Origin of the sequence: Limnobacter sp. MED105, from assembly GCF_000170915.1 — a bacterium.
Lineage (GTDB): Bacteria > Pseudomonadota > Gammaproteobacteria > Burkholderiales > Burkholderiaceae_B > Limnobacter.
In genome coordinates this window covers 1-57,671 of sequence record NZ_ABCT01000005.1, presented here as the reverse complement: position 1 = coordinate 57,671, position 57,671 = coordinate 1, and the positions used below count along the sequence as shown (strand labels likewise).

Here is a 57,671-nt window from a genome sequence, read left to right as displayed (position 1 = left end):
AAAAATGCGTTTCGAGAAGCAGGCAAAGGGCGGCTGGGTGTGCGTATTTCAAATAGCCACACACCCGGCAAAAAACGCAGCGATGAAATTGGTGAATTACTCAGCGGCTTCGACCACATGGCCGAAGAAATTGAAACCCGCATTGAGCAACAAAAAGCCCTGCTGCATGATGTGTCGCATGAACTACGCTCGCCATTGGCACGCCTGAACCTGGCCGTAGGCTTGGCCCGGCAAAACCCGGCACAACTGGACACAAGCTTGAGCCGCATTGAAACCGAGGCAGAGAGACTGGACAACCTGATTGGGCAACTGTTGAATTTGTCCCGACTGGACTCCAAGCAAACCCCGGAAAACAACCGCGAGCACAATGTGATTGAATTGCTGCTGGCCGTGGTGGACGATGCACAATTTGAAGCCGAGCAACAAGACAAACAAGTAACTTTCAACAGCCCGGTAAAACAATGGCATTTGAACTGCGATGCGGAAAGCCTTCAAGGTGCATTCGACAATATTATTCGCAACGCGATCAAGCACACACCCGTCAGCACCACTGTGAGCATTGATTGTTCTATCCAGGGAAAAAAGCTGCGCATTCAAATCAGGGATCAAGGCCCGGGTGTACCCGCCGCATTGTTGCCCAAGCTGTTCACACCATTTTTCAAACACGGTGAACACTCGGGCCATGGCCTGGGTTTGGCCATTGCAAAAAAATCGATTCAGCGTGCCAACGGAGAGCTCAGCGCATGCAACTTTGCACCGCACGGTTTGCTGGTGACCATTGAATTACCCGGCACCTGAATCAAGGGCTTACACCCGCAATCCAGCCTTCTACCGGGTCGATCAATTTGGGCAAACCAAAATTGGAGTCTGCCCGCTTGGCGGCCCAGCCCGCCACCAAACAACACAACACCGCATCCAAATGATCGGCTTTGACATCGTCCAGCAAACGCGCACGCAAATAGGGGCGCACTTGCACCTTGATGCCAAACAACATGCCCTCTTCCAAAGCGCACAGCAATTCTGAGCGAGCCATGCGCCGATCGGCTGTGTCTTTTTTCGGATCGTCACTTTTGTAGCTGGCACGGTTCAGTACCTTGCGGGCCAAGTAGCCGGGGTAAGCCTCCAAGGCCACACGCGTGGAGTCGCCACGCTGCATACCAGGAATGTGGACGCCTGTTTTCATCAGCAACGGTGCGCCAGCGTGCAACATGTAAGCCACCGGTGGGTTTACCCATTTCATGGAGGGTGAAGAACCAGCAGGGCCGTCGCATTCCCGGTGCGCAAACTTGTGCCCGGCAGGCCGTGCATCACACCATGCCTTGAAGGTTGCGCGAATTTGCTCGCGGCTTAATGCACTGTAGTAGTTGATCAGGTTTTCCCAAGCCTTGAAGTCGGTGCGCCCGGCACCAGGCCACTTCAAACCTTCCACCAGCTTGCGCGACAAACCAAACGGCATGTCGATGGCGGCCACAAACCCCAACTGTTCCAGCGGCCCAGCTGCACGCTCGAATTTTCCGAATGCCTGCGGCCCTTCTTTCAGCAAGGTTTCAAACTCGCCCAGCGTGGTCAGCGAAAGCAAATCATCGACTGCCAGCACCGCCCCTTGCCACTGGCCTACAGCCACGGCAATCGGTTTTTTCTTGGTGGGGCTGCTGGAAAAATCAATGCCCAGCAAGCGACTGTTTTCAGGGTTCAAACTGCATTCTCCGGGGGCAACAAAGCCTCTAGCACGGCAAGGTGATCGGCTTCATGCAGGGGTTTGTCATGGCGAATGCGAAGCATACGTGGAAAACGAACAGCCACACCACTTTTGTGGCGAGTGGAGCGGGAAATTGCTTCGAATCCAAGTTCGAAAACCAGCACTGGCACCACCGTGCGAACTGGCCCAAACTTGTCCACGGTGTGTTTGCGAATCACGCGATCCACTTCCTTGAACTCCTCATCCGTCAAGCCAGAATACGCCTTGGCAAATGGCACCAAACGGGGCAAACCACGCGCCACTGTGTCTTCGACTTTTTCACCATTTGCAATGGCCTGCGCCACTTCTTGCGCTTGCGCTGCCGTGGCTGGTGGTGTTTCCCACACCGCAAATGTGTAATCGGTGTACAGGCTGGCACGGCGGCCGTGGCCGCGCTGGGCATACACCAACACGCAGTCCACAGTCATCGGATCAATTTTCCATTTCCACCACAGGCCATCCGCTTTGGTTCGCCCAACCCCATAGCGGGAATCTCGGTGCTTCAACATGAAACCTTCCACACCCCGTGCACGGCTTTCTTCGCGCAGCAATTTCAACTTATCCCAAGTGGGTGCTTTCACAAGTTCCGACAACAACAAACGGGGCATTTCATTCACGGTGCAGTGTTCGCAATGTTCAGCATGAAAAGCCTCCAGCGCAGCCCTGCGTTCAAGCTGGGTTTGATCCACTGTAGTCATTCCATTGAAACGCAGCAGGTCGTAAGCCAAGAAAACCACGGGTGCATCGGCCATCAATTTTTTGCTGACCACTTTGCGGTTCAAACGACCTTGCAAGGCATTGAAGCCAGCCGGCGCATCGCCTTGCCAAACTAAAATTTCACCGTCCAGAATACTGCCTTCAGGCCAGTGTGCAAATGCGGCCTGCAACTCGGGAAACTGCTCACTCACCAACTCTTCACCGCGCGACCACACCCACACCTGTCCGCCCTCTTTCACCACTTGGGCCCGGATACCGTCGTATTTCCATTCCACCAACCAGTCTTCAAGTGCTCCCAGCTTTTCGGGTTCCTCCTGCAAAGGATGCGCCAGAAAAAACGGCAAGGGCTGCCCCAAACGGCCCGGGTCCCGCCCTGTGTCGCTGTCGTCTGGTGCAGCCAACAAGGCGCTGAACTGCTCGGCGGTGGGTTGATTGCTTGCGTCGGCAAAACCCATCATGCGGGTGGCCACCAGTTTGGCATCCAACCCGGCCAATTCAGACAATGCGCGGGTCACCAACAACTTGGATACTCCTACCCGAAAACCTCCACCCACTAGTTTTACGAACAAAAAACGCTCCGTGGCAGTCAGTTCACTCCAGCACGCTTGTACGGCGGGAATACGTTCTTCATCCGGCAGATTTCGCAGAGGCAAAATACGGTGTTGCATCCACCAGGCCAAGCCCTGCGACTGGCTGGCAAGCGCAGGTGTAATCGGTAACACATGCGCAATGGTCTCGGCCAAATCACCCACGGCCTGGTAACTTTCTTCAAACAACCAATCGGGCAAACCACTCACCTGCAAGGCCACTTCGCGCAGTGTGCGTGTGGGCACGGTGCGTTTGGGTTTGCCACCTGACAGGAAGTAAACCGCCCATGCAGCATCATCAGAAGGCGCATGTTCAAAATAACGCCGCAAGGCCTGCACTTTGTGCAGAGTCGAGGTGGAGCCATCAAGCTCGGCAAACAATTCCGCAAACTGTCTCATGCAGCAGGCGCCTCGCCTTCGCCTTCACCGCCGTACTCGGTTACAAAAGCGCGTGCGTTCAATCCCTGCTCTTGCAGCCAGCGCACCATCACCTGAACATAGCCGTGAGTCACAATTACTTGTTCTGCACCGGTGGCACCAATGGCACGCATCAGCCCAGGCCAGTCTGCGTGGTCCGACATCACAAAACCCCGATCCACATTGCTGCGCCTGCGCCCACCACGCAGCTGCATCCAGCCCGATGCAAATGCATCGGAATACGCATTGCCAAATCGCTTCATCCAGGCGGCACCCTGGGCAGCTGGCGGTGCAATGGCAAGACAGGTTTTGTAAATGGATTTGTCGAGCACCTCGCTCACGGTCAACGTTTCTGGCAACTTCACGCCCGCGTCGCGATAGGCCTTGTTCAATCCCTCGCAGGCGCTGTGACATACAATGGGGCCAATGCTTGAATCAACACCCGCCAGTATTCGTTGTGCTTTGCCAAAGGAATAACCGTAAAGCACGCTGGCTTTGCCTTGCGCTGCATTAGCAGCCCACCACGCGTTGATCTCCGCATAAATTTCAGCGTCGCTGCGCCAGCGGTAAATGGGCAAACCAAAAGTAGATTCCGTAATGAAGGTGTGGCACTTCACCGGTTCGAATGCATCGCAGGTTAAATCGGAGGCCACCTTGTAATCGCCACTGGCCACCCACACCTGGCCTTGGTATTCAAGACGAATTTGACAGGACCCCAACACATGACCCGCCGGGTGCAGCGAAATCTTGACGCCGTTGTGAACAGTACCTGTGCCGTAAGGCAAGGTGTCGAGAGAAATATTGCCCAGGCGCGTGCGCAACACGCCCTCGCCGGGCGCTGCACACAGGTAATGATTGTGGCCAACACGGGCGTGGTCGGCATGCGCATGGGTAATAATTGCGCGGTCTACCTTGCGCCACGGGTCAATGTAAAAATCGCCCTGTGGGCAATACAAACCTTCGGGGCGACTCACCACCAAATCCATACTGCACAACCTTCAAAAACAGGCACTAATACCGGCTGCCAAAACCACCCACAAAAACAGCCAACAGCATTAATTTATAACACAGCCAACTGAATACCCTTTCTTTCAAAGGTCGCTGTGCGTGTTCATGGGCCTGAATTTCGCGGCTGTCTTTCTGAATGGATTTTAATAGTTCTTCCCGAAGCGCAACTGCGAACTCGCGGTTATAAACAATCACATTCGCTTCACGGGCAAACAGACAACTCAGGGGATCCAGGTTGGACGAACCCACAGTGGCCCAGTTTGAATCCACCACCGCCACTTTGGCATGCAAAAACCCGGGCAAGTATTCGTAAATATCGACACCGGACGCCAACAAACTGGAATACAGACTTTGGGTGGCGTAATGCTGAAAGCGATACTCCACTCGCCCTTGCAACAACAACTGAACATGCACACCGCGACCACGCGCTGCCAACAAGGCTTTGCGTATTTTACGGCCCGGCAAAAAATAGGCATTGCTCAGAATGATCGAACGTTGCGCATTGCCAATGGCCTGCACGTAAGCGCGTTCAATACGCCTGCGCAAACGGAAGTTGTCACGCACCGCCAGTTGGGCTTTCACCTTGCCCATCGGTTTTGTTTTGGGTGTTGAGCGCTGGCGAACCATGGCGTCTTGCAACTGTTCAACCCTTTCCTTCCACCAACCCGAACTAAAAGTGTCGGTCACCCGACCACCAGGGCCAATTTGTAACCACAACCACTCCATGTTGTGCCACACATCCTGCACCACAGGACCTTGCAACTGCACGGCAAAGTCGTAGCGTGGCCCCAATGTTTTTTGATCCAACAAATCGGTGTTCACCACCATGGCCTGTTCACGCATGCCACCTGAAGCACCCCATATAGGCTCCCGCTTCTGTTGTGCCCGCTCTGTGGCTTTCAGCAGCTCATCGCGTTCACCTTCATGGTTAAGGTCATCAATCAGGTTAATGCCGCCCACAAAGGCAATTTCGTTGTCAACCGCAATTATTTTCCGGTGCATTCGGCGAAGCCGTTTCGGGTTGAGCTTGAACAATACGCCTTCGGGCCGAAATACCCGCACATGCACGCCATGCTGCTGCAGAGTAGGCACCCAGGTACGTACGCCCTCCTGGCCACCGAAACCATCCAGCACCAAACGAACTTCGACACCGCGTGCCGCAGCTCGACACATGGCCTCACAGAAAGCCTCGCCAATGGAGTCATTTGCAAAAATATAGGTTTCGATGCGCACGGCCTGCCGCGCTTGCTCAATGGCGTCCATTGCGCGGGGAAACAGCTGCTCCCCACCCACCAGCAACTCAACTGCATTGCCCTCCCGCTCAGGTGCAGCCGCTGGCAACAGGTTCAACACCATGCACACTCCAGGTCGACCACGAATGGCGCATGGTCGGACAGCTTGGCCCAAGCAGGCCCATGAAGCACCGTGGCCTCATGAACCTTAAAACCACGTGCAAATACGCGGTCAAGCCCCAGCACTGGAAACCTGCTTGGAAAGCTACCCACACGGGCCAGGCGATTTTTCTTGTCCAAGGGCATGACTTCCTCAGCCTTCAAGCCTTGCTGCAAAATTGGCCCCAAGCGGCGCTGCCAGTCGTTGAAATCGCCCGCAACCACCAAGGGCATGCCGGCAGGTACATGCGTACCCACATGCTCAATCAGTTTGCTGGCCTGCCGCACACGGCTGCGGTAGAGCAAACCAAAATGCGCCACCATGGCATGAATGGGACCCGCAGGCGTTTTCACGCAGCAATGCAATAAACCCCGTTGTTCAAGCCGATGGTCTGAAACATCCTGATTCAGCATCCATTCAATTTCATAGCGTGACAACAAAGCATTGCCATGGTGCCCGTGTGAGTACACCGCATTCATGCCGTAGGCTGTAAAGTACTGTTGGCTGGCATGGCCCAACAGGTCGTCAATCGCAGAGGGAGACTGGGCCAAAAACTCGTGTTGCCCACCTTCTGGCCAGTGTTCAAACTTTCCGGCATGGCGGTCGTGCCGACCCTGCACCTCCTGTAAAAATACCAGGTCCGCATTCATGGCGTGGATTTGTTCGCGCAGGGCATGAATAGTAAGGGCGGGCTTGCGCAGGCCCATCACCCCCTTGTGAATGTTGTAGGTCGCAATTCGAAGTCGCATTACATGCAATACCTAGAAAATAGTTCGGTAATTTACCAAGTCAATTCAAGTCATGTCACAAACACTGGGTATTGCCCCCCAATTAGGGTTACCCCTATACTCAAGTTGTAAATATTGAACTTTCTAAAGCAGTTTAAAACCGTTTCCAGCAGCAGCTATATACCGTATATGAAAAAAGGGGCCCTTTGCGGCCCCTTTGTATTTTCAAGCCAGCCCGGCCTGAAGCTTTAAGTTCAACTCAAGAATGGCTTGTGCATTGTTGGGTGAAAAACAGCGGTCTGCTGCCTCTTGCGCATTCATCCAGGCATACCCAACATGTTCATCGGCAGCCAGTTGGGGAACAAACCCCGCTGGCACACAAGCCAGGAACCAATGCTCCGTGTTGTGGGTAACGCCTTGCGGGTAGCGATGACGCCAATGTTCGAAAATTTCGTACTGCAAACTGTGTGGCCACGGCCTGAGTACACCGGGTTGCAGCAATTCATCAGGTTTGGCATCCAGCACAGTAGGAGAATGCACAGGTGTGGCTGCAAACCCCGTTTCTTCGGCCAGCTCACGCACCGCCGCATGCAATGGCAATTCATCCGGAAAATCAAGGCTTCCAGTCACCGATTGCCAATAACCGGCTTTGTCTGCCCGTTCAATCAATAAAAAATCCCCGGCCGGGCTGACCATCACGACCAGCACCGATACGGGGATTTTATGACCGCTCAAAACTGCGCTGCCCTGGGTGGTCAAACGACGTTTTTGGGTTCGGTCTGACGCAAACGAATATGCAATTCACGCAACTGCTTTTCGTCTACAGGGCTTGGCGCTTGGGTCAACAAGCACTGCGCACGCTGTGTTTTCGGGAAAGCAATTACATCACGAATACTCTCGGCACCACTCATCATGGTCACAATGCGATCCAGACCAAAAGCCAAACCACCGTGGGGTGGTGCGCCATACTGCAAGGCATCCAACAAGAAACCAAACTTGGCAGCCGCTTCTTCTTCAGAAATGTTCAAGGCACGGAACACCTTGCTTTGTACTTTTTCCTTGTGAATACGCACCGAGCCACCGCCCAGTTCCCAACCGTTGAGCACCATGTCGTAGGCCTTGGCAATGCACTTGCCGGGGTCGGTGGTCAGGTAGTCTTCGTGGCCGTCTTTGGGGCTGGTGAAGGGGTGGTGACAAGCCACCCAGCGACCGGCTTCCTCGTCCAGTTCAAACATCGGGAAGTCGATCACCCACAGCGGTTCCCACTTGCCTTGCACCAAACCGGCTTTCTGGCCAAATTCGCTGTGACCAATCTTCAAGCGCAACGCGCCCATGGCGTCGTTTACCACTTTGGCCTTGTCGGCACCGAAGAACAGAATATCGCCATCGGCTGCACCGCTGCGCTTGAGCAGTTCATTCAGGGCGGTATCGTGAATGTTTTTCACGATGGGTGACTGCAAACCGTCACGGCCCTTGGCCAGCTCGTTGACCTTGATCCAGGCCAGGCCTTTGGCACCATAAATGCCGACAAACTTGGTGTAGTTGTCAATTTCCGAACGCGGAATTTCAGCACCGCCGGGCACACGCAGTGCCACCACTCGGCCATTGTCCATATTGGCTGGGCCAGAGAACACCTTGAAATCCACATCTTTCATGATGTCGGTCAGTTCGGTGAATTCCATTTTCACGCGCAGGTCGGGTTTGTCTGAACCAAAACGCGCCATGGCCTCGCTGTAAGGCATTACAGGGAAGGGGTTCTGCAATTCCACATCCATGGTTTGCTTGAACACCTTGCGGATCATGTCCTCGAACAGGTCACGAATTTCCTGCTCACCGAGGAATGAGGTTTCAATGTCCACCTGGGTGAATTCAGGCTGACGATCGGCGCGCAAGTCTTCGTCGCGGAAACACTTGGTGATTTGGTAATAACGGTCGTAACCGGCCACCATCAGCATTTGCTTGAACAGTTGAGGTGACTGCGGCAAGGCAAAAAACTCGCCGGCATGCACACGGGAGGGCACCAGGTAATCGCGCGCACCTTCAGGTGTGCTCTTGGTCAGCATGGGGGTTTCAATGTCCACAAAACCCTGTGCGTCCAGGTGGTTACGAATGGCCATGGCCACTTTGTAACGCAACATCAGGTTTTTCTGCATTTGCGGGCGACGCAAATCGAGTACACGGTGAGTCAGGCGTGTGGTCTCAGACAAATTTTCGTCGTCCAGCTGGAACGGAGGTGTTACGGAGGCGTTCAGAATTTCAAGGCCCTTGCACAACACTTCTACAGCACCGCTTTTCAGGTTGCTGTTTTCGGTGCCTTCGGGGCGAGCCCGCACCAGGCCCTCTACCCGCACGCAAAACTCATTGCGCAACGTTTCGGCAGTGGAAAATACATCGGCCAGGTCGGGGTCGCACACCACCTGCACCAAACCCTCGCGGTCGCGAAGGTCGATAAAAATAACACCACCGTGGTCACGGCGACGTTGTACCCAGCCACACAGGGCAATGGTTTGGCCCAGGTAGGCCTGTGACACATTGCCACAATAGTCAGTACGCATTTTCATGAATGTAAGTCTTGTTTAATGGGTTGATCCAACACGTCATCAGAGGGCGTTACCACCCCCAAGGACACAATGTACTTCAAGGCCTCGTCCACAGACAAACCGGACGGACGCAATAATTTTTCGGGAACCATAATCACGTATCCCGAAGCCGGGCTAGGCGAGGTAGGCACATAAACCGACACCAGCGGCCCCTGATCATTCAGGTTTTCCAGCAGGCTGGGGGGCGGTGTCCCGGTCACAAAACCCAAAGCCCACACCCCGGGATGTGGATAAGGCACCAGCACCGAGCGAGTAAACGCTTTTCCGGATGAGCTTAACAGCGTATCGGACACCTGCTTCACGCTGTTGTACACAATTTTGAACAAAGGGATGCGCGACAACACCCAGTCACCTGCCTTGAATAACCAGGCCCCGAAGTAATTGGCCGCCAGCACACCCGTGCCCAACAACACTGCCAGGGTCAAAATAACACCCAGCCCGGGAATATGAACTCCCAGCCATACACGGGGGTGCAGCGCATCGGGCAGCAGCATTAGGGTTTGATCCATCAAACCCACTACCAAAGCCAACACCCACAAGGTGATGCCCAAGGGTACCCAGATCAACAAACCTGTCAGCAGGTATTTCTTGATGATGTCCGAGTTCAAGACCCGTTCAGGCAACTTGGCCGACGACTTGGCTGTGGACTTAGCTGGCATCGGTACTCGGCGCCGTGGCTGAAGATGAGCTTGCGCTTGGCGCCTCACTGGATGCCGCAGTGGGGGCCGCAGTCGGCCCAGCGGTCGAACCAGCAGCCGACGACGCACTGCTGCCACCCCGGAAATCGGTCACATACCAACCCGAGCCTTTCAATTGGAAACCCGCCGCAGTTACCTGCTTTGCAAAGCTGGGCTGCCCACAACTTGGACACTGGGTCAAAGGGGCATCGCTCAGTTTTTGCAACACGTCTTTTTCGAAGCCACACGCTTCACATCGATACGCATAAATTGGCATTTCCGCTACACCTGCAAATACAAACGAAAAACTCCCCATTATAAGATGGAAGGCTGAAGAACTCCAACATCCTGAATTTCAAAGACAAAAAAAGAGCGCTTTCCTTTCGAAAAGCGCCCTTCGTGTCGACGGAGTAGGCTGCCCCATTCAGAATTCAGCCAATGACACTAGAACTACGCCGCCCTCTCTCTAGCAAAGAGCGGTTTTGGATCAACAGACTCTTAAGCGGCCTGGTATCCTGCCTCTTGTTGACCTTGCTCGCTGGCTGACCAGCGGTTGGCACGCTTGAAAGTGCCCAGATCATTGAATCGAACGCCGTTTTCACGCATCACTTCGTGTGCCTTCTTGGCGGTCATCTGGCGAATGTAGAACGGATCACGAACTACGAAATGATGAATGCCGTGGGTTGAGCCAAAGTTGAAACAGAACAGGTGCGGAATGATGAACCACTTGCTGTTCAGCACCTGACACTGCTGCACGAAGTTGCCGTCTTCGATGTCGCCAAAGTAGTGCATGTTCGAGCTGATGAAGTTGATGCTGAACGAACGCAACAAGTTGGGTGCGAAAATCAGCACGGCGACGGTATTGGCAGTTGCAACCAGTTCGGGGGTCACAAAGGCGGGCCATGGCACGCTGTAACCGACAGCCCAGGCGGCTGCTTCCACTGCCCAGTACGCCACATAAGCATGCCAGCCAATGTAGAACGCTGAAGCCAATGGGAAGTTACCAGCAGCGCCCATCATCAGCATTTTAAGACGACGATTCTTTGGAATCCTGAACACACGCAACACCACGCTCAATTCCAGATCAAACATCATCAGCAAGCGCAGTGGAGTAAACCGCTCGCCGTTGGTAATGGCGCGCTCTTCCAGGTCAGTTTCGGTGCCGGAATGCTTGTGGTGATGCAAATGCAAGTGGCGGCGCGCCCAGGGATTGATGGTGCTGGGGCGGCAAATCCACACCAGGGCCATCATCAGGTTGTGCATGAACTTGTTTTTACGGAAATACATGTAATGGATCAGGTCATGTTCCAGTTCATGCGTGAAGCTCAGGAAAATGGCGATCACAGGGATGGTTACATACCAGGCCAGCACACCTTCCACGTAAGCCCAACCGGTCAGTACTGCGCCTGCCATGGAAAACAGCAGAATGGCCATACCGATCAGGTCTTGGTGCTTCAAAATCGGGTACTTGGCGCGAATGCGATCGCCTTCGGCGAGCACAGCGCTTTTAATGGTTGCAATGCGTTTCTGATCCAGCGCATTGATATTGTTCTGCTTGATACGTGACGCGCCATCGGCTTTTGCCGCTTGCCCCATCAGTTTTTCACTCAAACTTGACATACTGTTGCCTCTTTATGTTTTTGGCTTTTGGTGATTGAAGTATGCTTGGAGTTCACCAGTAAAGCTTGTTCCGAGACGACAAGCCCATGACCTTCGGCGCCAAAATAAAGAAGCAATGAACAACAAAGCGTCCAACCCTACCAGCAACACCCCAACGGCCCTGGCCAGTTGGATGCGTGGCCTTGCCCGCGAACTTGAACACCAAGGCTGTGATGCACGCGCCTTGTTCAACGAGGCCGGGCTGGACTTTGCCCTGCTGGACGCACCTGAAGCGCGCTACCCCGTACCCCAAACAACCCTGCTGTGGCAAAAAGCAGTGGCTGCCACTGGCGACGAAACCCTGGGTATCAAGGCCATTCGGCACATCACACCGGCCACCTTTCATGCTGTGGGCTTAAGTGTCATGGCCAGCGAAACCCTGGAACAGGCTTTTGGCCGCATGCGCCGGTTCGTGGACCTTGTGACCGACGCCAGCGAGATTGAGCTTTTGAGTACTCACGATGAATTTATTGTTGAGTTGAAATTAAGGGAGGGCGCACACCCTGCCCACCAGTCGACCGACGGATTTTTGTGTTTGCTGGCCAATGCAGGCAAAGGCTTGGGCGACCCCAGCCTGGTGCCACAACGGGTCGAGCTAAGCCGCCCTGCCCCACAGGCCAACAATTTGGACTTTTTCGAGAAAAGCTTTGCAGCCCCGCTGGAATTTGGCTGCAACACCATGCGAATTGTTTACGAACTTTCCATGGTGCGCACTCGGTTGAAAGGCGCCAACCCGCTGATCGCCGAGCACCTGGACCAAGCAAGCCAGGCTGCCATTGAAAGGTTAAAGCCAGCAAGCAGCGTGAGTAAAAAAGTACGTACCTGGGTGGTCAACCATTTGACACAAGGCGCTCCCAGCATTGAAGAAGCTGCCGCCTACATGAACATGAGTGCCCGAAACCTGCAACGCAAACTGGCTGACGAAGGCACCAACCTGGCAAGCATTGTGGACGAAATCAGGCAAAGCGAGGCCACGCGTCGCCTCAAGCAAAGTCAGGATTCACTCACCGCAATTGCACTCGACCTGGGTTTCTCTGACGCATCGGCCTTCAGCCGGGCCTGCAAGCGCTGGTTTGGAAAAAGCCCCAGCGACATACGCGGGGGCTAGGGTTTTTCACAGACGGCGCGCGTACCTTAATTGATTGCGTCGTAGTGCGTGTAAGAAGTGTAGGAACCACTCTTGTTCACGAGCAACACATCGTATTCAGCCCGTTTTTCCGGAAAATCCGGGTGCTCCATGCCAGGCGAACCCATAGGCATGGCAGGCACAGACAAACCCACCACATCAGCGGGCTTCTCGGCCAACAACTTCTTGATGTCATCCGCGGGCACATGCCCCTCAATCGCATAGCCTGCAATTTTGGCACTGTGGCAACTGCCATATTGCTGCGGCATACCCAAGGCCGCCCGGAAGCTGTCTGTGTTGCTGACATCATTCACTTTCACGGTGAAACCGTTGTCTTCCAGGTGCTCAACCCACTCCGAGCAACAACCGCAAGTGGGTGTTTTCCACACCTCGACAAAATTGTCACCTTGCTGGGCCACCTCGGCCGGCTTGTCGCTGCATGCCGCAATCAAGCCTGAACAGGCCAACAGCATGGCTCCCAGCCAATAATTCGTTCTAAAAGTTTTCATTGAATCAACTCACTTTGAATTCAGTATCGATCAGGCCGGGAAGAACCAAACGAACCTGATCGCCATTTTTTAGAGCCCCAACCCCCTCGGGAGTTCCGGTGAATATCAGGTCACCTTCCTGCAAGGTAAACACCTCGCTTAAATAACGCACGATGAACGGAATTGGAAACAGCATTTTCCGGACATCGCCATGCTGGCGAATTTGCCCATTCAAATGCATTTGAAATTCAATGTTGTGCGGTTGTTCAATTTTGTCTGCAGGGACAAACTGGGTCACTGTGGCAGCACAATCAAAACCCTTGGCCACAGCCCAGGGCAAGCCACCCTGTTTGGCTTTGGTTTGCAAGTCGCGGGCAGTTAAATCAAGCCCCAGCCCGTACCCGGCAATGTGCTTCAGCGCCTGGTCCTCGGCAATGTTTTTCCCGCCCTGCCCGACCAGCAAAACCAGTTCGGCCTCGTAGTGAACATCGCTGGAATGTGCAGGCAACGCAATCGGAGTTCCCGGCGGGTGCAAAGCCGATGTGGGCTTGATAAACACCACTGGATCTTCTTCGGGGCGGTTGCCCAGCTCGGCAATGTGCGCTGCATAATTTCGGCCAATGCAAAAAATATTGCGCACCTGAACTGCTCTGGTTTGTTCGGCATGTAAGGCGATGTGAGGCATGGCAGGTCCTTTAAAAATTTACTGACTAGATTTGACACACAAAAAAAGCCCGTGACCAATTGGCGCACAGGCTTTCAGAGGTTGCCTCGAAAGGCCAATCAGAACGGGATGTCGTCATCCAGATCAGCAACGCTTTGTGGAGCCGAGCGCTGGGGCGCGGGGGCCGACGAACGCATGCTGCTGCCACCCGAATTGCCGCCTGAACTGCGGCTAGGCGCAGGTGACTGGTCAAAGTCATCGCCGCCACCCATGGATGAACCACCGCCACCGCTTTCACGACCACCCAGCAATTGCATTTGATCAGCAATAATTTCAGTGGTGTATTTGTCCACACCCGACTGGTCTTGCCACTTGCGTGTTTTCAAACGGCCTTCGATGTAAACAGAACGGCCCTTCTTGCAGTACTCACCTGCAATTTCAGCCAGGCGGCCGTAAATGACAACCCGGTGCCATTCAGTTTCTTCGCGCTTTTCACCCGTGTTCTTGTCTTTCCAGCTGCTGGAGGTGGCCAGGGCCAGATTCACCACTGCGCCACCATCGGGCAGGTAGCGCACGTCGGGGTCTTTGCCCAAATTACCAACCAGAATTACCTTGTTTACTGAGGCCATGGAATGAAATGCTCCTTGAATTCTCGAAATGAGTCTTGAAATGAATGGAAGTGGGGCTAGCTAGCTGACCACCGAACTGCCTGCTGGGTCGCTGACAGATGCGGCGCTTGCGGCACGTGGTGGCAAAGCCTTGATGCCCATGGCCAACAAAAACCACACCACCACCAGCAACAACACACCCTCAAACACACCCTGCGCGCCGAGGTGGCGGAACGCCAAACCACCCAGTGCGCCACCGGCAAAAAGCCCCAACGCTTGAGAAGTATTATATACACCCAAAGCCAAACCCCGGTGACTGAGGGGTGCCACTCGTGACACCCACGAGGGAAGGGTAGCCTCGAGTAAATTAAAGCCCACAAAGTAGGCAAGCAGCAGTACGACCAGCGCCCAGCCTTGATCTGAAAACAACACGAAGCCCAAAAGCACCGCACCCATCAGAGCAATCGAGCCCAACTTCACCTGCTTGGTCTTGGCTTTTTTCTCAGCCCACACCATCAGCGGCACCATCAGCACGAACGAGCCCAACACCACTGGCAAGTACACCTTCCAGTGCTCGGCCAGTGGCAATTCAAGGCCACTGAGCAGAAGGCTAGGCACCACCACGAAAAGAGACATCTGCGTTAAATGCAGCGTAAAAATACCCAGATTCAGGCGCAGCAGGTCGGGTTGGGTCAGCACCGCCCAACCGTCGGCAAAACTGCCTTTGAGCTTGGCTTCCTGATCAGCCAAATTCGGTGTCGGCAACAAGCAAATCACCACCCCGATGCCCAGAATGCTCAGCACGCCAGTCATGGCAAACAGCCCGCTTAGACCAAAAAACTTGTACAGCACCGGCGAAAACACAAGCGACAAGGCAAAGGTAACGCCAATCGACGCTCCAATCATGGCCATGCCTTTGGAGCGCACTTCATCCCGGGTTACATCGGCCAGCAAAGCCGACAAGGCCGCTGAAATGGCACCAGCGCCCTGCAAGGCACGCGCCCACACCAACTGCTCAACCGTTTCGGCCACATAGCCCAACCAGCAACCGGCAGCAAACAGCAACAGGCCGCCAATAATGATCGGCTTTCTGCCCAGTTTGTCGGAAGCCCACCCCAGCGGAATTTGCATGCAGGCCTGCGCAAGGCCGTAAATTCCCATGGCCAGGCCCACCAGGCTCAAGTTGTCCCCACCTGGCATACCGGCGGCATGAAGGGAAAACACCGGCAGGATCATGAACATGCCAAACATGCGCAGCGCGTAAATGCTGGCCAGCCACCCAGCGGCCTTGCGCTCGGTGGGTAGCATTTTGAAAGCATCGGGTGCTGCGGTATGGCTCACGGTCTTGCGGCTCATGTGTGATTGAAATTCAAGGGCTTGAACAACCCTTGCAGATGTCTTGTTCCGGGAAACCGTCTATAGTATCAGGTTGGCCGCTGATTCCATTTGTTGTACCGCATGAACTCCATTCGCATTCGTGGCGCTAGAACCCACAACCTGAAAAACATTTCGCTCGATCTGCCCCGCGATTCGCTTGTGGTGCTGACCGGACTATCTGGCTCGGGCAAATCCAGCCTGGCTTTCGACACTTTGTATGCCGAGGGCCAACGCCGCTATGTCGAAAGTTTGTCGGCCTACGCACGCCAGTTCCTGCAATTGATGGAAAAGCCCGATGTTGATTTGATCGAGGGGCTGTCCCCCGCCATTTCAATTGAACAAAAAGCCACCAGCCACAACCCACGCTCTACCGTGGGCACGGTGACTGAAATTCACGACTACCTGCGCCTGTTGTTTGCCCGTGCCGGCACGCCACGCTGCCCCGAGCACGACATGGAACTGAGTGTGCAAACGGTGTCGGAAATGGTGGACACCGTACTGGGGTGGCCTGAAGAGGCGCGCATCATGATTCTTGCGCCTGTGCTGAACCAGCGAAAAGGCGAGCATGTCGACTTGCTCAACGACCTGCGCGCGCAAGGCTTTGTGCGCATTCGCCTGAAAAAAGGCCCGCAAGATGCGCCGGAAATTCTGGAACTGGACAAACTGCCACCGCTGGACAAACACCACAAGCACAACCTGGACGTGGTGGTTGACCGTTTGAAGGTGCGCGTGGATGCCCGCCAGCGCCTGGCAGAAAGCTTCGAAACCGCACTTCGCTTGAGCGATGGCAAGGCCATTGCCGTGAACCTGGACACGGACACTGAAACCGTGTTTTCCAGCAAATTTGCCTGCCCGGTTTGTGATTACAGCCTGACAGAACTTGAACCCCGTTTGTTCTCGTTCAACAACCCGGCAGGCGCCTGCCCGGTGTGCGATGGCTTGGGCCATGAAACATTTTTCGACCCCTTACGCGTGGTGGCCCACCCCGATATTTCGCTGGCTGCAGGCGCAATCAGCGGCTGGGACCGCCGCAACGCCTTGTACTATCAAATGATTCAAAGCCTGGCTGCACACTATGGCTTTGACCCGGAATCAGCCTGGAATGAATTGCCAGAAGACGTGCAACAAGTGGTGTTGTATGGTTCAGGCAGCGAACAAATCACGTTTACTTACCTAAGCGAACGCAGCAAACCTGTGGCCAAAACCCACGCTTTTGAGGGCATTTTGCCCAACCTCACGCGCCGCCACCGCGACACCGATTCTTCTGCGGTACGCGATGAACTCGGCAAGCTGATGGCCGTGCGCAGTTGCCAGGCCTGCCAAGGCTCACGCCTGAAAACGGGGGCTCGCCATGTGTTCATTGGCGAACACGAGCACCGCAAGGCCTTGCACCAGGTCACAGAGCTGCCCATTCACAAAGCATTGAGCTATTTTGAAGCCATGCATATGCAGGGCGCGAAAGGGCAAATTGCAGAAAAAATCGTGGTGGAAATCAAGGCACGTTTGCAGTTCTTGAATGACGTGGGCCTGAATTATTTAACGCTGAACCGCAGCGCCGATACACTGAGCGGCGGTGAAAGCCAACGTATTCGCCTGGCCAGCCAGATCGGTTCCGGATTAACCGGGGTGATGTATGTGCTGGATGAGCCCTCGATTGGTTTGCACCAGCGCGACAATGACCGCTTGATACAAACCCTGTTGCGCCTGAAGAATTTGGGCAACACGGTGTTGGTGGTTGAACACGATGAAGACGCCATTCGATGCGCCGACTACGTGGTCGACATGGGCCCAGGTGCAGGCGAACATGGGGGCCAGGTGGTTGCACAAGGCACACCCGCTGAAATTCTGGCCAGCCCGGAATCGCTGACCGGCCAGTACCTGAATGGCAAGCGAAAAATTGAACGCCTAAGCCCAATGCGCAAACCCGACCCAGCACGCATGCTGACGGTTCACGGTGCCACCGGCAACAATCTGAAAAATGTCACTGCCAACATTCCAGTGGGTTTGTTTGTTTGCGTGACCGGTGTTTCAGGTTCAGGCAAATCAACCTTGATCAACGACACCCTGCTGGCCGAAGCTGCGCACCAGTTGAACCGCGCACACAAAGAAGGCGCGCCACACAGCCACATCAGCGGGCTTGAGCATTTTGACAAAGTGATTGCGGTCGACCAAAGCCCGATTGGCCGCACCCCGCGCAGCAACCCCGCAACCTACACGGGTTTGTTTACTCCCATTCGTGAATTGTTTGCCGGTGTGCCCGCCTCGCGTGAGCGCGGTTACGATGTGGGCCGCTTTTCATTCAACGTGAAAGGCGGGCGCTGCGAAGCCTGCCAGGGCGACGGCGTGGTGAAAGTAGAAATGCACTTTCTGCCCGACCTGTATGTGCCCTGCGATGTGTGCCACGGCAAACGCTACAACCGCGAAACACTCGAGATTTTGTATCGCGGAAAAAGCATTGCCGAGGTGTTGGAATTAACGGTTGAGCAAGCGCTGGAAGTGTTTTCAGCGGTGCCCAATATTGCACGCAAACTGCAAACCCTGATCGATGTGGGCTTGGGTTACATTCGCTTGGGCCAATCAGCCACCACACTTTCTGGTGGCGAAGCACAGCGTGTGAAGTTGTCGCTTGAGCTTTCAAAACGCGACACTGGTAAAACACTTTACATCCTTGATGAGCCCACCACCGGCCTGCACTTTCATGACATTGCCATGTTGCTGAAAGTATTGAATCCGCTGGTTGAGCAGGGCAACACCGTACTGGTGATTGAACACAACCTGGATGTGATCAAATGTGCCGATTGGGTTCTCGACATGGGCCCCGAAGGCGGCGACAACGGCGGCATGCTGATTGCCGAAGGCACGCCCATGGACATTGCGAAAAATGCAAACAGCCACACCGGAAAGTTTTTGGCACGCTTTTACAACGATGAAGCAGAGCCCACCAAGCCCACGCGGAAAACCACCCGGAGCGCCTGAAAAATAGGCGCAAAAACAAGTCATGTACAATAGGGAGTTCTTTCAAGCAGTGGGAGCACCATGAACGAACAACTCGAAACCCTATTCAAATACATCGAACCAGCCAAACTGCTGGATCTCGGACTACAAGCGACCAAGTTTGTTGTGGTCATCATCGTTGCCCTTGTTGTGCTTCGCCTTGTGAAGGCAGCCATAGAACGAGTGGGCAAGCGCATGCAACAACGTGGCTCAACACTGGACGATCAAAAACGCGTTGAGACACTTACACGTGTTTTGAAGTATGTAGCCAATGTGGTGGTTTTGCTGCTCGGTGCACTCATCGCACTGGGCACTATTGGCATTTCAATCGCGCCCGTTCTGGCTGCAGCCGGTGTAGTGGGCTTGGCAGTTGGTTTCGGTGCGCAAAGTTTGGTGAAAGATTACTTCACTGGCATTGTGCTCCTGATCGAAAACCAGATTCGCGCAGGTGACTTCATTGAAGTGGGTGGCAAAAGCGGCACGGTCGAAAATGTAACCCTGCGATATGTGCGTTTGCGTGACGCACACGGCAATGTGCATTTTGTTCCGAACGGTCAGATTGATTCAGTGACAAACTCCACCATGGAATTCGCGTATGCAGTTGTTGATGTCGGCATTGCCTACAAAGAAGAAGTGGATGCTGCAATTCAAGTGATGCAAAAAGTGGGCACAGAATTGACTGAGGACAAAGACTGGGGGCCGAAAATTACCGAACCCATGTCAACCTTTGGTGTGCAGGAACTTGCCGATTCAGCCGTGATTATTCGCGTGCGTTTTAAAACGCTTCCCGGCGAGCAATGGGGCGTGCGCCGTGAGTACAACAAGCGCATTAAAGCGGCGTTTGACAATGTGGGTATCGAGATTCCATTCCCGCACGTCACCATGTGCCCGAGCACAGGAAGCGCGATGGAACTGCCAGCGCAGATTTCCTCGAGCTGAGTTTCAGAGCAAGGTGAGGTTTATGTGCTGCGTCGACACAACCCACCGATGCACAACAAGAAAGCCGCTGGTCGAAACCAGCGGCTTTTCATTGGCACACAGCCTGCAGCAAATTAACGCGGCAACACTGTAGCGCCCATCAAGAACTCGTCCACCTCACGCGCTGCCTGGCGACCTTCACGAATCGCCCACACCACCAAAGACTGACCACGGCGCATGTCGCCCGCAGCAAATACCTTGTCCACATTGGTGCGGTAGCAGCCTTCACCATCGGTGGTGGCTTTGGCGTTTCCGCGGTTGTCTTTGTCAACACCAAAGGCGTCAAGAATACTTTTCGCAGGGTTGGTAAAGCCCATGGCAAACAACACCAGGTCAGCATCAACCATAAACTCTGAACCTGCAATTTCCTGCATCTTCATCTGGCCGGTGGCTTCGTCTTTTACCCATTCAACTTTGGCGCACTTGGCCGCTTTGACATTGCCTTTGCCATCGTCGATGAATTCTTTGGTGGTCACTGCCCAGTCACGTGCCACGCCTTCTTCGTGTGAAGAAGAAGTGCGCATTTTCATGGGCCAGTAGGGCCAAACCAAAGGCTTGTTTTCTTCTTCGGGCGGCTGGGGCATCAATTCAATTTGCGTCACCTGCTTGGCACCGTGGCGGTTGGATGTACCCACGCAATCGGAGCCGGTGTCACCACCACCAATCACGAGCACGCTTTTCTTCGTGGCCATGATTTGGTCTTTCAACTTGTCACCCGCATTCACACGGTTTTGCAGTGGCAAGAATTCCATTGCAAAGTGAACGCCTTTCAATTGGCGGCCAGGAATTGGCAAGTCGCGCGGTACTTCTGAACCACCTGTCAAAATAACGGCGTCAAACTGTGCCATCAATTCTTTCGGTGTAACGGTTTCCTTGGCCAAGTTGGTGATGCCACCCTCGGCCAATTTTTCGCCCACGAACACGCCGGTTTTGAAGGTGACACCTTCGGCCTGCATTTGCTCGACGCGACGATCAATGTGGAATTTCTCCATCTTGAAGTCGGGGATGCCGTAACGCAGCAAACCACCAATGCGGTCGTTCTTTTCAAACACGGTAACATCGTGACCCACACGCGCCAGCTGCTGTGCAGCGGCCATGCCTGCGGGGCCTGAACCCACCACAGCCACTTTCTTGCCGGTTTTCTGGGCGGGCACCTGGGGCACTACCCAGTTGTTTTCCCAGCCTTTGTCGATGATTGCGTGCTCAATACTCTTGATGCCTACGGGTTCTTCGTGAATACCCAGTGTGCAAGCCGCTTCACATGGAGCCGGGCAAATGCGGCCCGTAAATTCCGGGAAGTTGTTGGTGCTGTGCAGGGTGTGCAAAGCCGCCTTCCAGTCTTGCTTGTAAACCAGATCATTGAAGTCGGGGATGATGTTGTTGACCGGGCAGCCGTTGTTACAAAACGGAATACCGCAGTCCATGCAACGTGCACCCTGAATTTTGGCTTCGTCGTCGTTCAGCGTAATAACAAATTCTTTGTAGTGCTTGACGCGCTTTTCGGGAGCCTCGCTGGCTTCCTTCAAACGCTCAAACTCCATAAATCCTGTGACCTTTCCCATTTTTCAAATCCTCACTAACAGGTTGGTTCTCAAGCAGCCACGACAGGTTTTTCCTGCGCTGCCACATACAGTTCTTTCAAGGCGCGGCGGTATTCTGTCGGGAATACTTTCACGAACTTTTTGCGCTCAGTGCCCCAGTTTTCAAGAATTTCCTTGGCACGTTCGCTGCCGGTGTAACGGGCATGGCGTTCGACCAGGCTCTTCAAGATCACTTCATCGGGCTGACGGTCCGCACCACGTGCGGGGCTGTGCCAAATTTCGCGGTTGCCCAAAGCTTCCTGTTCGGTTGCAGGCACCACTTCTTCCAGCTCAACCTGCGCCATGTTGCAACGCTTGGCAAACAGGCCGTCGATGTCGTACACGTACGCCATACCGCCGCTCATGCCCGCTGCAAAGTTGCGGCCGGTTTCACCCAGCACAACCACAGTACCGCCAGTCATGTATTCGCAACCGTGGTCACCAGTGCCTTCAATCACAGCGGCCGCGCCTGAATTGCGAACTGCGAAACGTTCGCCAGCCACACCGCTCAGGAATGCTTCACCAGCGATTGCGCCGTACAACACCGTGTTGCCCACAATCATGTTTTCTTCAGACAAACCACGGAAGTCGTTGGTGGGGCGAACAATGATTCGACCGCCACTCAAGCCCTTGCCCACGTAGTCGTTGCCCTCACCCACCAGGTCCGCGGTTACACCGTGGGCCAGGAAGGCGCCGAAGGATTGACCCGCAGTGCCGGTGAACTGAATGTGGATGGTGTCGTCTGGCAAGCCTGCGTGACCGTACTTCTTGGCCACCTCGCCAGACAACATGGCACCCGCAGTGCGGTTCACGTTCTTGATCGGTGTGATGAAAGAAACACGCTCGCCTTTGTCCAGGGCTGGCTTGGCCAGTTGAATCAGTTTCTGATCCAGCGCCTTGTCCAGTCCGTGGTCCTGGCTGCCAGTGTGCAACAGCGGCTCTGTGGTGCCTTCCGGTACCCACAGCAAACGGCTGAAGTCCAGGCCCTTGGCTTTCCAGTGAGTAATGCCTTTTTTCATGTCCAGCAGGTTCGCGCGACCAATCAGGTCGTCAAACTTGCGAATGCCCAACTGCGCCATGATTTCGCGCACTTCATTGGCCACGAAGAAGAAGTAGTTCACCACGTGCTCTGGCTTGCCGGTGAACTTCTTGCGAAGTTCAGGGTTTTGTGTGGCAACGCCCACGGGGCAAGTGTTCAAGTGACACTTGCGCATCATGATGCAGCCTTCAACCACCAACGGTGCAGTTGCAAAACCGAATTCATCTGCACCCAGCATGGCACCAATCACCACGTCGCGGCCTGTTTTCATTTGACCATCGACCTGCACACGGATACGACCACGCAAACCGTTCAACACCAAAGTTTGCTGTGTTTCAGCCAAGCCCAGTTCCCAGTTGGTACCGGCATGCTTGATGGATGAAACTGGCGATGCACCAGTACCGCCGTCTTGACCGGCGATCACCAGGTGATCGGCCTTGGCCTTGGATACACCTGCTGCAATCGTGCCTACGCCGACTTCAGACACCAGCTTCACGGAAATGGAGGCCTGTGCGTTCACGTTTTTCAGGTCGTGAATAAGCTGGGCCAAATCTTCAATGGAGTAAATGTCGTGGTGCGGGGGTGGGGAAATCAGACCCACGCCAGGCACGGAGTAACGCAGCTTGCCGATGTACTCAGACACCTTGCCACCGGGCAACTGACCACCCTCACCAGGCTTGGCACCTTGCGCCATCTTGATCTGGATTTGATCAGCGGAAGTAAGATATTCAGCGGTTACACCAAAGCGGCCAGAAGCCACCTGCTTGATGCGTGAGCGCAGTGAATCGCCTTTCTTCAAGGGGAAGTCTGCAACCACCACATCGCCCAGTTCGCTCTTCAGGGTAGCGCCTTCGCCAATGGGACCGGTGCCTGGGCCAAACTTGTCCAAGCCGGCACGCAATTCAGTGCTGTAACGCTTTTCGTCTTCACCACCTTCACCGGTGTTGCTCTTGCCGCCAATGCGGTTCATTGCAACGGCCAATGTGGAGTGTGCCTCGGTTGAGATTGAACCCAGCGACATGGCACCGGTTGCAAAGCGCTTCACGATTTCTTCAGCGGCTTCCACTTCTTCAATTGGAATGGCTTTGGATGGGTCGATCTTGAACTCGAACAATCCACGCAAAGTCATGTGGCGCTTGCTTTGATCGTTGATGATCTGCGCGTATTCCTTGTAGGTGTTGTAAGTGCCTGAACGTGTGGCGTGCTGCAATTTTGCAATCGCATCCGGAGTCCACATGTGTTCTTCACCACGGGTGCGCCAAGCGTACTCGCCACCGGCATCCAATGCGCCAGCCAACACGGGGTCGGGGCTGAATGCAGCCTGGTGTACACGAATGGCTTCCTCGGCCACTTCGAACACACCAATGCCTTCCACCTTGGTGGGGGTGCCTGCAAAGTAGGCATCTACAAAGGCCTGGTTCAAACCAACGGCTTCGAAAATTTGCGCGCCGGTGTAGCTCATGTAAGTCGAAATGCCCATCTTGGACATGACTTTCATCAGGCCCTTGCCCACCGCCTTGATGTAGTTGTACACCGCTTTTTCCGGGCTCAGGTCACCTGGCAAGCCTTTGCTCATGTCGGCAATGGTTTCCATGGCCAAGTAAGGGTGCACCGCTTCCGCACCGTAACCAGCCAACAAGGCAAAGTGGTGGGTTTCACGGGCAGAACCAGTTTCAACCACCAAGCCAGTCGAAGTGCGCAAGCCCACTTTCACCAAATGCTGGTGAATGGCAGACACAGCCAACAATGCAGGAATAGCCACGTTGTCACGGCTCATCATGCGATCGGTGATGATCAGAATGTTCACACCCTGTTTCACGGCATCGCGGGCTTCGGCACACAGGGAAGCGATACGCGCTTCAATGCCTTCCTTGCCCCAAGCGACGGGATAGCAAATATTCAGTTCATGGCTGGTGAATTTGCCACCAGTGAAGGCTTCAATGTTGCGAATCTTCGCCATGTCTTTTGAAGTCAGCACGGGCTGTGACACTTCAAGGCGCATGGGCGGGTTAATGTTGTTCAAGTCCAGCAGGTTGGGCTTGGGGCCGATGAAGCTGTTCAAGCTCATCACCAGGTTTTCACGAATCGGGTCGATCGGTGGGTTGGTCACCTGTGCGAACAACTGCTTGAAGTAGTTGTACAGCGGTTTCAGCTTGTTGGACATCACGGCCAACGGGCTGTCGTTGCCCATGGAACCCGTGGCCTCTTCGCCATTTTGCAACATGGGGGCCATCAGGAATTTCAGGTCTTCCTGGGTGTAACCAAAGGCTTGCTGGCGATCCAGCAATGTTTCATTGGGCTCAATCGGCTCAGGCTGTCCTTCCACTTCATCCAGCTTTACGCGGATGGTGTCAATCCACTGCTTGTAAGGCTTGGCGGCGCTCAGCTGGTTTTTCAACTCATCGTCATTAATAATGCGGCCGGCTTCCATGTCGATCAGGAACATCTTGCCGGGCTGCAGGCGCCACTTCTTCACGATCTTGCTTTCTGGAATTGGCAATGTGCCAGATTCAGAAGCCATCACGACCAGATCGTCTTCGGTCACGATGTAACGCGCAGGGCGCAAGCCGTTGCGGTCAAGCGTAGCGCCAATCTGTTTGCCATCGGTGAAGGCCATGGCGGCGGGGCCGTCCCAGGGTTCCATCATGGCGGCGTGGTATTCATAGAAGGCACGACGGTTGTCGTCCATCAGGGTGTGCTGTTCCCAGGCTTCCGGCACCATCATCATCATGGCTTGGGCAATCGGGTAGCCGGCCATCACCAACAGTTCCAGACAGTTGTCGAAACAGGCGGTGTCAGACTGACCTTCGAAAATCAAGGGGTACAGCTTTTGCAGATCGTCGCCCAACACGGCGCTTTTCATGACGCCTTCGCGAGCGCGCATCCAGTTGAAGTTGCCTTTCACGGTGTTGATTTCACCGTTGTGGGCCAACATGCGATACGGGTGGGCCAGCGGCCACTCGGGGAAGGTGTTGGTGGAGAAGCGCTGGTGAACCAGTGCCAGTGCAGACACGCAACGTGTGTCTTTCAGGTCGAGGTAATACTCGCCAACCTGGTTGGCCAGCAACAAGCCCTTGTACACAATGGTACGGGCGCTCATGGAGGGGCTGAAGTATTCAGTGCCGTGCGCCAGGTTCAGGTTCTTGATGGCGTGCACGGCGCGCTTGCGGATCACGTACAGTTTGCGTTCCAGAGCATCAGTCACCATGATGTCGCGGCCACGGCCGACAAACACCTGGCGAATCACGGGCTCTTTCAAGCGCACGGTGGGGCTCATGGGCATGTCGGCATTCACCGGCACATCGCGCCAACCCAACAGCACCTGGCCTTCGGCTTTCACGGCACGCTCAATTTCCTGCTCGCAGGCAATGCGCGATGCGGTTTCTTTGGGCAAGAACAACATGCCGACACCGTATTCACCGGCGGGTGGCAAGGTAACGCCCTGCTTGGCCATTTCTTCACGGAAGAAAGCATCGGGAATTTGAATCAGGATACCAGCGCCGTCGCCCATCAATGGGTCGGCACCCACGGCACCGCGGTGGTCCAGGTTTTCCAGAATTTTCAGGCCACCCTCGATAATCTCGTGGGTGCGCTTGCCTTTGATGTGCGCCACAAAGCCAACGCCACAGGCGTCGTGTTCGTTGCTGGCGGAGTACATGCCTTTTTCTTCGGCAATCTTTCTAATGTCTTGTTGCATGGAAAAGCCCCTGATTTCAGTACGTTGGTCACTTTACTGCAGCGCGGCAAGATTCTCAAGGAAAATAAAAGGGGTCTGACCCTATTTAAATCACCCCACCAAAACAAGGGGATATTAAATAGGGACACACGAAATAAACCGATGTATTTTTTGCACCTAGTCGGTGCTTTGGTTCTTTATTGTTGGACGTCCGCGCGGCCTGGGGCGAACCGGTCGATTCGCAAGCTCTTGAATTTGCGTGCAAAAAGCATCATCACTCCAAAGCCACCCCTTGCGCAAGCATTCTGAAAGCGCTGCACTGTCGTGCTCGCCCAGGCCTTGTTCACTGAACTGCCTGTAGCGGCTTTGGCGCTCGAACGGTGTGTTGCCCAATTGCCAGTAAATGGGCAAATCCACCAACCAGGCCTCATTCACTACACCGGCGTGGGCAGCAAAACTACTCCATGGGTAGGTGGCCAGATCAGGCGCCCCTGTGGCGCGCGCAGCGAATTCTTCAACAAACAGGCAGGCTTTCAGGCTTCGCAAACCGGGCTGAACCACCGTGGACTTGAACCGAGGCTCCCACAGCGAACTGGAATGCACCATTTGAACCTGCCGAACAGCGGGTGAAAAATGCCGGTTAAGGTTTTGTACAAAACGCCCCACCTGCCCCGCCAGCAGAGTCGAAATCATCAGCAGTGCGCCATGGGGCACCAGGCAATAGGCATGAATTGCGACATCTTCTTCGGATGCGCTCTGGGGCAACTGGGCGTGAAACAGGGAAAAAGCTTCACGGGTTTTGAATACTTCTTGCCCAGCAATGCCCTGCAGTTCGAGCACCATTGGGCATTCAGGTATGAACAGGCGGGCTTGGCGAGCCATGGGGCGCTGGTATTACTGAACGCCGGGCACAGTCAGGCGCTGATGCTCTTTCATGGCATAGCGGTCAGTCATGCCGGCAATGTAGTCTGCAATGGCGCGGGGAATATCGGCCTCGGAACGCTGAAAAAACTGGGGGGGCAACAGCCGCGGATCTTCCATAAAAATATGGAACAGTTCTTGAACTACACGCCGGGCCTTCAGCGTGGCGCGCAGCACTTGATAGTGTTGATACAGCGCTTTGCGCAAAAACACCTTCAGGGCGTGGTTCAACTCAGCCATTTCCGGGCTGAAACCAATCAGCTTGTCGGCCAGTTGAACATCGGCCACACAGGTGGGTTTCATGGTTTGAATTCGACGCTCCGATTCATGCAACAGGTCTTGAACCAGCGCATTGATGATGCCCCGCACCGTTTCATGAATCAGCCTGCGCCCTTCAATATTGGGGTGCCGGGTTTTCACGCGGTCCAAATGCATCTTGAACAGTGGCACCTCGGCCGCTTGTTCCAGGGTGATCAGGCCCGAGCGCAAACCATCGTCAATGTCGTGGTTGTTGTAGGCAATTTCATCGGCCAGGTTGGTCACTTGCGCTTCCAGCACTGGGCGGCGATTGCTCAAAAACCGATCCGCCACCTCGCCCAGCTTCTCGGCGTTGGGCCTTGAGCAATGTTTCAAAACACTTTCACGGGTTTCAAAGCACAGGTTCAGGCCATTGAAACTGGCATATTTTTCTTCCAGCTCATCCACAACCCGCAAGCTTTGCAAGTTGTGCTCGAACCCACCGTGCGGGGCCATGCATTCATTGAGCGCATCTTGCCCGGCATGGCCAAACGGGGTGTGGCCCAAATCGTGAGCCAGTGCCACCGCCTCGGTTAATTCTTCGTTCAAACCCAGGTTGCGGGAAATGCTGCGTGCAATTTGCGCCACTTCCAGGCTGTGAGTAAGGCGTGTGCGATACAGGTCGCCTTCAGTATTTACAAACACCTGGGTTTTGTATTCCAGGCGGCGAAAAGCCGCGCTGTGAATAATGCGGTCACGGTCACGTTCAAACTCGGTCCGGCCTTCCGGGCTTTTTTCAGGATGCAGCCGGCCACGCGTGTTCGTGGAGCTGACTGCATAAGGGGCCAAACTGAGTTCGAAGTTGCGCACTGTTAGTCCCCTGCCCCCATTTCCTGCAATGTTTGCCGCACCAACGCTTCGTCGGCAGGCGAAGTGGATGCACCACCCAAGCCATTCAACAACACGTATTTAATCGAGCCAGAGTCCGCTTTTTTGTCGTGCGCCATCAATTCCATGAACTTTTCCACGCCCAAGCGTGGCGGAATGGCTGGCAGCCGGGCATCAATCACAATTTTCTTTAGACGTGCAGACTCTTCCACACTCAGGCGGCCCATACGGCGGCACAAATCGGCTGCAATCACCATGCCGCAACCCACTGCCTCACCGTGATACCACTGGCCATAGCCCATACCTGCTTCAATGGCATGCCCGAAGGTGTGGCCGAAATTCAAGATTGCACGTATGCCACCTTCACGCTCATCTTTTGACACCACATCGGCCTTGATTTCACAAGAACGTTTAACCACCAGCGCCAGCAATTCCGGATCGCGGTTCAGCAGGGCGGGCATATTGGACTCAACCAGGTCCAGATATTCGGTGTCAGCAATTGCGCCGTGCTTGATGATTTCAGCGAGGCCACAGCTCAATTCACGGTCAGGCAAGGTGCTCAGGGTGGAAATGTCAGTCAACACCATTTGCGGCTGATAAAACGCACCAATCATGTTTTTGCCCAAAGGGTGGTTAATCCCTGTTTTGCCACCCACTGAACTGTCCACCTGGCTGAGCAAGGTGGTGGGCACCTGAATAAAGGGAATACCGCGCATGAAGGCGGACGCCGCGAAACCGCCCATATCACCGATCACACCGCCACCCAGCGCCACCAGCACGGTTTTGCGGTCACAGTGGTTCTGCAGCAAGGCATCGAACACACGCTGCAGGGTCGGCCAGTCTTTGTATTCCTCGCCATCCGGCAGGCTCACCATATGCACCTGTTTTGCACCCGCTTCTTGCAGGCTGGCCTTCAGTTTGTCCGCGTACAACGGCCCCACTGTGGTGTTTGTGCAGATCATGACCGTTTTATCAGCCACGTGCGGCTTGAACAGTTCTGCCCGCGCCAGCAGACCAGCGCCAATATGTATCGGGTAACTGCGCTCGCCCAAATCAACTTCAAGGGTGTAGTGACTCATTCTGTTCCGGTGGCCTTCTGTTCGGTGTCGGGTGCTTTTTGACCCAATTTTAATGCCTGACTGATCTTCTGCACGATCTGATACACAGGCTGACGCCCGGTTTCCACCACCACATCTGCACATTCTTTGTACAAGGGCAGGCGTGCTGTCAGCAGTTCCTCGATTTTACGGCGGGGATTGGGGCCTTGAAGCAGAGGCCGGTTTTTGTCCAATCGAGTGCGCTGGTAAAGCTCAGCCGCCGAGGCGCATAAATACACCACAGCGCCAATTTGCTTGAGAATTTCACGATTTTCCGGAGCGAGAACAATGCCACCGCCTGTGGCGATGACCTGCCGTTCTTTGCCAACAAAACTGGCCAGCGCTGTCGATTCACGTCGACGAAAACCGGCCTCGCCTTCAATTTCGAAGATAACAGGAATGCTGACACCCGTTTGATGCTCGATCAGGTGATCGGTGTCAGTGAATTCCCAGGACAGATGCTTGGCCAAGGCCTTGCCGACTGTGCTTTTGCCGGCACCCATCATGCCCACCAGCACAATGCATTGATTAGACACTTCGTTAGATCTTTGTGAACAATCAAATCATTGTACGGTAAAGCTTGTGTTATTGGCTTGTGAGCACAACCGGCGTCAAAAAGATTAACAATTCAGCCCGACGCCTGGATTCATTTTTGCCACGAAACAAGACACCCAACCCCGGGATATCCCCCAGAAACGGGGTTTTATCATTCAGCACATTGTCATCCTCCTCAAAGATTCCCCCCAGAACCACGGTGCCGCCGTCGCTGACCAATACTTTGGTTTTCACTCGGCGGGTGTCGATGGCGGGTCCGTTGGAAGTCTCGATTCCGATGGAGTCTTTCGCAACATCAACATCCAGCAGCACCGTACCGTCGGGTGCAATTTGCGGTGTCACAGCCAACTTCAAATTGGCCTCCTTAAACTCAGTGGCTGTTGCGCCACTGCTGGTGGCAATTTGATATGGGATTTCGGTTCCCTGCTCAATCAAGGCTGGTTCTTTGTTCGAGGTAATCACTCTGGGATTGGAAACCGTGCGTACTTTATTTTCAAGCTCAAGAGCCCGTAGCTGCAGATTGATCAAGCGTGTTGAATTGGCATTGAACAGTGTGTAGCCGAGGTTGGTTGCATTCTCAACGCCCGTGTTTACGAAATTACCACTGCCAAATTGATCCCCCACCTCATCAAAACCTGGGTCTGCCCGAGCGGACAAGGCCCTCAACCTGATTCCCAAATCTCTGGACACGGAGGTGTCGGCGAGCACCACGCGCGCCTCAATCATCACCTGCTTCACGGGCTTGTCCAGACCGTTGACAATCATGCTGATTCGCTCAAGCCGGGTCGGCGTGTCTTGCACAAAAATCTGACTGGTGCGCTCGTCTGAAATCAGGGTACCTCGAGCCGACAACAGTTTGGAGTCCTCTGACTTGATCAACGCCACCAAGTCTGCTGTTTTTTGATAACTGACCTGAAACACCTTGGACACCAAGGGCTCCATTTCGTCCTGGGCGCGCCGGTTGGCAGTCTGAAACTGATCATTGGTGACATCGGTGGGTGTAGAGACCAACAACACATTGCCCGCCTGGCTCGACACCAAACCTTTGGAGCGCATCACAATGTCCAGCGCCTGATCCCAGGGCACGTCTTTCAGAAATACAGTCACCTTGCCCTGAACCGAATCGCTCAATACAAGATTCATTTTTGTAAAGTCTGCAAACACCTGCATCACTGTGCGTATGTCCGCATCCTTGAAGTCCAGCGTAATCGGTCGGCCGGTGTATCTGGCCACCACACTCTGCGCTGAAGTGACAGCCTTCAGTTCAATGGCCTTCGTTGGCGCAGCCTTGTTTTGCGCCGGGCTTAGCTCAACTTCCACCACGGGTCCACGTTGTCGCACCAAGTGAGTGGCTCCATTCAATTGCATCTGCACGGTCAATGCCAAGTCTCCTGGCTTTAGCTCGAGTTGAGCAATAGGTGAATCACCCGGAATTTGAAGCTGTAGCGCAACCCCTGGCGCAAGGCGCACATTTGCAAACCTGACTTTTAACTGATTGTTCAAGAGCACTGCATCGGCAACAATGTTGGGCCTGTCAAATTCCATCCGAAGCAACCATTTACCTGCAATGCGATCCAGCTTCCAGGCTTGCATGACTGGACCCTCTGCAATCACCACGGGCTTTCCCATCGCCTGCGCAACTGTGTCTTTCAATGCGCTGTGCTCAGGCAGTACCGCTGCCTGTCCGCCATCGGGCATGAAGGGTTTTGGGCCCGAGAATCTCAGCTCGATAGCGCGTTCTTTCTGGTCAAGAAGCACCTCGTAATTCTGCGCCAGCTCAAATACCAATCGGGTTTTTCCGCCTGCTGAAATCAGTTGGGTTTTTTTGATTCTGCCTCGCGGCGACCAATCGATAGGAAGCGAGCTATTGTCCAGTTCCACCGGAAAATCAAGCACCTGTCTCGCCGGATTTGCGATTCGAAACAGACCCAGTTTGCCCTCCAAAGCCTGATCAAAAAGCAGCGTAACGCGGGTTTCATCGGCCCGCTCATCCAGCTTGGTGTCCACCACAGACAAAGCATGAACATGACAGTGCAGCTGCAAACCCACCAGCATTGCGAACGCTTTGAGGCACATGTGCACACACGCGGGATTAAGTAGTTGATTGTTCATTGAGCATCCTCGGGTGTGTTCACTGGCATCAAGTTCAGTTCCAGGCGCTTTTCTCCCGCTCTGGAATCAATTCGCGACAAAACAACTTGCCCTGGTCCAAACGAGGTCACCTTGTACAGGCCCAGCACGTAGCTGCCTACCCCCACAACGTGATCGACTTGTCCGTCGCTCAAAATAGCGACCCGTTGACCCGCCGATTCAATCAGCCCCGTCAGGCGCAAAGAATCTGCCGACAAGTCAACTGCTGCACGCCGATCGGCCTCATCGCCCCATTGGGCGGTTGACCACTGAAACAAACGACCAGTAATTGGTGGTAAATCCGCCGCACGAACACTCAGTGTGGGCGCGCGTTGTAACGCACGTGAATCTACCGGCTCGGAAACAATCCCGGCTGGTTTCTGACCTGCGTTCAAACGTTGATCCAACTCAGCCATGGCTGCTGCGTGGTTGTCATTGGGGTCGCCCAACTGCGGAAAAAAGGGAACCAACAATATCGCGAACAGAAAGTCCATCATGGATTTTTGACCTCTTCTGTTTGCGTTGCATTCAAGGGCAGTTGTGCAAAGGCGTTTAGTTCTCCAGTCATCTGCCAGCCACCGTCGTCCGGCAAGTACGCCATGTCAAACTCCTTCAAGCTCACCTGGCGGCTAAGCGCGGCAATATAATTCGGCAAACGTGCTATTGCATCGCCATCGCCACGCACACTGATGGTCACAGGCACCACGCGCATCACTTCGCGGTTCAGTGGCTCTTTGGGTGTGAACTCGGCAAGCTTTAGCTCGTAGTCGAGAATCAGGTCATTAATTCGCCCCAGCAGCGAGGCCAGCTCGCGCTCGGAAGGCAGTGCCATTTTCAACAAAGGCAATTGAACCTCCAACTCAGCCAAATCAGCCTCAATGGCAGGCCGGTCCAGCAGCAACCGAGATTGCGTGTCAAGTCGCGCCAAAGATTCCTGAATATTGGTTTCGAGTTGTGTGCTGATGGTCAAACTGTCTCTCCAGAACAGGAGAAAGCCCAGTATCAAAAACACCAACCAAAGCCCCGCAATCAACAACAGCCTTTTTGAAAAAGGAAGCAAGGGCAACTCTTCGGCCAAGTCCCGAAAATTCATTTCATCCAGGCGCATGTTCAGCACCTCTCAAAATGGCTCTAATCTCGAATAGATGACGGTTATCCACCACACCCTTAACCGTTTTCTTCGGCTCTGTCACCGACACCAGGTCGACCGACTCGAACAAACCGTTGCCGGCCTCCATTTGGTCCACCCACTGCGCCAGACTGGACACCGCATCGGTAAACCCGTTGACAATCAACACATCTTTGCTCACAAACAAGCGAGTCATCGACACATTCGAAGGCACTGTTCCGTCCAAGTATGAAACCCAACGACTTGCAAGAATCGATTCCTTCTCCACCGCCTCCAAAGCGCTAACCTGGCGATTCAGCACCGCAACTTTGTCCTTCATGGCCTGAACCTCGGTCACCCGGGTGGCCATTTCCGATTCCATCGCGCTCAAATTACCGAGAAATGCCTCCTGCCTCGCCACGCGTGCACTAAATTCGCTCCCAATCGCATAGCAGGCACCCAAACCCAGCAACGCACCCACGGTCAACTCGGCGATCAAACGTCGCTTTCTGCGCGCCTCTCGCAGCGCCCGGTAGGGGTAAAGATTGAATAAAATTACTCGCATGGCATGGCCTCCAGGGCGCCAAATGGCACCACATCGTCATGCCAGCGGCCCTGCAATTCTTTTCGAGGGGAAATATCAATCAAACGTGGTGACAGGGTCTGACTGCGCTTGGCAGTCGACTCACATCCTTTGGCATACATCAGCTCACCCCCCAAAATAAGGCGTACCGAGGCAACCTCCTCAGGGGCACCGTCCCTTGTCCATGTCGATACAAGCCGTTCTAGCGCTGAAACTGCCTGCACCACCGAGAAACCCTCTTCGCTGTGTTCCCAACTTTCATTGAAAAGCACGCCCTGAGAGAACACCGCCAATCGAACATGATGTCGGGACAACTCACCATGCAACAGAAAACGGACATCTACCGATTTCAAAGCAGCAGGGGCCATTTGCAAATAGCCATTCATGGCAGCAACGGTGTCCAGCGTAATGCCTAGACATGTCAGGCCACAGGACTGACAAGCGCGCATGATTTCATCAACCTGTTTTTGATCAATCCCGGCGACAGCCAGGCTGACACTGCCATCCGACAGTTCTGCCTTCACTTGCCAATCGAAAGCAGCCTCACGCTCCGATTCCCCTGCGGCCGCTTCCATCAATTCCTGAATCTGGAAACGAATCAAGTTTTCTCGCTCATCTTTGGCGACGCCAATCTCACCCAAATAAGCATGTTTGGATGGCACAGAAACCACCACGAACTGCGGTTTGGGCAAGGTCGCAGGAAGCGCCTGAATTGCAGCACGGATCGCTTGCACCAGCGATGCCGAACTCAACAGGGCATCATCCTGAGGGACAAGCTCGGAGGTACCGCCACCCGACGCACGAACCGACTTGAATGACAGGCAACCTTGACGCTCAATTTCGCCGTAAACCCACCGCCACCTACCCCCACTGAAAGAGATAGACAAAGCATGGGCCGCGCCTGCGTGTAAGCTGAACAACCAATTTCGAACTGATTTCATGGATAAACCCAGAGCAAGGTAGAGCTTCAGGGTAGAGAATTCGGTGTGGCCAGCTAACCCTCATTGGAGGGGGACAACCACTAGGGGGAGAGCACGAATTCACCACTAGAGTCAACGATCGGAAATTCCCGTGCGTTGGCAGATACAATGTAGCCACTAACACCAACACTGTTCCGACCTGTGAATTCAAACAAAATCCGCCTCAAGCACCACTCCGACGGCTTTATTGCGACCGCGCTCACCGTACTGATCGGCTTGGGTGTTTCTGGCGTATTGCTCGTGGGCGTGGCCCTGGCACTTATTTTTCCAAAGCTGCCCGACCTCGATACCTTGACCGATTACCGACCCAAGGTACCGCTGCGCGTGTTGACCACAGACGGCGTGCTGATCGGTGAGTTTGGTGAAGAACGCCGCCGCCCCGTCGACATCACCGAAGTGCCCTTGGTCATGCAACAAGCTATTTTGGCAGCAGAGGATGATCGATTCTATGAGCACGGCGGCATCGATTTCATGGGCGTTGCACGCGCCTTGGTGACCAACGTCACCTCGGGCGGGCGCACCCAAGGCGCAAGCACCATTACCATGCAGGTCGCCCGCAATTTCTTCCTCACCCGCGACAAAACATGGACCCGTAAACTGTACGAAGTGCTGCTGGCCTACAAAATTGAAGACAGCCTGAGCAAGGACGAAATTCTGGAGCTGTACATCAACCAGATTTACCTGGGCCAACGCGCCTACGGGTTCCAATCGGCCTCACAAGTGTATTTCGGTAAACCGCTGCGCGACATCAACGCTGCTGAAGCAGCCATGTTGGCGGGTTTACCCAAAGCGCCCTCCGCATACAACCCGATCGTGAACCCAAGTCGAGCCCGCGTGCGTCAGGAGTACGTGCTGCGCCGCATGAACGACCTTGAGTATCTTGACGATGCGCAATTTGAAGAGGCCCTGAGCACCGAGCTGGTGTACCGCAATCGCAAAGCCAATGGCGACGATATTGAAGCCACCACTGGCCTGACCATCAATGCAGACTATGCGGCCGAAATGGCGCGCCAGGCAGTGGTTGAAATGTATGGCGAGGAGGCTTACACATCGGGCATCACTGTCACCACGACCCTGATTGCCAAGGAACAACGCGCTGCCCAGCGCGCCTTGCGCAACAGTGTGATGGACTACGAACTGCGTCAATTCTTCCGCGGCCCCGAGGGCTACATTGAACTGCCGAATGACCCCAAGGAAGCCGAGGAAGTCATCGGTGACAACATCAGCGACTACACCGACTACGGATTTCTGCAAAGCGCGGTTGTGTTGTCAGCCAGCCCTGCTGAAGTGGTGGTGTCGCAAGGTGCAGGTGAGCCTCTGAAACTCACCGGCGCAAGCCTGAAGCCTGCTGAAAGCTGGTTGAATGAGCGCGCCCCGGCCAACAAACGACTGAAGCGCGGTGCTGTCGTGCGTATTTTGAAACGAAAAGACCAGCCCCCCATGCTGACGCAATTGCCTGAAGTAGAGGCTGCGTTCATCGCCATCAACACCAAAGACGGTGCAATCCGCGCGCTTTCCGGCGGCTTTGAGTTTTCTCGCAACAAATTCAACCACGTCACGCAAGCCACACGCCAACCGGGATCGGCTTTCAAGCCGTTTGTCTATTCCGCAGCACTTGAAAAAGGAATAACGCCGACCACGCTGGTGGCAGACGAACCTATTTTCGTGCCCGCTGACACTCCAGGTGGCAAAGACTGGAGCCCGAAAAACTACGATGGCAAGTACGATGGCCCCATGCTGCTCAAAGAAGGCTTGGCCAAGTCGAAAAACATGGTGTCCATCCGGGTGCTGCAAGAAATTACCCCGCAGTACGGCCAGCGCTGGGCCACGCAGTTTGGCTTTCCAGCCGCCAATGTGCCCCCTTACCTCACGATGGCCTTGGGTGCTGTTACAACAAACCCCCTGCAAATGGCCAGTGCGTTTGCAGTATTTGCGAATTCCGGTTATCGCGTAAAGCCCTATTTGATTGAAAAAATCACGGATGGCAGCGGCCGTATTGTGGCTCGCGCACGTCCTGCAGTTGCAGGCGAAGAAGCCAACCGTGTGATCGATGCCCGCAATGCATTTCTGACCACCCGCCTTCTGCGCGAAGTGGTTGAGCGCGGCACAGCCACCCGGGCCAAAGTGCTCAACCGGGGAGACATTGTTGGCAAAACAGGCACCACCAACGACAGCCACGACGCATGGTTCGCCGGTTACAACAGCGATATCTCAGCGGTTGCGTGGGTAGGATACGACCAACCCCGCAACTTGGGTGCTCGCGAAACCGGTGGCGGCCTGGCCCTGCCGATCTGGATTGATTACATGAAAGTTGCGCTGGCAGACTCGCCTGAAAAACCGCAGGTGGTTCCTCCAGGCATTGAGTACATCGACGGAAATTATTACTACTCTGAATACACACCGGGCAACGGTGTGGCCCGGATTGACGTCAACGGTGGCGGCGACGACATTCCCAGCCTATTTAACTTCCTGAGAGGCCTGGGTGGCATGCTTGAGGGCAGCGGTGAGGCACCAATCGGTGGCAACCCCACCTCAGGAGGCGATGGTACCAGCCACGCGGCACCCGCCCGTCCGCGCGAACAGCCTCGAGATGACATAGAACGGCTGTTCGGCAACAACTAGAAAACTTAAAAACTGGGGCAGTCTCGCCCCAGCTGGCCGCGCAACAGCTCAACAAAATGGGTTTTAAAGGGGGTTTTACTGCGGGTTTCCAACCATTCGCCATTGGCATACTGATAGTGAAAACCGCCCGATTTCGCAGCCAGCCACAGCTCGTGATTGGCCACCTGGCTGTTTAAAATCATCTTGCCTTTGTCTTCAAAATCAAGGGTTAATACATTGCCCGAGCGCATTGAATCTGCATCAAGGTCCAGCGTATCGACCAAGGATTCAATATACTCTTCTACTTGAACCAAAGTGGCGTCCACCACTGCCTGGAATTCTGTATCTGTCATGAAAAAATCACCTCTAAGAACATTGGCCATTGTCACCCTGTTTGCACTGGGCCTGAATGCCTGCGGTCAACGTGGACCACTTTATTTGCCCGAGCCACCCGCCCCTCTGCCCAAGCCCGCTGGCTACGACAAACCTGAACAACAGCAAAACCGCTAAACCTACAATTTCGAGCAAATTTTACCGTGCAAAACAACTCAGTGAATCCCAGTGACCTAAACCCCCACTTACAGTTCGACAAAGCCAGTGGTGAACTCCAGTTCGAGAACACCGAGCTTTCCGGTTTGGCGCAGGAATTCGGAACACCCTTGTATGTGTATTCCGCCTCTTCCATCAAAGCAGCTTATCGTGCTTATGCCAGCGCCTGTCAGGGCTTGGCCCATGTCACCATTTGCTATGCCGTCAAAGCCAACTCCAATATTCATATTCTGAAATTGCTGGCTCAAGAGGGTGCAGGATTCGACATTGTGTCTGCCGGTGAACTGGCACGTGTCATCGCAGCCGGTGGTGCTCCTGAAAAGGCAGTGTTCGCAGGCGTGGGCAAATCCATGCAGGAAATTGAATACGCACTGGGTCAAGGCGTGGGCTGCTTCAACGTGGAATCTGAAGCCGAAATGGAGCGCGTGGCCCTGGTTGCCGAGAAATTGCAACGGAAAGCCAATGTGTCGCTGCGTGTGAATCCCGATGTCGATGCAAAAACCCATCCCTACATTTCCACGGGTCTGAAGGAAAACAAATTTGGCGTATCGATGAATGCGGCCAAACGGGTGTACCAATTTGCCAATGCGCACCCTTGGCTAAACGTCCATGGTATCGACTGCCACATTGGCTCTCAACTCACGGATGCGAGCCCCTATTTTGATGCACTGGACCGCGTACTCGCCTTGCTTGACCAATTGTCTGCTGAAGGCATTGAAATCAATCATCTCGACCTCGGTGGCGGTATCGGCATTCGTTATCTGGATGAAACGCCACCCACACCTGCTGAAGTACTGCCCAAATTAATCGCCAAAGTCCAAAGCTGGGCTCAGGCCAAGGGTCGAAGCATGCCCACCTTGTCATTCGAACCTGGTCGCTCAATTGTGGGCAATGCGGGTGTTTTGCTGACTCAGGTTGAATTTCTGAAAGAAAACGAAGGTAAGCACTTTGCGATCGTGGATGCAGCCATGAACGATTTGATGCGGCCGGCCATGTACAAAGCCTTCCATGGCGTAGTGGCTGTTCAGAACAACCCGCATGCCGCCGCACAGGAATACGATGTGGTGGGACCGGTGTGTGAATCGGGTGATTGGCTTGCAAAAAATCGCACACTCGCCATTGAACAGGGCGACTACCTTGCCATTTTGTCAGCGGGTGCTTACGGCCAAACCATGGCCTCCAACTACAACAGCCGTGGCCGTGCTGCCGAAGTACTTTTGGAAAACAGCAAAGTCACTTTGATTCGTCGGCGCGAAACCATTGAAGACCAGCTTCGCCCCGAACTGGATGTTTAATTTCTACCCGGTATAAAAAAAGCCCCGATTCGTTGTGAACCGGGGCTTTTTCACAGGTACGAGATCTGTTTAGAGCTCGCCGTAGGAATGCAGACCGGACAGGAACATATTCACGCCCAAGAAAGCAAAACCGGTGACCAGCAAACCCACCAAAGCCCAATACGAAGCGACCACGCCACGCAGGCCTTTCACCAAACGCATGTGTAGCCAGGCAGCGTAGTTTAGCCACACCACCAGCGCCCAGGTTTCTTTCGGATCCCATTGCCAGTATGCGCCCCAAGCCTCTGCGGCCCACAATGCACCCAAAATGGTTGCAACCGTGAAAAAAGCGAAGCCCACAGCAATCGATTTGTACATCACATCATCGAGCACTTCCAGTGCGGGCAAGGCGTCTGCAATGCGCTTGCGCGCCAGCAAAATCGCGCCCACCACAGCACAACCGATGCCCAAGTACAACGCCCAGTAAATCGAAATGCCTTCTGTGCGAAACACCATGGGTTCCAGGAACATCAACACACCCAAAATACCCGTAGGGATCAATGCCTTGATGCTGGGTGCATGGGCATACACTTTCAGCAGGTAGGCAAAAGCCACCATTGCGGCAATCGAAAAAGTACCATAACCAATGAAGTTGGCAGGTACGTGAATTTTCATCCACCAGCTTTGCAGCGCAGGCACCAAGGGCTGAATGGCATAGGCTTGGCGCTCTACACCGTACCAGGCCAAAAAGCCCACTGCAGCCACCACCACCAACATGACGAAGGCACCCAGTTGACGCGTTTTGTACACCTGTTCATAAAACAGGTAATACATCGCAGTGATCAGGGCGAACAACACGAACACTTCATACAAGTTGGAAACTGGGATATGACCCACATCCGGACCAATCAGGTAGCTTTCATACCAGCGAATAAACATGCCGGCAAAGCCCATTACCACCGCGCCCCAAGTCAGCGCCGTGCCCACGAAACTTGCGGTGGGTGAACGTCCAACCAAGCCAATCCAGTAAGCCACCGTGGCCACCACAAACATCACGCCCATCCACAATATGGCGGACTGACTTGATAGCAGGTACTTCAGGAAAAACTTCTGCTCTGCGGCGGCCAAATCACCGTTGTAACTCGAAATGGCCAGCAAGCTCAAACCTGCCACAGTCAAAATCAGCCATTTCAGTGATCCCCAGCGATAAGCCATGTAGGCCGTCACTGGCACACAACTCCACAAAATAGTGATCTCGTAAACATCCATGAAGCTGTGGTATTGCTGCGAGGCATAACCCGCCGCGGCCACCAACAATGCGGCAAACGCAAAATCACTCCAATGAAATGATTTGGAAAACCAGCCCGCTTTCTTGGTAGGCAAGCCAGGCTTCTCGCCCGCGGGGGTTTGATTAATCCACGTCGAACTCATACTGCATCTCCTGCCGAGGCTGCTTTGGGCGCAGCCCTGCTGTTCAATTCATTCACAAACTGCTCGTACTCTTTTTCAAAATCCATGGTCTTTCGAGTGGTAGACATACCCATCATCACTTTGGAACCATGCTCATCCTGTGTAACCCAGAAAAATGCCCGGCGCTCACGGATGTAGAACATCGAAAATACCCCGACGCACAAAAACAAACAACCCAAGTACACAATCCATTGTCCCGGCGCCTTGGCCAACTGGAACACACTGGCCTTCACCTCATCGAACTGGTCCAGCTGAAACATCACAGGTGCGCCATACAGTGACAGGTCCGACAAAGCAATTTGAGCGTCCTGCACGAACCGGCCATGCACTTCATCAGGTACCGCCGGAGGCAAGTTGGCCGTGGTGCGTGAAAGTTGATAAACCTCCCACATGGCGCCTTGTAACAGACGGATAATCACGTCGCTTGCTTTTTCGCGCTCACCCTCTGGCACTGTGCTTTCTATAAACTGCGCAATGGCAGGCAAGCCCGACAGTGAATTGTTCAGACCAGCAAAACGCTCCAAGGCCCGCTGCGCACTGTCAGCCACGCTGGCGACCAACTGGGTAGAATCAGGCCTGTCACCAAAAGCCTGCTGCGCAAAACGCTGGGCTGCTGTTCTACGAATCTCATCATTTTGCAGGGCTGCGCGGAAACGCATGAAACCCTCCAGTTGACCATTGTCGTCCACTGGAATTCGCAGATACTTAAAGCCGTCTGCCGGGGTTTCACGCACACCCGCCAAATAATAGCGTCCGCCATCCAGGTTAATGGGCAACATGTAATTGTGAAACTCACGGGCTTGCCCCGCCTGGTCCCGCAACTTGTAGGTAATGCTGGGGCCAATGTTCGTGAATTTGGTCTTTGCGTCCTCTTTTACACCAGGGCCCAACACGCTGGCCAGGTTGGTCTCGAAAGGTGATAAGGCATCGGCATTGCCCAAGGCCAAATCATCCACACTCACCTGATCGGCATTGTCTACAGGCAAAGCTTCCACGTTGATCGATTTGAACGCGGTAAACTCCACCTTCAAATCCTTGCTCAAGTCACCCTGCAACTGGCTTAGGTCTCTAGCACCACCCACGATGCCATCCAGGTCAAAGCGATAATCACGTTCACCGGTCAGCGGAATGCCCTTCAGCTGAACCTTGGTACCCCCATCGTCGAAGCTGGATTGGTAAACAGTCACACCCTTGTAAATCAGCGGTTTGTTCACCTCAATCGTGGCTTCAAATCGCTCCTGTGTTTCCGGGTCAAACACGACAACATCACTGGCAAACAACTTGGGCATGCCAGTGCTGTAAAAATCAATTCGAAACTCTTTCAGGGTCAGCTCAAAAGGCAGGTCCTGCACCAGCAGACCATCGTCAGTATTCAACACCGCCACCCGGCTGGTTTCACCCTCCGGCAAAAGCAAATTGGCCCTGTAGCTGGGGTTTGCAGTGCCCAACCGCGCTTTTTCAGGAATGCCTGCAGTAATCTCTGCACCTGTCACCGGCGTTTTGCCTGTCGCCCATACCGCAACTTGCAGGGGTACTGCGCTATCAAGCAAACCACCAATACAAATCACAATAATCGACAAATGCGCAGCAATGTAGCCAAAGCGGTTCGCGCTGCCTGCTTTGGCAGCCACCATGGTGCCATTGTCGCGCACCGATTGCTTCACCTTGAAACCCTTGTGCTCCAGCCACTCCGTGATGATTCCCGGTAAAGCATCCGACTTTTCACTGAAACGACCTTCCCACCGGTGAGCGAATGCCCTCAAACTATTCTCGCGAATATTCTCGCGGTACACCCTCATTTCCTTGATCATCTTCGGTGTATTGCGATACACACACAAGGAAGTAGACACTACCAAAAAAGCCATTACGGCGATAAACCAGGGCGCGTTGTATATTCGGAACAGTCCCATAGGCTCGAAAAACGAAGCCCAGAAAGGTCCAAACTGGTTCACGTAATTCACCCAAGGATCGGCCTGACCCACCACCGTACCAATCGCAGAGGCAATACAAATCAGGGTCAGCAAGCTAATGGCAAAGCGCATGGAGCCCAACAGCTCCATCAAACTGACCCAAAACGATTGTTTGCCCATTCTTGGTGGGTTCAAATTGTTTGCAATGTCCCCTGAACTACTCACACGCTTCCCCGCTATTAACTCTGTGTACTCTTCTGGCTCTGCCCATGTCGAAAAAAAAGGGGCTATTCTCTAGCCCCTTTTTGACCGGCGATTGCGTCAAATGTTCAACGCAAACCTGCAATGTAATCAGACACTGCTTTCATTTCCTTGTCCGACATCTTGTTTGCAATCACAGTCATCTGTTCACTGTTGTTACGCACACCGTCACGGAAAGCGACCAATTGGCTTTCTGTGTACTCTGCATGCTGCCCACCCAAACGTGGATACTGGGCTGGAATACCGGCACCATTCGGGCTGTGACAACCGGCACAGGCTGGAATCTTTTTGTCAGCGATACCGCCACGATAAATCTTCTCGCCCAAGGCCAGGGTGTCTTTGTTCTTGGCAGAACCCAAGGTCTGCTTCTGTGCGGCCAGGTAAGCAGACACGTTCTTCATGTCTTCGTCCGACAAAGCAGCCGCAAAACCAGCCATGATCGCATTGTCACGCAGCGGCTTCTCGCCATCTTTACCTGGCTTGAAATTCACCAACTGCTTGTACAGATACTCCGCATGCTGACCGGCGATCTTGGGGTAAATAGAGGCCGAGGAATTACCGTCGGCACCATGGCAGGCTACACACTGCTGCATGATTTCCTTGCCCTTGGCCAGGTCTGGCTTGAACACTTCAACGGGGCCAGCAGCCTGGGCCACAGACATTGAAAACATCAAAGCGGCAAACAGAGAACTCAGTTTAAGCGTTGTCAGCTTGTTCAGCATGGTCAAACCCATCAAAAAGTGCATCAAAAAATAGTGCGGCGATCCCAAAAACCCCTGCCATGTCTGGCCCGGCAAAAGCACAGGCTCAATAAACAAAGGCGCGCATCTACAGCAAAGTTTTCACAAACCCTAGATTATAACCACTCAAGCGGCTGTCTTGCATCTAAAATGTGCGCATGACAATCAATTTCCACAACACGCATTTCGAGATCTCCGCATCTCGCATGGTCGAATGCCCGGGCGCCAGCGTCCCCGAGATCGTATTTGCCGGGCGCTCAAACGCCGGCAAGTCCACGGCCATTAACACCCTGTGCAAACAGCGGCAATTGGCCTATGCCAGTAAAATGCCCGGCCGCACCCAGCTTCTCAACTTCTTTCATGTCATTGAGCAGGCAGAGCCGATTGCACGCCTCGTCGACCTTCCTGGCTACGGTTTTGCGCAACTGGCCCAAACCAGTCAAAGCGTATGGGACAAAGAGCTGGGCAGTTACCTGGCCGAACGGCCAAGTTTGGTAGGCACAGTACTGATCGTCGACTGTCGTAGAGGTCTGCTTGAACTCGATTACGCCTTGATAAAATGGGTAGGGCATCGCCAGTTGCCTGTACACATTCTGCTGTCCAAGGCGGACAAATTCAACAGGCAAGAACAGGTGCTGGCCTTGCGCGCCACCCAGAAAGCCCTCGACCCTTATCGGGTGAACGGCCATGAAATCACGGTTCAACTGTGGTCAGCCTTGAAAAAAATCGGCATGGTTGAACTGGAAACCCAACTGTCAAACTGGGTCCGCCCCGCGGTATCCACCCCCGACATACCCGAAAACGAGCCGCCGACATCATGACCCAACATTTGTATCATCGCCCCCGGCGCCTGCGCCGAACAGACGCACTGCGCCGCTTGGTGTCAGAACACACTTTAAGTGCAGCCGACTTCATCTATCCCGTGTTCGTCATACCTGGCAGCAACAAACGTGAAGCAGTGGCCTCCATGCCCGGCGTCGAGCGACTGTCGCTCGACCTTTTGTTTGCCAAAGCCGAGCAATGCCTGGAACTGGGAGTACCGGTCATGGCCTTGTTCCCGGTCATTGAAACCGACAAAAAAACCACAGACGGCCTGGAAGCCACCAACCCTGAAGGTTTGGTTCCCCATGCGGTGCGTGAACTGAAAAAGCGCTTTCCAGAATTGATGTTGCTGACTGACGTCGCACTCGACCCGTTCACCAGTCACGGGCAAGATGGCCTGATCGACGACCAGGGCTATGTGCTGAATGACGAAACCGTTGAAGTGTTGCAAATGCAGGCTTTGGTACAAGCGCAGGCAGGCGTGGATATCGTCGCCCCCAGCGACATGATGGACGGTCGCATTGGCGCCATTCGCGAAACCCTCGAAGCGAACCGCTGCATCCACACCAGCATCATGGCCTACTCCGCGAAATACGCCTCGGCTTTTTACGGTCCCTTCCGCGACGCTGTGGGCTCCAGTGGCAACCTGGGCAAAAGCAACAAAAAAGTGTATCAAATGAATCCAGCCAACAGCAACGAAGCGCTGCTGGAAGTCGGCATGGACCTCGATGAAGGCGCAGACATGGTCATGGTGAAACCAGGCATGCCTTACCTGGACATTTTGTGGCGCGTGAAAGAGAAATTTGCCCGCCCCACTTTCGCCTATCAGGTCAGCGGAGAATACGCCATGATCAAGGCCGCCGCACAAAACGGCTGGCTTGATGAAAACGCAGTCATGCTCGAATCCTTGCTGGCCTTCAAACGCGCTGGCGCAGACGGCATACTGACCTACTTCGCACTCGACGCGGCAAAACTTCTGAAACAGGGTTAATTCGCATGGGAATCTGGACGCATCTGACTCAAGACAAGATCAAGAAGTTAAGTGATGCGCCCAACCAGCTGCCCGAGTCAGGGTTTCTATGGCTCGACACACAACTCGACGAAGAGTTGTCATGGCTGCCAACTGTGGAGTCCTTGCTGGGCTTCAAGCTGGATGAGCTGCACCTGGAAGACCTCGGCAACACCTTTCATCCCAGTCACTTCGACATTGGTGATGGCTACAACATTCTGATTATCCGGTCACTGTCCAGCAAACCCCTGTTTGACGAACACAATCGGCTCAGCATCAAAACACGCCCCGTATTTTTCGTCATTACCCCAAAGCTGTTGGTGACATTCCGGCCCAGAGACAGTCGCACATTTGCCATGGCCCGCAAATTCGTCGACAGCGCACCTGAAAAATCGCTGGATGAAATCGAAACTTTCCTGAAGTTCAAACGTGCGCCCGCCGGCACAGACGAGCTCATGATCCAGCTCGTCAGTAATCTTGTGGACCGTTTCATGGAAACCCGAATCGAAATTTCCGAGCAACTGGATCGCTGGCAACGCGATTTGCTGAACCCACGCAAACGCTTCCAGGACTGGAATGCCCTGCTTGCGGCCCGTAACGAAATGAATCGACTGGAATCCGTTGCCCAAGACCAGCGCGATGCGCTCACTGACTGGCAAGACGATCAGGAACGTGAAGGCCGCATGGCAGCCTCTCTACAAGTGAACGCACGCGACACGCTTGAACACCTCGAGCGAGTCGTCAGCCTTACCCGCCGTTTGGGCGCAAACACAGAAACTGCGGTGCAGCTTCACTTCTCGGCCACAGCACATAAAACGAATGAGATTGTCACCGTACTGACCATGCTGACAGCGCTGTTCATGCCGCTGACACTGATCAGCGGTATTTTTGGCATGAACTTTGAAGAAATGCCTTTCTTGAAAAACCCGAACGGATTCTGGATCAGCTTGGGGCTCATGGGCCTCTCCAGCGTCATTTCGGTCGCACTAATCTTCTGGATCAAAGGTCGAAATCACCTCGGCAAACCATGAGGCCACATCAACATCACAACCCAAGGCTGGGGCGAATCTGGTTCAAGGTCTGATCAAATCGCTTCGCATTCTGAAAACCAATGACCTGATGAATTGACTCTGTTTGCCTCGCTGGGAAAAACAAAATTGCAGGAGGTCCGAACAGGCTAAATTGCTTCAACAAAGCTTGGTCACCCGCAGTATTGTCGGTCACGTCCACCTGCACCAAACGAATACCCATGAGCTTTTCTTTGACCGAGCTATCAGTCAAGGTAAACAACTCAAACTCTTTACAACTCACACACCAATCCGCATAAAAATCAAGCATCACCGGCTGCGGGCTCGATTCAATCAAACTCAAAACATCCTCACTCCGCACCTTCTCAAACGCAGGCTTACCGGTTGAAAGCTGTTGGGACGTACCCTCCACAACGGCGCGCTGTCCATTCAAGCCAGCCAAAGGCTGAAGCAGACTGCTTGAGCCAGAAAACAGGCCCAACAGATAAATCAAAGCCAAAAGCGTAAACAGCAAACCGAAAGTTTTGCTGATCACCTTGCCTCTTGAGCCCATGGTCGCCATGCTGCTTGCGCCATGAAACAGCGCAGCAGCAGTCATACAGGCCAACAATGCCCACATCGCCATGACCAGCCAAACCGGTGTCACTGGCGTAATTGTCCATACAGCAACTGCCAGCAAAACAAAACCGAACGCTGCCGACACCCAACTCATCCAGGCTCCGGCTTTTGGCAAGGCAGCACCCGCACCGGCTGCGAACAATACCAAAGGCAAACCCATGCCCAGGGCCAGCAAAAACAAAGCTGCTCCGCCCAATACTGCGTCACCAGTTTGGCCGATATACAACAACGCACCCGCCAACGGGGGCGCAACACACGGACCTAACAACAACGCCGACAAAACACCCATAACCAACACCGGAATGAATTGCCCACCTTTCAGACGACCTGTTTTCTCTTGCAACCACCCTTGAAAACTCGCCGGCAATTGCAGTGAATATCCCATCAACAGCGCAACACCCAGCATCGCCAACACGCCACCAAACGCCCACAACACCGGTGGCTGTTGCATGGCCATGACCAGGCTTTGCCCGGTCAGCCCGGCTAGTACACCCAACAAAGCGTACGTCAGAGCCATACCCAACACATACACCAAGGCCAGAGCCATGGGCTTTGCTTTGCCCGCCCCGTGGCTACCAGCCTGCTGCCCGACCACCAAACTGCTGACAATTGGCAACATCGGCAAAGTACACGGTGTAAAAGCCAATAACAAACCCAAACCGAAAAATACCGGCAAGACCACCAGCCACGATTGAGCCGCCAGCCTGCTGGCCAAGTCGCCCGCTTCATCTGCAGGCAAACCAGCGCGGGATTGCTTGCTGTTTGTTGAGGGCAAATCAGACGTCTTTCCGAAGAATGCACCTACTCCACCACCTAACACCCCACCCAGCAATCCACTTTCCTTGAATACCACCGGCGTCGTCATAGGCGGGTAACACAACCCAGCATCCGCACACCCTTGGGAGATCATCACAGCTTTGGCCATATCCACAGGGTTATTACCCAAGCCATAGCGAATCTGAAACGCCATCTCACCCCGAAGTGCCTCAATTTCCTGATTCAAAAATTCATCAAACTTGCGATCGCCCCGAGGCAACTCAACAAATTCAAACACCGGCAAATTCATTGGGTTCTCAAGCGCAAAACGCTCACGGTACAGGTAATACTCAGGCGCAACTTTGGCGCGTACGTCGATCAGACAATCCTCAACACAAGCGGGATCTTGCACACTCAAAGTGAACTGAAAAGCCTCTTCTGGTGGCAAAAAATCATTGGCGCGCGCCTGGCTCAAACCCACCCACAAGTTTGCCAGCAGCAATAACGCTGGCAACATCCACCGCACAGCTCTGTCGCTCATGCCCCTACCCCCTTCTTGCCACTGGCAGCAATCCAGTCAAGGTAGGGCACATGCCCATCTGCAATTGGCAGCATGATTAACTCCGGCACATCATAGCCGTGCAAATGCGGCAAAGCTCTCTTCAATTCTTCGCATTGCGATTCCGAACACTTCATCATCAACATCCATTCCTTGGCCTGCTCGACCTTTCCCTGCCAGCGATACACCGACTCAATCGGGCCCACAATATTCACACAAGCCACCAACTGCTCGTCCACCAATCGATGGGCCAACTCACAGGCCCGCTCGTGTGACCCCACTGTCGAATAAGCCACCCAACAGCGTTCCGCCTTATTCCTCATGCGCCTTTCCGTTTAAACCTGCGTTCGGTCAAGAAGATCGCCAACCCTATTCCCACTGTCGCATAGACAGCCATTTGGGCTAAAAGTGCCGGCAACATGCTGAAATCGCGAGCATAAATACCCCGAAGCGCATCCACCACCACTGAAAGTGGCATGTAGTCAGCCACCCTCATTAACCATTCAGGCAACTGCTCCCTTGGGAAAAATGCGCCCGACAAAAATGTCATTGGCGTCACAACCAAGGTGAAATAGAACATAAAGAAATCGTAGCTGGGAGCCCTTGCGTTGATACACAGCCCAAACCCGGCAAACATCAAACAAGCAAGAATCAGCACTAGCCAGGACAAAATCCAGAACTGAACATCACCAATGCCCAAAAGCGCCACAATCAATAACATGGCTCCTGTGCTGATCAAACCTTTACTTGCAGCCCAACTGCATTCACCCAAAACCACCTCACGCAAACGAACCGGCGTGTTCATGATCACCTGCCATGTTTTTTGAGTGTGCATGCGTGAAAATGCAGAATACAACGCCTCAAATGTTGGCGCGTTCATCGCACTAATACAAACCGCGCCCACAGCGAGGTAGTTCAAGTAAGGCATGCCTCCCACATTGGGCAACATCGACCCAAGTCCCAATCCAAAAGCCATCAAGGCCATCACCGGATCGACTACATTGCCAAGCAGAGAGGGGAGCGCCAGCTTTCGCCACACCAAAAAGTTTCGGCGCCACACCTGAAATACCGCATGAAAATTAATCATCGCGCAAAGCCCTACCGGTCAAGGAGAAAAACACGTCTTCGAGATTTCCCGGGCGATAAATATAGTCCACATCGGATTGAGGCGAACCCTTCAGTGCCTCCAACATTTCATCCGCTTTTTCATTCCTGAAATAAAAAGTCTCGCCTCGCTGCTCCATCGGCTCATCCTCTGAACCCACAAGCTGTGTCACGCAACGCGCGGCGCCCGTACCCCATAACTCCAGCACTGCGTGGCCAACCACATTGCGAATCAGCGTCAGAGGTTTGTCACAGGCCACGATATCGCCGTGATCCAGTACAGCTACGCGATCCGCCAGTCGCTGTGCTTCATCCATGTAGTGCGTGGTTAAAAACATCGCCATGCCTTGGCGCTTCAGATCAACCAATCGATCCCAAATCACATGTTTTGCTTGCGGATCAAGGCCTGTCGTCGGCTCATCGAGAAACAGAACCTTCGGCTGATTGATCAAAGCCCTAGCCAGCATCAAACGTCTACGCATTCCACCTGACAAGGTGGCCACGGAATCATTCCTGCGGTTAACCAACTGCGCGAAACTTAACAGCAACTCTGCACGCTCGCGCAACTTGTCACCGTGTAGGCCAAAGTATCGACCAAACACCATCAAGTTCTCAAATACGGTGAAATCGGGGTCTAGTGCATCGTATTGCGGCACAACACCCACCTCCTGTCTGGCAAGGTGTCCGGCATCAGGAAGTCTCTTTCCCAACAACTCCACCACACCTGAATCTGCTTGCGCCAAGCCCAAAGCCAAGGCAATCGTAGTTGACTTTCCGGCACCATTGGGCCCCAGCAACGCCACACACTCACCGGCGCTTAGAGAGAAATTCAAACCTGTCAGTACATCGCGCCCACCATAGGTTTTGCGCACGCCACTCAAAGTCAATACAGTAGAACCAGCCACTTACCAGCATCCCCAACAACTGTCACCACAACATCGGCTTACAAAAGAAAATAAAAAAGCCGCGCTAGCATAAGCTAACACGGCTTTCTCACAACTGATCCCAGACCACTGACATTCAGCATCACTTGAAGCGGCAACATCGTTACCCCACCAAGTAATGTCAAATAGTTAGGCCTGCTCTTCAGCGATTTCTACGATCTCAGCAGTTTCCGGACGATCCACCAATTCAACCAAAGCCATTGGTGCATTGTCGCCTTTGCGGAAACCGAACTTCAGAACACGCATGTAACCACCTGGGCGAGCAGCGTAACGAGGACCGATCTCGTCGAACAGCTTCACAACCATTTCACGATCACGCAAGCGGCTAAATGCCAGACGCTTGTTGGCCAGTGTTGGCGACTTGCCCATAGTGATAATGGGTTCTGCAATTTTGCGCAGTTCCTTGGCCTTTGGCAGCGTTGTTTTGATCACTTCGTGACGCAACAAAGCGTTGGTCATGTTTCTAAACATTGCAAGGCGGTGGCTGCTGGTGCGATTTAGTTTACGCAATCCATGACGGTGACGCATTTTAAATATCCTTCAATCTAACAAACGCTAAGCTCAAGGCTTATCGAGACCGGCGGGTGGCCAGTTTTCCAATTTCATACCGAGTGTCAAACCGCGTGCGGCCAACACCTCCTTGATTTCGTTCAATGACTTGCGACCCAGATTAGGAGTCTTCAACAACTCGTTTTCCGTGCGCTGAATCAGATCGCCGATGTAGTAAATATTCTCTGCTTTCAAACAGTTTGCCGAACGCACAGTCAGTTCCAGATCATCGACTGGGCGCAACAGAATTGGATCAACCTGTGGCGCACGCTGCGAAACTTCAGGTTCAGCAGTATTTTCCAATGCTGCAAACACAGATAGTTGTTCGACCAGAATACGTGCAGCCAGACGAATTGATTCCTCAGGCGACAACACGCCATTGGTTTCAATCGACATCACCAAACGGTCCAAGTCGGTACGTTGTTCTACACGCGCGCTTTCGACGGCGTATGAAACACGCTTAACAGGGCTAAATGATGCGTCCAACACGATACGGCCAATTGCCTTGCTTGGCTCGTCAGGAAAACGACGAACTGAACCTGGCACGTAACCACGACCTTTCTCCACTTTGATTTGCATATCCAGCTTGCCGCCTTGCGACAAATGGGCAATCACGTGATCCGGGTTGATGATTTCCACATCATGAGGAAGCTCGATATCACCTGCAGTCACTACACCCTCAACCTCGCGCTTCAAAGTCACGGTCACCACATCTCGTGACTCCAACTTGAACACGATACCCTTCAGGTTCAACAACAGGTCAACTACGTCTTCCTGCACACCATCCAGAGTCGAGTATTCATGAACCACCCCAGCTATCGACACCTCTGTAGGTGCATAGCCGATCATGGATGACAACAGTACACGACGCAGAGCATTGCCCAGAGTGTGGCCATAACCACGCTCGAACGGCTCCATCACTACTTTTGCACTATTGGGGGCGACTGTCTCGACCTCAACAATACGGGGCTTCAGCAAGCTAGCATTAAACATTCAAAATCCTTTTCAATACCCTCGGCTCGTTACACCGATAAGGCTGGGGATCCCTGGGATCAGTTAATCAAATTAACGTGAGTACAATTCAACGATCAAGCTTTCGTTGATCTCTTGGGAGAGGTCAGCACGCTCGGGAACACTCTTAAAAGAGCCTTCCAACTTCTTCGCATCCACATTAACCCACAGGGGGAAACCCATCTGCTCGGCCAAAGTTACAGACTCAACGATACGTGCCTGTGTCTTCGACTTTTCGCGAATGGAAATAACGTCATTCAACTTCACAGAGTAGGAAGGAATGTTAACGGCCTTGCCATTCACCAAAATTGCCTTGTGGCTCACCAGCTGACGTGCTTCGGCGCGAGTGGAGCCAAAACCCATGCGATAAACCACATTGTCCAAACGAGACTCCAACAACTGCAACAATGTTTCGCCAGTATTGCCTTTGCGGCGTGAGGCTTCCGCGAAATAACGACGGAACTGCTTTTCCAGCACGCCGTACATGCGCTTTACTTTCTGCTTTTCACGCAATTGTTGACCATAGTCAGACGTACGAGCACCGGAGGTGCGACCATGCTGACCTGGCTTTGAATCAAGCTTGCACTTGGAATCGAGACTGCGGCGTGCACTTTTCAGACTTAAGTCTGTGCCTTCACGACGCGACAACTTACACTTTGGACCTGTATATCTAGCCACTTGAAACCTCTTTCATTACGCGATTTGACTCGCTTCAGTCCGTCAAACAATCTGACGAACAATGGTCTTAAAAAAATTAGATGCGACGACGCTTGGGAGGACGACATCCGTTGTGCGGGATCGGAGTGATGTCAGAAATACTGGTCACTTTGATACCCAATGCATTCAAAGCACGTACGCTAGACTCACGGCCGGGGCCTGGTCCTTTAATAAGCACTTCAACTGTTTTGATACCGCATTCCTGTGCAGCCTTACCCGCAACCTCAGCAGCCACCTGAGCAGCAAAGGGAGTCGACTTGCGAGAGCCCTTGAAGCCTTGAGCACCCGATGTAGACCAAGCCAAAGCATTGCCCTGACGGTCAGTGATCGTGATGATGGTGTTGTTGAATGATGCGTGTACGTGCGCAATACCGTCAGAAATATTCTTTTTGACTTTCTTGCGTGCGCGGTTATTCGCTGTTCCTTTGGCCATTTGGCTAACCTTCCTATGATTACCTGATTATTTCTTCAGTGCGATACCAGCACGCTTCGGACCCTTGCGAGTACGAGAGTTGGTGCGAGTACGCTGACCACGTACAGGCAGACCCTTACGGTGACGGAAACCACGATAGCAACCCAAATCCATCAAACGCTTGATGTTCATGGTTACTTCACGGCGCAGATCACCCTCAGTCAGGTACTTGCCCACTTCGTCACGCAGCTTTTCCAAATCTGCGTCGTCGAGGTCTTTAACCTTCTTGGACTCAGGAATTGAGGTCACTGCACAAATTTTCTTGGCGGTGGAACGACCAATGCCGAAAATAGCAGTCAGACCGATTACGGTATGCTGGTGGCTTGGAATGTTAATGCCGGCAATACGAGCCATTTAAATCCCCTTTTATTAACCTTGACGCTGCTTGTGGCGCGGCTCAGAACAAATCACGCGAACAACGCCTTTGCGCTTGATCACTTTGCATTTTCTACAAATCTTTTTTACAGATGCCTGAACTTTCATGGCGAAACTCCAAAAAGAACCAATTCATTTGGCTCGAAAAACAATTCGTGCTCTGGACAAGTCGTACGGCGTCAACTCAACCGTCACCTTGTCACCAGGAAGAATGCGAATATAGTTCATGCGCATCTTGCCTGATATGTGACCAAGCACCACGTGACCATTTTCCAATTTCACTCGAAAAGTGGCGTTAGGGAGGTTCTCTACTACCTCTCCCTGCATTTGGATAACGTCGTCTTTAGACAATCACTACCTCGTTAATCCAGAACCTTTGAAGCTTGATTTCTTCAACAGGCTGTCGTATTGCTGGGACATCACGTAGGCCTGAACCTGTGCCATGAAATCCATCGCAACCACTACAATAATCAACAGAGATGTACCGCCAAAATAGAACGGAACACTCAATCCCAAAACCAGGAATTCAGGCAGCAGACACACCAAAGTGATATAAGCTGCACCAATCAGGGTTAAACGAGTCAACACCTTATCGATGTATCGTGACGTTTGCTCACCAGGGCGAATTCCAGGCAAAAATGCACCGCTTTTCTTTAAGTTATCTGCCGTCTCTCTGCTGTTAAACACCAAGGCGGTGTAAAAGAAACAGAAAAACACGATCGCAGCAGCGTAAAGCAACATGTACAGAGGGTGTCCAGGAGAAAGAGTCTGTGACACCTCTTTCAAAAAACCAACCACTGCACCATCACCGGAACCAAACCAACTCGTCAAAGTTGCAGGCAGCAAAATAATGCTGGATGCAAAAATCGGAGGAATCACACCGGCCATGTTCAACTTCAGTGGCAAGTGCGAAGTTTGTCCCTGGTAAATTTTGTTTCCAACCTGTCGCTTTGCGTAATTCACAGTGATCTTGCGTTGACCGCGTTCAACGAACACAACCAAATAAGTCACAGCCACTGCGAGAACTACAATCATCAACGCAACAAGAGAGTTCATCGCACCAGTTCTCACCAGTTCAAACAACCCACCAATCGCTCCAGGCAAGCCAGCTGCAATGCCAGCAAAGATCAAAATCGAGATACCGTTACCCAAACCACGTTCTGTAATCTGCTCACCCAACCACATCAAAAACATGGTTCCAGTAACCAAAGAAACAGCCGTAGTAAATCGGAACGCCATACCCGGATCAATCACCAGACCAGCCTGGGACTCTAAGGCTATTGAAATACCAATCGCCTGAAAGGTGGCCAAAAAGAAAGTGCCGTAGCGTGTGTATTGGGTAATCTTGCGACGACCCGCCTCACCTTCCTTTTTTAAAGCCTCCAGCTGCGGAACCACCACACTGGCCAATTGCATAACAATCGACGCAGAAATGTAGGGCATGATGCCCAAGGCAAAGACGGTAAAACGGGACAAAGCCCCGCCCGAGAACATGTTGAACATGCCCAAGATACCGCCTTGCTGGCTATCAAACAGCTGCTTGAGCTGGGTAGGATCGATTCCAGGTACTGGAATGTGTGCGCCAATACGATACACAATCAGAGCCAACAACAAAAATACCAGACGCTTGCGCAAGTCGGTAAATTTGTTGGATGACGCCAATGTAGATGGATTAAAGGCCACGCGATACTCTCTTAAGCGTTAATGGTGCCGCCAGCTGCCGAGATGGCCTCTGCTGCGCCTTTCGTTGCCTTAATGCCGTTCAGTACCACAGCACGCTTGATTTCACCAGCCAGAATAACTTTCACTGACAAAGTTTGAGCGGGAACCAGACCAGCTTGCTTCAAAGTCAGAATATCTACGGTGTCTACGGCCAAAGTGTCCAGATCGGTCAAACGGATCTGAGCATTAAAGGCAGCGGTACGTGAAGAGAAACCACGCTTCGGCAAACGACGGTGCATTGGCATTTGACCGCCTTCAAAACCGACTTTGTGAAAACCGCCACTGCGTGACTTTTGACCTTTGTGACCACGGCCAGCTGTTTTACCCCAACCAGAACCAATACCACGGCCCACGCGCTTGCGGTTAAACTTACTGCCTGGTGCAGGTGCAAGTGTATTCAGTTCCATTATGCAGCCTCAACTTTCAACAGGTATGACACCTTGTTAATCATTCCACGCACTTCGGGCGTATCAACCAGCACTCGGCTGTGGTTCATACGACGCAGACCCAAACCGCGCACTGTTGCACGATGAGTTTCTTTGGTTCCGATAATGCTCTTAACCAACGTAACTTTTACAGATCCGCTCATGATTAAGCCTCAAATAACTTTTCAACTGACAGGCCACGCTTGGCGGCGATCTCAGCTGGAGTTTGCAACTTGCCCAAAGCGTCCAAAGTTGCGCGAACCAGGTTGTAAGGGTTCGAAGAACCATGGCTTTTGGCCACAATATTACGAACTCCAACAACTTCCAGAACGGCACGCATTGGACCACCCGCGATAATGCCGGTACCCTCTTGCGCCGGAGCCAGGAACACTTTGGATGCGCCATGCTGTCCGTACACAATGTGATGGATCGAACCATCGCGAAGCGACACTTTTTCCATTTGACGACGAGCCTGCTCCATGGCTTTTTGAACAGCCACAGGAACTTCACGGGACTTGCCTTTGCCCATACCCACGCTACCGTCACCATCACCAACTACGGTCAATGCTGCGAAGCCCAAGATACGGCCACCCTTAACAACCTTGGTCACGCGGTTAACCGCGATCATTTTTTCCTTAAGGCCGTCATCACGCGCTTCAGGCGCGGCATTTTTACCTTGCATTCTTGCCATGATCACTCCTTAGAATTTCAAGCCAGCTTCACGCGCAGCGTCAGCCAGTTCTTTAACGCGACCATGGTAGGCAAAGCCTGAACGGTCGAACGCAACTTCACTGATACCGGCAGCCAAGGCACGCTTGGCAATAGCAGCTCCAACCAATGCTGCCGCAGCCTTGTTCGAACCGGACTTACCATCCAGTTGAGCACGCAACTCTTTGTCATTGGTAGACGCAGCGGCCAACACCTGACCACCATCTGACGAATGAACCGCAGCGTAGATGTGGGAGTTGGTACGGAACACACACAGACGGGTTGCACGTGCAAGCGCAATACGACGTCTGGTTTGTTTTGCACGACGGGCACGTGCTTCTTGTTTAGTTTCCATGATTTACCTCTTGGCGCCTTATTTCTTCTTGGTCTCTTTGATAACCACACGCTCATCCGAATAACGCACACCCTTGCCCTTGTATGGCTCTGGTGGGCGGTACGCGCGGATTTCAGCGGCAGTTTGACCAATAACTTGTTTGTCGGCACCCTTCAAGACGATCTCGGTGGGTGTTGGCGTCTCAGCCTTCACGCCTGCTGGCAGCTTGTGAATGACAGGGTGGGAGAAACCCAGCGCCAGGTTGATCGAGTCACCCTGAACTGCAGCCTTATAACCCACACCCACCAACTGCAACTTGCGCTCGAAACCCTTGCTTACACCGTTAACCATATTGGCCAACAATGCTCGGGCGGTACCAGCCTGCGCATTTGCATCGGTTGTATCCACAACCGGCTTAACAGACAAAATGCCGTTTTCAAACACCGGCATAACCAATGAATTTACATTCAGTTTCAATTCAGCGTTACCGCCTTTCACTGAAACAACCTGACCACTCACAGTAACCTGCACGCTTGTAGGCACGGAAATGGGAGCTTTCGCTACTCTTGACATTTCATTACCCCTTTAAGCCACGTAGCAGATGACTTCGCCGCCAATACCAGTGGTACGGGCCTTGCGATCAGTCATCACGCCTTTGGAAGTTGAAACAATAGCCACACCCAAACCGTTCATTACCTCAGGAATTGCGTCTTTACCTTTGTAAATGCGCAAACCGGGCTTGGAAACGCGCTCGATCTTTTCGATCACTGGGCGACCAGCGTAGTACTTCAACTCAATTTTCAATACAGGTTTTGCGGACTCACCCACAATTGAGAAGCTCTCAATATAGCCTTCGTCTTTCAAAACTTGCGCAATAGCTACCTTCACTTTTGAGGAAGGCATCTCAACCGAAACCTTGTCAACACCCTGAGCATTGCGAATGCGGGTCAACATGTCGGCGATTGGATCACTCATACTCATAATTAGAACCCCTTACCAACTTGCCTTAGTGATTCCAGGAATCTCACCACGCATGGCAATTTCACGGATCTTGTTACGGGCCAAACCGAACAAACGGAATGTGCCGCGGGGACGACCAGTCAATTCGCAGCGATTGCGCTGACGAGTTGGGTTCGCGTTTCTTGGCAGCGCCTGCAACTA

The 57,671-nt window shown here is 53.5% G+C and carries 56 protein-coding genes and 2 pseudogenes (1 of these 58 running past the window's edge); 10 read left to right on the top strand and 48 right to left on the bottom strand.

Features of this window, described 5'->3' with window-relative positions; genetic code table 11:
* A protein-coding gene (locus LMED105_RS16225) for an ATP-binding protein (protein ID WP_008249519.1) crosses the window boundary here: on the top strand, nt 1-798 show its 3' portion. Its footprint begins 612 nt before the window's first position; 798 of the gene's 1,410 nt are visible here — the last part of the coding sequence; its start codon lies off the left edge, out of view; the stop codon is at nt 796-798.
* 1 nt (nt 799) lies between these two features.
* Here LMED105_RS16225 and LMED105_RS06555 read toward each other — a convergent pair whose 3' ends face one another.
* The 10 genes from LMED105_RS06555 to LMED105_RS06510 form a co-directional block, all read right to left on the bottom strand.
* A complete protein-coding gene (locus tag LMED105_RS06555; RefSeq protein ID WP_008249518.1) occupies nt 800-1,696 on the bottom strand; it encodes a DUF429 domain-containing protein in 897 nt (298 codons plus the stop codon).
* Nucleotides 1,693-3,441, bottom strand: coding sequence for a cisplatin damage response ATP-dependent DNA ligase (locus LMED105_RS06550; RefSeq protein WP_008249517.1), 1,749 nt, complete (start codon nt 3,439-3,441; stop codon nt 1,693-1,695). The genes LMED105_RS06555 and LMED105_RS06550 overlap by 4 nt, the downstream gene beginning before the upstream one ends.
* Entirely contained in the window at nt 3,438-4,445 is a 1,008-nt protein-coding gene (locus LMED105_RS06545; protein WP_008249516.1) for a ligase-associated DNA damage response exonuclease, read from the bottom strand. The genes LMED105_RS06550 and LMED105_RS06545 overlap by 4 nt, the downstream gene beginning before the upstream one ends.
* Before the next feature lie 25 nt (nt 4,446-4,470).
* A complete protein-coding gene (locus tag LMED105_RS06540; RefSeq protein ID WP_008249515.1) occupies nt 4,471-5,823 on the bottom strand; it encodes a phosphatidylserine/phosphatidylglycerophosphate/cardiolipin synthase family protein in 1,353 nt (450 codons plus the stop codon).
* Nucleotides 5,814-6,608, bottom strand: a complete 795-nt coding sequence (locus tag LMED105_RS06535) for an endonuclease/exonuclease/phosphatase family protein (RefSeq protein WP_008249514.1) — start codon at nt 6,606-6,608, stop codon at nt 5,814-5,816. The genes LMED105_RS06540 and LMED105_RS06535 overlap by 10 nt, the downstream gene beginning before the upstream one ends.
* A gap of 204 nt (nt 6,609-6,812) precedes the next feature.
* Entirely contained in the window at nt 6,813-7,322 is a 510-nt protein-coding gene (gene nudB, locus LMED105_RS06530) for a dihydroneopterin triphosphate diphosphatase (protein WP_040512684.1), read from the bottom strand.
* Between the two features lie 20 nt (nt 7,323-7,342).
* Nucleotides 7,343-9,148 (bottom strand): aspartate--tRNA ligase, encoded by a 1,806-nt coding sequence (gene aspS / locus LMED105_RS06525; RefSeq protein WP_008249510.1) that lies wholly within the window; start codon nt 9,146-9,148, stop codon nt 7,343-7,345.
* Nucleotides 9,145-9,846, bottom strand: coding sequence for a DUF502 domain-containing protein (locus LMED105_RS06520; RefSeq protein ID WP_008249509.1), 702 nt, complete (start codon nt 9,844-9,846; stop codon nt 9,145-9,147). The genes aspS and LMED105_RS06520 overlap by 4 nt, the downstream gene beginning before the upstream one ends.
* Complete coding sequence (locus LMED105_RS06515) at nt 9,836-10,141, bottom strand: FmdB family zinc ribbon protein (RefSeq protein ID WP_040512680.1); 306 nt, start codon at nt 10,139-10,141, stop codon at nt 9,836-9,838. Before LMED105_RS06515 ends, LMED105_RS06520 begins: the two co-directional genes overlap by 11 nt.
* Before the next feature lie 221 nt (nt 10,142-10,362).
* Nucleotides 10,363-11,484, bottom strand: coding sequence for a fatty acid desaturase (locus LMED105_RS06510; RefSeq protein WP_008249507.1), 1,122 nt, complete (start codon nt 11,482-11,484; stop codon nt 10,363-10,365).
* Between the two features lie 115 nt (nt 11,485-11,599).
* Here LMED105_RS06510 and LMED105_RS06505 point away from each other — a divergent pair, with 115 nt between their 5' ends.
* The gene (locus tag LMED105_RS06505; RefSeq protein WP_008249506.1) at nt 11,600-12,631 is read left to right on the top strand and encodes an AraC family transcriptional regulator; all 1,032 of its coding nucleotides are present in this window, start codon (nt 11,600-11,602) and stop codon (nt 12,629-12,631) included.
* A gap of 26 nt (nt 12,632-12,657) precedes the next feature.
* Here the strand turns inward: LMED105_RS06505 and LMED105_RS06500 are convergent, their stop codons facing one another.
* From LMED105_RS06500 to LMED105_RS06485, 4 genes are all read right to left on the bottom strand, one after another.
* Complete coding sequence (locus tag LMED105_RS06500) at nt 12,658-13,158, bottom strand: DUF411 domain-containing protein (protein ID WP_198006806.1); 501 nt, start codon at nt 13,156-13,158, stop codon at nt 12,658-12,660.
* Nucleotides 13,159-13,162: 4 nt separating this feature from the next.
* Nucleotides 13,163-13,822 (bottom strand): fumarylacetoacetate hydrolase family protein, encoded by a 660-nt coding sequence (locus LMED105_RS06495; RefSeq protein WP_008249504.1) that lies wholly within the window; start codon nt 13,820-13,822, stop codon nt 13,163-13,165.
* A 98-nt stretch (nt 13,823-13,920) separates the two neighbouring features.
* Nucleotides 13,921-14,430: a single-stranded DNA-binding protein gene (gene ssb, locus LMED105_RS06490; RefSeq protein WP_008249503.1), complete on the bottom strand. Its 510-nt coding sequence runs from the start codon at nt 14,428-14,430 to the stop codon at nt 13,921-13,923.
* A gap of 60 nt (nt 14,431-14,490) precedes the next feature.
* Complete coding sequence (locus tag LMED105_RS06485) at nt 14,491-15,765, bottom strand: MFS transporter (protein WP_008249502.1); 1,275 nt, start codon at nt 15,763-15,765, stop codon at nt 14,491-14,493.
* 102 nt (nt 15,766-15,867) lie between these two features.
* Here LMED105_RS06485 and uvrA point away from each other — a divergent pair, with 102 nt between their 5' ends.
* Together uvrA and LMED105_RS06475 are read left to right on the top strand one after the other, a co-directional pair.
* Complete coding sequence (gene uvrA, locus LMED105_RS06480) at nt 15,868-18,762, top strand: excinuclease ABC subunit UvrA (RefSeq protein ID WP_008249499.1); 2,895 nt, start codon at nt 15,868-15,870, stop codon at nt 18,760-18,762.
* Between the two features lie 60 nt (nt 18,763-18,822).
* On the top strand, nt 18,823-19,719 hold the full coding sequence (locus LMED105_RS06475) for a mechanosensitive ion channel family protein (protein WP_008249497.1): 897 nt from the start codon (nt 18,823-18,825) through the stop codon (nt 19,717-19,719).
* A gap of 113 nt (nt 19,720-19,832) precedes the next feature.
* On the opposite strand, the gene LMED105_RS06470 is transcribed toward LMED105_RS06475, so the two are convergent.
* The 11 genes from LMED105_RS06470 to LMED105_RS06420 form a co-directional block, all read right to left on the bottom strand.
* Nucleotides 19,833-21,320 carry a glutamate synthase subunit beta gene (locus LMED105_RS06470; RefSeq protein WP_008249496.1) on the bottom strand — a complete coding sequence of 496 codons (1,488 nt, stop codon included), beginning with the start codon at nt 21,318-21,320 and terminating at the stop codon, nt 19,833-19,835.
* Between the two features lie 29 nt (nt 21,321-21,349).
* Nucleotides 21,350-26,074 carry a glutamate synthase-related protein gene (locus tag LMED105_RS06465; RefSeq protein ID WP_008249495.1) on the bottom strand — a complete coding sequence of 1,575 codons (4,725 nt, stop codon included), beginning with the start codon at nt 26,072-26,074 and terminating at the stop codon, nt 21,350-21,352.
* Between the two features lie 156 nt (nt 26,075-26,230).
* Nucleotides 26,231-26,935, bottom strand: coding sequence for a hypothetical protein (locus LMED105_RS16220; protein ID WP_008249494.1), 705 nt, complete (start codon nt 26,933-26,935; stop codon nt 26,231-26,233).
* 12 nt (nt 26,936-26,947) lie between these two features.
* Nucleotides 26,948-28,111 (bottom strand): deoxyguanosinetriphosphate triphosphohydrolase, encoded by a 1,164-nt coding sequence (locus LMED105_RS06455; RefSeq protein WP_369745931.1) that lies wholly within the window; start codon nt 28,109-28,111, stop codon nt 26,948-26,950.
* Complete coding sequence (gene aroB / locus LMED105_RS06450; RefSeq protein ID WP_008249473.1) at nt 28,084-29,178, bottom strand: 3-dehydroquinate synthase; 1,095 nt, start codon at nt 29,176-29,178, stop codon at nt 28,084-28,086. Before aroB ends, LMED105_RS06455 begins: the two co-directional genes overlap by 28 nt.
* Nucleotides 29,175-29,732 carry a shikimate kinase gene (locus LMED105_RS06445; RefSeq protein WP_232222721.1) on the bottom strand — a complete coding sequence of 186 codons (558 nt, stop codon included), beginning with the start codon at nt 29,730-29,732 and terminating at the stop codon, nt 29,175-29,177. Before LMED105_RS06445 ends, aroB begins: the two co-directional genes overlap by 4 nt.
* Nucleotides 29,733-29,781: 49 nt before the next feature.
* Nucleotides 29,782-31,863, bottom strand: a complete 2,082-nt coding sequence (locus tag LMED105_RS16215; RefSeq protein WP_083797120.1) for a type IV pilus secretin PilQ — start codon at nt 31,861-31,863, stop codon at nt 29,782-29,784.
* Nucleotides 31,860-32,378, bottom strand: coding sequence for a hypothetical protein (locus tag LMED105_RS06435; protein WP_008249469.1), 519 nt, complete (start codon nt 32,376-32,378; stop codon nt 31,860-31,862). The genes LMED105_RS16215 and LMED105_RS06435 overlap by 4 nt, the downstream gene beginning before the upstream one ends.
* The gene (locus LMED105_RS06430; RefSeq protein WP_008249467.1) at nt 32,375-32,989 is read right to left on the bottom strand and encodes a type 4a pilus biogenesis protein PilO; all 615 of its coding nucleotides are present in this window, start codon (nt 32,987-32,989) and stop codon (nt 32,375-32,377) included. Before LMED105_RS06430 ends, LMED105_RS06435 begins: the two co-directional genes overlap by 4 nt.
* Nucleotides 32,976-33,554: a PilN domain-containing protein gene (locus tag LMED105_RS06425; protein ID WP_008249465.1), complete on the bottom strand. Its 579-nt coding sequence runs from the start codon at nt 33,552-33,554 to the stop codon at nt 32,976-32,978. The genes LMED105_RS06430 and LMED105_RS06425 overlap by 14 nt, the downstream gene beginning before the upstream one ends.
* Entirely contained in the window at nt 33,545-34,513 is a 969-nt protein-coding gene (locus LMED105_RS06420) for a hypothetical protein (RefSeq protein WP_008249464.1), read from the bottom strand. The genes LMED105_RS06425 and LMED105_RS06420 overlap by 10 nt, the downstream gene beginning before the upstream one ends.
* A 180-nt stretch (nt 34,514-34,693) precedes the next feature.
* Here LMED105_RS06420 and LMED105_RS06415 point away from each other — a divergent pair, with 180 nt between their 5' ends.
* Nucleotides 34,694-37,174, top strand: coding sequence for a penicillin-binding protein 1A (locus LMED105_RS06415; RefSeq protein WP_008249461.1), 2,481 nt, complete (start codon nt 34,694-34,696; stop codon nt 37,172-37,174).
* A 5-nt stretch (nt 37,175-37,179) separates the two neighbouring features.
* Here LMED105_RS06415 and cyaY read toward each other — a convergent pair whose 3' ends face one another.
* Nucleotides 37,180-37,506 carry an iron donor protein CyaY gene (gene cyaY, locus LMED105_RS06410; protein WP_008249459.1) on the bottom strand — a complete coding sequence of 109 codons (327 nt, stop codon included), beginning with the start codon at nt 37,504-37,506 and terminating at the stop codon, nt 37,180-37,182.
* On the opposite strand from cyaY, the pseudogene LMED105_RS16640 reads away from it, so the two are divergent.
* A pseudogene (locus LMED105_RS16640) lies at nt 37,505-37,612 on the top strand (lipoprotein); the annotation flags it as partial. The gene cyaY and the pseudogene LMED105_RS16640 overlap by 2 nt on opposite strands.
* A 77-nt stretch (nt 37,613-37,689) precedes the next feature.
* A complete protein-coding gene (lysA, locus tag LMED105_RS06405) occupies nt 37,690-38,997 on the top strand; it encodes a diaminopimelate decarboxylase (protein ID WP_008249456.1) in 1,308 nt (435 codons plus the stop codon).
* Nucleotides 38,998-39,066: 69 nt separating this feature from the next.
* Here lysA and ccsB read toward each other — a convergent pair whose 3' ends face one another.
* The 3 genes from ccsB to LMED105_RS06390 form a co-directional block, all read right to left on the bottom strand.
* A complete protein-coding gene (ccsB, locus tag LMED105_RS06400; protein ID WP_008249454.1) occupies nt 39,067-40,407 on the bottom strand; it encodes a c-type cytochrome biogenesis protein CcsB in 1,341 nt (446 codons plus the stop codon).
* On the bottom strand, nt 40,404-42,581 hold the full coding sequence (locus tag LMED105_RS06395) for a cytochrome c biogenesis protein ResB (RefSeq protein WP_232222720.1): 2,178 nt from the start codon (nt 42,579-42,581) through the stop codon (nt 40,404-40,406). Before LMED105_RS06395 ends, ccsB begins: the two co-directional genes overlap by 4 nt.
* A 104-nt stretch (nt 42,582-42,685) precedes the next feature.
* The gene (locus LMED105_RS06390) at nt 42,686-43,351 is read right to left on the bottom strand and encodes a cytochrome c (RefSeq protein ID WP_232222719.1); all 666 of its coding nucleotides are present in this window, start codon (nt 43,349-43,351) and stop codon (nt 42,686-42,688) included.
* A 164-nt stretch (nt 43,352-43,515) separates the two neighbouring features.
* Here LMED105_RS06390 and yihA point away from each other — a divergent pair, with 164 nt between their 5' ends.
* Genes yihA through LMED105_RS06375 form a run of 3 tightly spaced genes read left to right on the top strand, consistent with a single transcriptional unit; the run spans nt 43,516 to nt 46,219 of the window.
* Nucleotides 43,516-44,178: a ribosome biogenesis GTP-binding protein YihA/YsxC gene (yihA, locus tag LMED105_RS06385; RefSeq protein ID WP_040512608.1), complete on the top strand. Its 663-nt coding sequence runs from the start codon at nt 43,516-43,518 to the stop codon at nt 44,176-44,178.
* A complete protein-coding gene (gene hemB, locus LMED105_RS06380; RefSeq protein ID WP_008249437.1) occupies nt 44,175-45,170 on the top strand; it encodes a porphobilinogen synthase in 996 nt (331 codons plus the stop codon). The genes yihA and hemB overlap by 4 nt, the downstream gene beginning before the upstream one ends.
* 5 nt (nt 45,171-45,175) lie before the next feature.
* Entirely contained in the window at nt 45,176-46,219 is a 1,044-nt protein-coding gene (locus LMED105_RS06375; protein ID WP_008249435.1) for a magnesium transporter CorA family protein, read from the top strand.
* A gap of 13 nt (nt 46,220-46,232) precedes the next feature.
* Here LMED105_RS06375 and dsbD read toward each other — a convergent pair whose 3' ends face one another.
* The 19 genes and pseudogenes from dsbD to rpsN all read right to left on the bottom strand — a co-directional run.
* Nucleotides 46,233-48,131, bottom strand: a complete 1,899-nt coding sequence (gene dsbD / locus LMED105_RS06370) for a protein-disulfide reductase DsbD (RefSeq protein WP_008249433.1) — start codon at nt 48,129-48,131, stop codon at nt 46,233-46,235.
* The gene (cutA, locus tag LMED105_RS06365; RefSeq protein ID WP_008249431.1) at nt 48,128-48,472 is read right to left on the bottom strand and encodes a divalent-cation tolerance protein CutA; all 345 of its coding nucleotides are present in this window, start codon (nt 48,470-48,472) and stop codon (nt 48,128-48,130) included. Before cutA ends, dsbD begins: the two co-directional genes overlap by 4 nt.
* Nucleotides 48,469-49,236 carry an ABC transporter permease gene (locus LMED105_RS06360; RefSeq protein WP_008249429.1) on the bottom strand — a complete coding sequence of 256 codons (768 nt, stop codon included), beginning with the start codon at nt 49,234-49,236 and terminating at the stop codon, nt 48,469-48,471. The genes cutA and LMED105_RS06360 overlap by 4 nt, the downstream gene beginning before the upstream one ends.
* Nucleotides 49,229-50,158, bottom strand: a complete 930-nt coding sequence (locus tag LMED105_RS06355) for an ATP-binding cassette domain-containing protein (protein ID WP_008249427.1) — start codon at nt 50,156-50,158, stop codon at nt 49,229-49,231. Before LMED105_RS06355 ends, LMED105_RS06360 begins: the two co-directional genes overlap by 8 nt.
* Before the next feature lie 168 nt (nt 50,159-50,326).
* The gene (gene rplQ, locus LMED105_RS06350) at nt 50,327-50,725 is read right to left on the bottom strand and encodes a 50S ribosomal protein L17 (RefSeq protein WP_008249425.1); all 399 of its coding nucleotides are present in this window, start codon (nt 50,723-50,725) and stop codon (nt 50,327-50,329) included.
* Between the two features lie 33 nt (nt 50,726-50,758).
* Nucleotides 50,759-51,739 (bottom strand): DNA-directed RNA polymerase subunit alpha, encoded by a 981-nt coding sequence (gene rpoA / locus LMED105_RS06345; protein WP_008249422.1) that lies wholly within the window; start codon nt 51,737-51,739, stop codon nt 50,759-50,761.
* A 72-nt stretch (nt 51,740-51,811) separates the two neighbouring features.
* A complete protein-coding gene (rpsD, locus tag LMED105_RS06340; RefSeq protein ID WP_008249420.1) occupies nt 51,812-52,435 on the bottom strand; it encodes a 30S ribosomal protein S4 in 624 nt (207 codons plus the stop codon).
* Nucleotides 52,436-52,511: 76 nt separating this feature from the next.
* Complete coding sequence (gene rpsK / locus LMED105_RS06335) at nt 52,512-52,907, bottom strand: 30S ribosomal protein S11 (protein ID WP_008249418.1); 396 nt, start codon at nt 52,905-52,907, stop codon at nt 52,512-52,514.
* A 27-nt stretch (nt 52,908-52,934) separates the two neighbouring features.
* Nucleotides 52,935-53,300 carry a 30S ribosomal protein S13 gene (gene rpsM / locus LMED105_RS06330; RefSeq protein ID WP_008249417.1) on the bottom strand — a complete coding sequence of 122 codons (366 nt, stop codon included), beginning with the start codon at nt 53,298-53,300 and terminating at the stop codon, nt 52,935-52,937.
* A gap of 15 nt (nt 53,301-53,315) precedes the next feature.
* On the bottom strand, nt 53,316-53,429 hold the full coding sequence (gene rpmJ / locus LMED105_RS06325) for a 50S ribosomal protein L36 (RefSeq protein WP_008249416.1): 114 nt from the start codon (nt 53,427-53,429) through the stop codon (nt 53,316-53,318).
* 24 nt (nt 53,430-53,453) lie between these two features.
* A complete protein-coding gene (gene infA / locus LMED105_RS06320; RefSeq protein ID WP_008249415.1) occupies nt 53,454-53,672 on the bottom strand; it encodes a translation initiation factor IF-1 in 219 nt (72 codons plus the stop codon).
* 3 nt (nt 53,673-53,675) lie between these two features.
* Nucleotides 53,676-55,004, bottom strand: a complete 1,329-nt coding sequence (gene secY / locus LMED105_RS06315) for a preprotein translocase subunit SecY (protein WP_050771173.1) — start codon at nt 55,002-55,004, stop codon at nt 53,676-53,678.
* An 11-nt stretch (nt 55,005-55,015) separates the two neighbouring features.
* Nucleotides 55,016-55,450 carry a 50S ribosomal protein L15 gene (gene rplO, locus LMED105_RS06310; RefSeq protein ID WP_008249413.1) on the bottom strand — a complete coding sequence of 145 codons (435 nt, stop codon included), beginning with the start codon at nt 55,448-55,450 and terminating at the stop codon, nt 55,016-55,018.
* The gene (rpmD, locus tag LMED105_RS06305; RefSeq protein WP_008249412.1) at nt 55,450-55,632 is read right to left on the bottom strand and encodes a 50S ribosomal protein L30; all 183 of its coding nucleotides are present in this window, start codon (nt 55,630-55,632) and stop codon (nt 55,450-55,452) included. The genes rplO and rpmD overlap by 1 nt, the downstream gene beginning before the upstream one ends.
* Nucleotides 55,633-55,634: 2 nt before the next feature.
* Nucleotides 55,635-56,159 carry a 30S ribosomal protein S5 gene (rpsE, locus tag LMED105_RS06300; RefSeq protein WP_008249411.1) on the bottom strand — a complete coding sequence of 175 codons (525 nt, stop codon included), beginning with the start codon at nt 56,157-56,159 and terminating at the stop codon, nt 55,635-55,637.
* A gap of 9 nt (nt 56,160-56,168) precedes the next feature.
* Nucleotides 56,169-56,531 (bottom strand): 50S ribosomal protein L18, encoded by a 363-nt coding sequence (gene rplR / locus LMED105_RS06295; protein WP_008249410.1) that lies wholly within the window; start codon nt 56,529-56,531, stop codon nt 56,169-56,171.
* An 18-nt stretch (nt 56,532-56,549) separates the two neighbouring features.
* Complete coding sequence (gene rplF, locus LMED105_RS06290) at nt 56,550-57,083, bottom strand: 50S ribosomal protein L6 (protein ID WP_040512606.1); 534 nt, start codon at nt 57,081-57,083, stop codon at nt 56,550-56,552.
* Nucleotides 57,084-57,095: 12 nt separating this feature from the next.
* Nucleotides 57,096-57,491, bottom strand: coding sequence for a 30S ribosomal protein S8 (gene rpsH, locus LMED105_RS06285; RefSeq protein WP_008249408.1), 396 nt, complete (start codon nt 57,489-57,491; stop codon nt 57,096-57,098).
* 12 nt (nt 57,492-57,503) lie between these two features.
* Nucleotides 57,504-57,671, bottom strand: a pseudogene (gene rpsN, locus LMED105_RS16635) (30S ribosomal protein S14); the annotation flags it as partial.

Bases quoted from the DNA above. Each gene is read 5' to 3' on its own strand.
- LMED105_RS06550 (WP_008249517.1), bottom strand. From the start codon at position 3,441: ATGAGACAGTTTGCGGAATTGTTTGCCGAGCTTGATGGCTCCACCTCG.
- LMED105_RS06545 (WP_008249516.1), bottom strand. From the start codon at position 4,445: ATGGATTTGGTGGTGAGTCGCCCCGAAGGTTTGTATTGCCCACAGGGC.
- LMED105_RS06540 (WP_008249515.1), bottom strand. From the start codon at position 5,823: ATGGTGTTGAACCTGTTGCCAGCGGCTGCACCTGAGCGGGAGGGCAAT.
- LMED105_RS06535 (WP_008249514.1), bottom strand. From the start codon at position 6,608: ATGCGACTTCGAATTGCGACCTACAACATTCACAAGGGGGTGATGGGC.
- aspS (WP_008249510.1), bottom strand. From the start codon at position 9,148: ATGAAAATGCGTACTGACTATTGTGGCAATGTGTCACAGGCCTACCTG.
- LMED105_RS06520 (WP_008249509.1), bottom strand. From the start codon at position 9,846: ATGCCAGCTAAGTCCACAGCCAAGTCGTCGGCCAAGTTGCCTGAACGG.
- LMED105_RS06515 (WP_040512680.1), bottom strand. From the start codon at position 10,141: ATGCCAATTTATGCGTATCGATGTGAAGCGTGTGGCTTCGAAAAAGAC.
- LMED105_RS06510 (WP_008249507.1), bottom strand. From the start codon at position 11,484: ATGTCAAGTTTGAGTGAAAAACTGATGGGGCAAGCGGCAAAAGCCGAT.
- LMED105_RS06505 (WP_008249506.1), top strand. From the start codon at position 11,600: ATGAACAACAAAGCGTCCAACCCTACCAGCAACACCCCAACGGCCCTG.
- LMED105_RS06500 (WP_198006806.1), bottom strand. From the start codon at position 13,158: ATGAAAACTTTTAGAACGAATTATTGGCTGGGAGCCATGCTGTTGGCC.
- LMED105_RS06495 (WP_008249504.1), bottom strand. From the start codon at position 13,822: ATGCCTCACATCGCCTTACATGCCGAACAAACCAGAGCAGTTCAGGTG.
- ssb (WP_008249503.1), bottom strand. From the start codon at position 14,430: ATGGCCTCAGTAAACAAGGTAATTCTGGTTGGTAATTTGGGCAAAGAC.
- LMED105_RS06485 (WP_008249502.1), bottom strand. From the start codon at position 15,765: ATGAGCCGCAAGACCGTGAGCCATACCGCAGCACCCGATGCTTTCAAA.
- uvrA (WP_008249499.1), top strand. From the start codon at position 15,868: ATGAACTCCATTCGCATTCGTGGCGCTAGAACCCACAACCTGAAAAAC.
- LMED105_RS06475 (WP_008249497.1), top strand. From the start codon at position 18,823: ATGAACGAACAACTCGAAACCCTATTCAAATACATCGAACCAGCCAAA.
- LMED105_RS06470 (WP_008249496.1), bottom strand. From the start codon at position 21,320: ATGGGAAAGGTCACAGGATTTATGGAGTTTGAGCGTTTGAAGGAAGCC.
- LMED105_RS06465 (WP_008249495.1), bottom strand. From the start codon at position 26,074: ATGCAACAAGACATTAGAAAGATTGCCGAAGAAAAAGGCATGTACTCC.
- LMED105_RS16220 (WP_008249494.1), bottom strand. From the start codon at position 26,935: ATGGCTCGCCAAGCCCGCCTGTTCATACCTGAATGCCCAATGGTGCTC.
- aroB (WP_008249473.1), bottom strand. From the start codon at position 29,178: ATGAGTCACTACACCCTTGAAGTTGATTTGGGCGAGCGCAGTTACCCG.
- LMED105_RS16215 (WP_083797120.1), bottom strand. From the start codon at position 31,863: ATGAACAATCAACTACTTAATCCCGCGTGTGTGCACATGTGCCTCAAA.
- LMED105_RS06435 (WP_008249469.1), bottom strand. From the start codon at position 32,378: ATGATGGACTTTCTGTTCGCGATATTGTTGGTTCCCTTTTTTCCGCAG.
- LMED105_RS06430 (WP_008249467.1), bottom strand. From the start codon at position 32,989: ATGCGCCTGGATGAAATGAATTTTCGGGACTTGGCCGAAGAGTTGCCC.
- LMED105_RS06425 (WP_008249465.1), bottom strand. From the start codon at position 33,554: ATGCGAGTAATTTTATTCAATCTTTACCCCTACCGGGCGCTGCGAGAG.
- LMED105_RS06420 (WP_008249464.1), bottom strand. From the start codon at position 34,513: ATGAAATCAGTTCGAAATTGGTTGTTCAGCTTACACGCAGGCGCGGCC.
- cyaY (WP_008249459.1), bottom strand. From the start codon at position 37,506: ATGACAGATACAGAATTCCAGGCAGTGGTGGACGCCACTTTGGTTCAA.
- ccsB (WP_008249454.1), bottom strand. From the start codon at position 40,407: ATGAGTTCGACGTGGATTAATCAAACCCCCGCGGGCGAGAAGCCTGGC.
- LMED105_RS06390 (WP_232222719.1), bottom strand. From the start codon at position 43,351: ATGGGTTTGACCATGCTGAACAAGCTGACAACGCTTAAACTGAGTTCT.
- yihA (WP_040512608.1), top strand. From the start codon at position 43,516: ATGACAATCAATTTCCACAACACGCATTTCGAGATCTCCGCATCTCGC.
- hemB (WP_008249437.1), top strand. From the start codon at position 44,175: ATGACCCAACATTTGTATCATCGCCCCCGGCGCCTGCGCCGAACAGAC.
- LMED105_RS06375 (WP_008249435.1), top strand. From the start codon at position 45,176: ATGGGAATCTGGACGCATCTGACTCAAGACAAGATCAAGAAGTTAAGT.
- dsbD (WP_008249433.1), bottom strand. From the start codon at position 48,131: ATGAGCGACAGAGCTGTGCGGTGGATGTTGCCAGCGTTATTGCTGCTG.
- cutA (WP_008249431.1), bottom strand. From the start codon at position 48,472: ATGAGGAATAAGGCGGAACGCTGTTGGGTGGCTTATTCGACAGTGGGG.
- LMED105_RS06360 (WP_008249429.1), bottom strand. From the start codon at position 49,236: ATGATTAATTTTCATGCGGTATTTCAGGTGTGGCGCCGAAACTTTTTG.
- rplQ (WP_008249425.1), bottom strand. From the start codon at position 50,725: ATGCGTCACCGTCATGGATTGCGTAAACTAAATCGCACCAGCAGCCAC.
- rpoA (WP_008249422.1), bottom strand. From the start codon at position 51,739: ATGTTTAATGCTAGCTTGCTGAAGCCCCGTATTGTTGAGGTCGAGACA.
- rpsK (WP_008249418.1), bottom strand. From the start codon at position 52,907: ATGGCCAAAGGAACAGCGAATAACCGCGCACGCAAGAAAGTCAAAAAG.
- rpsM (WP_008249417.1), bottom strand. From the start codon at position 53,300: ATGGCTCGTATTGCCGGCATTAACATTCCAAGCCACCAGCATACCGTA.
- rpmJ (WP_008249416.1), bottom strand. From the start codon at position 53,429: ATGAAAGTTCAGGCATCTGTAAAAAAGATTTGTAGAAAATGCAAAGTG.
- rplO (WP_008249413.1), bottom strand. From the start codon at position 55,450: ATGGAACTGAATACACTTGCACCTGCACCAGGCAGTAAGTTTAACCGC.
- rpmD (WP_008249412.1), bottom strand. From the start codon at position 55,632: ATGAGCGGATCTGTAAAAGTTACGTTGGTTAAGAGCATTATCGGAACC.
- rpsE (WP_008249411.1), bottom strand. From the start codon at position 56,159: ATGGCAAGAATGCAAGGTAAAAATGCCGCGCCTGAAGCGCGTGATGAC.
- rplR (WP_008249410.1), bottom strand. From the start codon at position 56,531: ATGGAAACTAAACAAGAAGCACGTGCCCGTCGTGCAAAACAAACCAGA.
- rplF (WP_040512606.1), bottom strand. From the start codon at position 57,083: ATGTCAAGAGTAGCGAAAGCTCCCATTTCCGTGCCTACAAGCGTGCAG.
- rpsH (WP_008249408.1), bottom strand. From the start codon at position 57,491: ATGAGTATGAGTGATCCAATCGCCGACATGTTGACCCGCATTCGCAAT.